Raw genomic sequence first — 57,671 nt, forward strand, 5'->3', positions numbered from 1 at the left:
TGGGGCTTCTTCCACCCCGGGCGCTTCGCCCAGCTTTACCGGGCCGCCTTCGGCTGCTCGCCCGGCGACACCCTCCGCTCCGCGGCCGAGCTCCGCCACGACTGATCCACTGATGTCCTGTTTCGTTCTGTGGACAGGAGTGAGCCGGATTCTTCGCCTGATGTGCTGACCCGCCACCGCCGAAGGCTCAAGGGTTGGAGGCGAGCACCGATCGCCGCGGCACGGAGGAGATGATCGCGATTGAGTCCCGGCCGTAGCGGCGACATGGCGCGTCCGCGGCGAGGGCGTAGCCGCAGGCCAGGCGATCGAGAGGCAGCACAGTCGGGGTGGCCGCGCCCTCCGGGCGACCGCGTCGGTCCCGTGACCGAGCCGATCCCGCCGCCGGCCTGTGATGCCTGACCTCCTTCGTCCGCCGCCACACCCGTCCCCTTCAGGCCGGACGGGCCTTCGTGCTGCCCGGCCTCCGGTGACGGCGTGACCCCTCTGAGCCTGAGCTGCCGCGACCTGCCCGGCGGCGTGCTGGTGACCGTGATCGGCGAGCTCGATGCCTCCAACTCGACGCGGCTGGAGTCCTTCACCGAGCGGCACCTGCGGCCCGGGGCGGGCATGGTGCTCGACCTGGGCGGGCTGAGCTTCATGGACAGCCGCGGCCTGCACGTGTTGTTACGCCTCAACGCCGCGGTGCTCGAACACGGGGGCGTCCTGCGCCTGGCCGGCGTGCAGGAGCTGCCCGCGCGCGTCCTCCAGGTCACCGGCGTGTGGTCCTCGCTGACCGTCCACGCCGGCGTGGGCGACGCCGTGGCCGCGATGGGCGCGCAACGCCCCGACAGCCTCCGCGAGTCGTCGTGAGCGGTCCCCGCCGCACCTCGGCGTTCGGGGCTGAAGATCATGAGTGCCGGCTCTAGAATCCGGATGACCAACAACCATGACTGTTCCGTCGACGACCTCGATCATGGCCTGCTGATCAGGGCCGTTCGCGAGGTCACCGGCAGGGCAGTCCCGACAACGTCGTAGGACACGAGGGTGACATGAGCGAAGCGATGACCGGTGGCTCCCGTTCCGCGTCCGGGGGCGCCGAGGTCGGCGAGCTTCGGCTGCGTCAGCTGCTCGGCGGGCTGACGGCGGTCCGGGACGGCGATTTCCGTACCCGGCTGCCCGAGGACGCCGACGGGCTGCTGGGTGAGATCGCCTCGGTGTTCAACGGCATGGTCGACCAGTTGTCGTTGTTCACCTCCGAGGTGACCCGGGTGGCGCGTGAGGTCGGCACGGACGGGCGGCTGGGTGGTCAGGCCGATGTGCCGGCGGTGTCGGGCACGTGGAAGGACCTGACCGAGTCGGTGAACGCGATGGCAGGCAACCTGACCGACCAGGTGCGCAGCATCGCGCAGGTGACGACGGCGGTGGCGCGGGGTGACCTGTCGCAGAAGATCACCGTGCACGCGCGCGGGGAGATCCTGGAGCTGAAGAACACCGTCAACACGATGGTCGACCAGCTCTCCTCGTTCGCCGACGAGGTCACCCGGGTGGCGCGTGAGGTGGGCACCGAGGGTCAGCTGGGCGGTCAGGCCGAGGTGGAGGGGGTCGCGGGCACCTGGCGTGACCTGACCGACTCGGTGAACTTCATGGCGGGGAACCTGACCGATCAGGTGCGGAACATCTCGCAGGTGGCCACGGCGGTGGCGCGGGGTGATCTGTCGCAGCGGATCACGGTGTCGGCTCGTGGGGAGATCCTGGAGCTGAAGAACACGCTCAACACGATGGTCGATCAGTTGTCGTCCTTCGCCGACGAGGTCACGCGGGTGGCGCGTGAGGTGGGCACGGACGGGCGGCTGGGCGGTCAGGCCGATGTGAAGGGCGTGTCGGGCACGTGGAAGGCGTTGACGGAGTCGGTCAACGTGATGGCCGACAATCTGACGGCGCAGGTGCGCAGCATCGCCGAGGTGACCACGGCGGTGGCCAAGGGTGACCTGACGCAGAAGATCCGGGTGGATGCCCGGGGGGAGATCCTGGAGCTGAAGGAGACCATCAACACGATGGTCGACCAGCTGTCGGCCTTCGCCGACGAGGTCACCCGGGTGGCGCGTGAGGTGGGCACCGAGGGCAACCTGGGCGGCCAGGCCACCGTCCGGGGCGTGTCGGGCACCTGGAAGGACCTCACCGACAACGTCAACGTCATGGCGTCGAACCTGACGAGCCAGGTGCGCAGCATCGCCCAGGTGGCCACCGCCGTCGCCCGCGGCGACCTGTCACAGAAGATCACCGTCGAGGCCAAGGGCGAGGTGGCGGCGCTCGCCCAGACGATCAACACCATGGTCGACACGCTGAGCGCGTTCGCCGACGAGGTCACCCGCGTGGCCCGCGAGGTCGGCACCGAAGGCCAGCTCGGCGGCCAGGCCCGCGTCCCGAACGTGGCCGGCACCTGGAAGGACCTCACCGACAACGTCAACTCGATGGCCGACAACCTGACCAACCAGGTGCGCAGCATCGCCCAGGTCACCACGGCGGTGGCCAAGGGCGACCTGACCAGGAAGATCGACGTCGACGCCCGCGGCGAGATCCTGGAGCTCAAGACCACCATCAACACGATGGTCGACCAGCTGTCCTCGTTCGCCGCCGAGGTCACCCGCGTGGCTCGCGAGGTCGGCAGCGAAGGACGCCTCGGCGGCCAGGCCGAGGTCGAGGGCGTCTCCGGCACCTGGAAGCGGCTGACGGAGAACGTCAACGAGCTGGCCGCCAACCTGACCCGGCAGGTGCGCGCCATCGCCGAGGTCACCAGCGCGGTCACCTCCGGCGACCTGACCCGCTCGATCACGGTCGATGCCGAGGGCGAGCTGGCCGACCTGAAGGACAACATCAACTCGATGGTCAAGTCGCTGCGCGAGACCACGACCGCCAACGAGCAGCAGGACTGGCTCAAGTCCAACCTGGCCCGCATGTCCGGTCTCATGCAGGGCCACCGCGACCTGGCGGCCGTCGCCGAGCTGGTGATGAACGAGCTGGCCCCGCTGGTCAGCGCCCAGTACGGCGCGTTCTTCCTGGCCGAGGAGAACGAGCTCCAGCTCATCAGCGCCTACGGCTACCCGGCCGACCCGGGCAGGCCGACCCGGTTCCGGCTCGGCGAGGCGCTGGTCGGCCAGGCCGCCCGCAGCCGCCGGGTCATCGCCGTCGACGACGTGCCCTCCGGCTCCGTCCGGATCTCGACCGGCCTCGGCACGATCGAGCCCGCCTCGGTGGTGGTGCTGCCGATCGTGGTCGAGGAGCAGGTGCTCGGCGTGATCGAGCTGGCCTCGGTGCAGGCGTTCACGCCGGTCCACCGGGCCTTCCTCGACCAGCTCATGGAGACGATCGGCGTCAACCTCAACACGATCGTCGCCAACGCCCGCACCGACGAGCTGCTGGCCGAGTCGCAGCGGCTCGCGGCCGAGCTGCAGGCCCGGTCGGAGGAGCTGCAGCAGCAGCAGGAGGAGCTGCAGCGCTCCAACGCCGAGCTGGAGGAGAAGGCCACGCTGCTGGCCCGCCAGAACCAGGACATCGAGACCAAGAACCTGGAGATCGAGCAGGCCAGGCAGGAGCTGGAGGACCGCGCCCACCAGCTGACGCTGGCCTCGACGTACAAGAGCGAGTTCCTGGCGAACATGAGCCACGAGCTGCGCACCCCGCTCAACTCGCTGCTCATCCTGGCCCAGCTGCTGGCCCAGAACCACACGCGCAACCTGACGCCCAAGCAGGTCGAGTACGCCGAGATCATCCACTCGGCCGGCTCCGACCTGCTCCAGCTGATCAACGACATCCTCGACCTGTCCAAGGTCGAGGCGGGCAAGATGGACATCAACCCCGAACGCGTGCCGTTGCGCCAGCTGCTGGACTACGTCGAGGCCACGTTCCGGCCGATGACGTCGCAGAAGAGCCTCGACTTCACGATCACCAACGCCCCCGGCATCCCGGTGGAGGTCGTGACCGACGACTCGCGCCTGCGCCAGGTGCTGCGCAACCTGCTGTCGAACGCGGTCAAGTTCACCGAGACCGGCAGCGTCGAGCTGCGCATCGAACCGGCCGCCCAGGACGAGCTGCCCGCCTCGGTGCGCCAGCACGGCGCGGCCGTCGCCCTGAGGGTGGTCGACACCGGCATCGGCATCGCCGCCCAGCAGCTCGAAGCCATCTTCGGCGCGTTCCAGCAGGCCGACGGCACCACCAGCCGCAAGTACGGCGGCACCGGCCTCGGCCTGTCCATCAGCCGCGAGATCGCCCACCTGCTCGGCGGCGCGATCAGCGCGCAGAGCACGCCGGGCCAGGGCAGCGTGTTCACCCTCTACCTGCCGATCGCCCGGCCGGACTTCATCGGGCTCTCCCCGAAGAAGGCCCTGGCCGACCCCTCGGTGATCGTCGAGTCCGCCCGCGTCACCACGTCCGAGCAGGAAGCGGCCGCGCCGGCCAGGTCCCACCAGCCGCAGCCGCGCCGCCTGCTGGTGATCGAGGAACGGCCGCAGGGCCTGCTCTCGCACGTGGCCGAGAGCGTGGTGACGGAGCTGGCGCTGAGCAAGGACGAGACGATCGAGATCGTCACGGCCGCCGGAGCGCAGGAGGCCGCGGCCACGCTCGCCGCCGACCCCTGCCACTGCATCGTGCTCGACCTCGACCTGCCCGACCAGAGCGCCTACCGCCTGCTGGAGGCCATGGACGGCGACCAGGCCCTGAACTCGGTGCCGGTCCTGGCCTACAACAACTGGCGGGCCAGCTCCCAGCAGGCGGTGCCGTTGCAGACGCGCGAGGGCGGCCAGCCGCTGGAGCTGCTGTCCAGCCTCGACGAGCTGCGCGAGCGCATCGCCCTGCACCTGACCGCCGACCAGCCCGGCGACGTGCTGCCGCTGATCCGGGCCGGGAACGTCAACCAGCTCGCCGGGGCCGAGATCGACACCTCGCTGACGGGCCGGACGGTGCTGATCGTCGACGACGACGCCCGCAACCTGTTCGCGCTGACCAGCATGCTGGAGGTGCACGGCATCGACGTGCTGCACGCCGAGGACGGCCGCAAGGGCATCGACACGCTCGTCGCCCACCCGCAGATCGACCTGGTGCTGATGGACGTGATGATGCCCGAGATGGACGGCTACACCGCCACCGCCCGCATCCGCGCGATGGCGCAGTACGCCGACCTGCCCATCATCGCGGTCACGGCCAAGGCGATGCCGGGCGACCAGGAGAAGGCGCTGGCAGCCGGCGCGAGCGACTACGTGACCAAGCCGGTCGAGGCCGACCATCTGGTCGAACGCATCCGTCACTGGCTCGGCGCCTGACCCGTCCCCCTCAAGGAGCAACGCTGTGCACCACCAGCACGATCCGGCGGCCGCCGTGCCGCCGGAGCGTACCGAGCCGCCCAATCTCGGCCGCCTGGCCGCGACGGTCGACCGCCTGCACAACCAGATCCTGGAGGCCCAGCGGGCCGCCGAGGGCCGCGCCCTGGTCGAGGTCGCCAAGGGCGTGCTGGTCGAGCGCCTGCAGTGCAGCCTGGCCACCGCCGCCAGGCAGCTCGCCACCCTGGCCGACCAGGCGGGGGTGACGCAGCTCGAACTGGCCGCCGACATCATCAACCAGGCCGCCCACGACCGCATCAGCGAGGCCGCCCGCGACTTCCTCAGCTCGGCCCGCGCCGAGGAGTCGGCGGAGGTGGCGGTGCGGCTGCGCACCGCCGAGAACGGGGCGCTGACCGCCACCGACGCGCAGGCCGTGGCGCAGTCGCTGCTGGAGCAGGCCCTGTCCGCGCTCGGCGCGACGACGGTGGCCATCTGGGAGGCCGGGCCCGACGCGTCCCTCACCCTGGCCGGGTACGCGGGGCTGGCCGACGAGGAGGCCAGGCGCTGGCGTTACGTGCCGCCGGGCGTGGCCACGCCGGCCCGCCGCGCGCTGCTGGAACGCGGCACGGTGTGGCTGGACGACCTGGCCGCCGTCGGGCTGCCCTCGATCGGCCAGCGCCAGACCCCCGGCGCGCGGGCGACCGCCCCGGCCGGGACGGGCGGCCGGATCCTGGGCGTGCTGGAGATCGGCTGGCCGCACGCGATGCCGCAGCCCGGCGCGCGGATCGTCAAGCAGATCGAGGTGCTGGCCGACCTGTGCGCCCACACCTTCGAGACCACCGACCAGGCCGTGCACGAGCCGCAGGTGCTGCCCGAGCTGATCGACCTGGCCGACGCGCTGCCGGACGCGGCGCTGGTGCTGCGCCCGCAGCTGGGCACCGAGGGCCGGCTGACCGACTTCCGCATCGTGCACGCCAACCCGCGCTTCCTCGACCCCGCCGGGCGGCCGCGCGGCGAGGTCGTCGGGAGCCTGTTCCTGGAGGCGTACCCGCTGGCCGCCGAGGAGGGCGCGCTGCTGGCCAGGATCGAGCACGTGCACGCCACGGGCGAGACCTTCAGGGCCGAGAAGATGACGATCACGGCCCTGGTGGACCAGATCCCGCTGCACACCGTCGCGGGCATCGCGATCATCCGGCTCGGCGACGGCGTGCTGCTCATCTGGCGGCTGCAGGACCAGGACGCCCAGCTCGCCAACCTGCTCCAGCACGCCCAGCGCCTGGGCCGCATCGGCGGCTTCGAGGAGAACCTGCTCACCGGCGAGATCGTCTGGAGCGCCCAGCTCCACGACCTGTACGGCATGTCCCTCGACGAGCCGCCCATCCCGCTGGAACGCCTGGCCACGCACGCCCACCCCGACGACGCCGTGGCCATCGGCCGGTTCGTCCGGGCCGTGCTGCACCACCGCCGTCCGGCCTCCACCGCCTACCGGCTGCAGCGGTCCGACGGCACCGTGCGGCACATCAGAGTGGTCGCCGAGCCGGTCTTCGACGACAGCGGCCTGCTGCTGTCCATCCGCGGCGCCTACCAGGACATCTCCTCCCAGCACTGGACAGAGGTGGCGCTGGCCGCCACCCGCGACCAGCTCGCCCACACCGAGCAGCAGGCCGCCGAGCGCAACCGGCTGGCCCTGCAGCTCCAGCAGGCGATCATGCCGCCGAGCCGGGAGCCGCTGGAGGCGTTCGACCTGCAGATCGCCGTGCGCTACCGGCCGGCCGAGAAGGAGCACCTGGTCGGCGGCGACTGGTACGACGCGGTCGTGCTGCCCACCAAGCAGATCCTGCTGTCGGTCGGCGACGTCGCCGGGCACGGCATCGAGGCGGCCACCGGCATGGTCGTGCTGCGCAACGCGCTGCGCGGCCTGGCCGCCACCGGCGCCGGGCCGGGCCAGCTGCTGACCTGGCTCAACCTGGTCGCCCACCACCTGACCGCGAACGTCACGGCCACCGCGATCTGCGGGCTGTTCGACCCCCGCACCCGCGTGCTGCGCTACGCCAGGGCCGGGCACCTGCCGCCCATCCTGGTCCGCGACGGCCAGGCCAGGGAGCTCGACATGACCAAGGGCCTGCTGCTCGGGGCGGTCGCCGAGGCCGAGTACGAGGAGACGCACGTCCAGCTCGCCTCCGACGACATCCTGCTCATGTACACCGACGGCCTCATCGAACGGCGGGACGTCAACCTGCACGAGTCCCAGCAGCGGCTCCTGGACATCGCCCGGCACCCCGCGGCCACCCTGGAGCAGCGCCTCGACCACCTGCTGACGCACAGCAACTCCGACACCGACGACGACACGTGCATCATCGGCGCCCGCCTCCAGTAGCCGTCCGCGCCGCGGCCGGGCGGCCCGGGAGTTTGCCGGGCTTGCGTCTGGTAAGCAACCAAAGCCGGGTCCCCCGCCACGCCACACCCAGGCAGGACTGATCAGACCATGGGCATGGAACCGGAGCTACGCTGTCCCATCAGCACCGATCTCGACGCCATCCGCCGCCTCGTACGCGACCACGCCGGCCGCGGCGGGCTGTCCGGTGAGCGCCTGGACAACTTCGTGCTGGCGGTCAACGAGGCGGTCACCAACGTCCTCGACCACGGCGGCGGCACCGGCACCCTGCTGGCCCGCACCGACTCCGGCGGCGTCACGGTGGAGATCGCGGACGAGGCCGGCCGGCTCAGCGCCGCCCACCTGGCCGCGGCCGAGCACGGCCGCGCCCACTCGGCGGGGTTCGGCTTCGGCCTGTGGCTGATCCAGCACCTGTGCGACCGCGTCGAGCTCGACCAGAGCCCGCGGGGCTCCCGGTTACGCCTGCACATGAGCGTGCGGACCGCCGCCGACCGGCCGCCCGGCACCCTCGTCCCGCAGGGCTGCGACCCGGTTGAACCCGGCCGGGCCCGGCCGGATTTCCCGGAACCCTAGGATGAGGCAGGTGAAATACATGCTGCTCATCTACAGCAACCCCGCCGCCCAGCAGGCCGTCGCCGACGGGTTCGACCAGGTCATGGCCGAGGTCGACGCGCTCATGGCCGAGCTGGAGGCCAACGGCGAGCTGGCCGGGGGCCAGGCGCTGGGCGACCCCGCCTCCTCCAAGACCGTGACGGTGCGCGACGGCGTGCCCGCCGTCACCGACGGCCCCTTCCTGGAGGCCAAGGAGTACCTGGCCGGCTATCTGATCGTCGACTGCGCGAGCGTCGAGCGGGCCACCGAGATCGCCGCGCGCTGGCCGGACGCGCGTCTGTGCGCCATGGAGGTGCGGCCCGTCATCGACGAGGTGGCGGAGTGATCGAAGGGCTGCTGCGCGAGCTGGCGCCGCAGGTGCTCGGCGTGCTCGTCCGCCGTTACGAGCAGTTCGACGCCTGCGAGGACGCCGTCCAGGAGGCCCTGCTCGACGCCGCCGTGCAGTGGCCCGACCAGGGCGTGCCGGACAACCCGCGGGCCTGGCTGATCACGGTCGCCTCCCGCCGGGTCATCGACCACTTCCGCAGCGAGAGCGCACGCCGGCGGCGGGAGGAGAGCGCGGCGGCCGCCGTCCCGGCCGACGAGTTCGTCGAACCGGCGCCGGGCGAGGAGCGCACGCCGTCCGGCGACGACACGCTGACGTTGCTGTTCCTGTGCTGCCACCCGTCGCTCTCGGAGCCCTCGCAGCTCGCGCTCACGCTGCGGGCCGTGGGCGGCCTGACCACGGCGCAGATCGCGGCGGCGTTCCTGGTGCCGGAGGCGACGATGGCCCAGCGCATCAGCCGGGCCAAGCAGCGCATCAGGTCCACGGGGGTGCCGTTCGGGCCGCCGCCGGAGCCGGAGCGGGCCGAGCGGCTGCGCGTGGTGCTGCACGTGCTCTACCTGATCTTCAACGAGGGTTACACCGCCACCTCCGGACCCGACCTGCAACGGCCCGAGCTGACCGGCGAGGCGATCCGGCTGGCCCGGCTCGTCCACCGGCTGCTGCCCGGCGACGGCGAGGTCGCCGGGCTGCTGGCGCTCATGCTGCTGACCGAGGCGCGGCGGGCGGCGCGCACCGGGCCGGGCGGCTCGCTGGTGCCGCTGACCGAGCAGGACCGCTCGTCGTGGGACCGGCGGCTGATCGAGGAGGGCGTCGAGCTGGTCAGCAAGGCGCTGGCCACCAGCGCGCTGGGCCCGTACCAGTTGCAGGCGGCGATCGCGGCCGTGCACGACGAGGCGCCCACCGCCGCCGAGACCGACTGGCCGCAGATCCTGGCGCTCTACGGCGTGCTGGCCGGGCTGGAGGACAACCCGGTGGTCCGGCTCAACCAGGCCGTGGCCGCCGCCATGGTGCACGGCCCGCGGGCCGGGCTCGACCTGCTCGACGGCCTGGCCGCCGACGACCGGCTCGCGGGCCACCACCGGCTGGCCGCGGTCCGCGCCCACCTGCTGGAGATGGAGGGCGACGCGGAGGGGGCGGCGCTGGCCTTCCGCGAGGCGGCCCGGCGGACGCTCAGTCTGCCTGAGCAGCGCTATCTGGAGGGCAAGGCCGCCCGGCTGGCTTGACAACGATTTTTTTCGGTGCGATCGTTTCAGGCATGCACGAAGTGGCAGCGATCGAAGACGCGGCGGCCGCCGAGGCGTCGCTCGACCCGATGCGGTCGAAGTTGCTGGCGGAGCTGGTCGAGCCGGGCTCTGCCACGTCCCTGGCCGCCAAGGTGGGCCTGGCCCGGCAGAAGGTCAACTACCACCTGCGCACCCTCGAACGCCACGGGCTGGTCGAGCTGGTCGAGGAGCGCAGGAAGGGCAACGTCACCGAACGCGTCATGCAGGCCACGGCCGCCTCCTTCGTGATCTCTCCCACGGCCCTGGCCGCCGTGCAGCCCGATCCCGCCCGGTCCCCCGACCGGCTGTCGGCGCGCTGGCTGCTGGCCCTGGCGGCGCAGCTCGTCCGCGACGTCGGCACGCTGATCACCGGCGCGGCCAAGGCGCAGAAGAAGGTGGCCACGTTCGCCATCGACGGCGAGGTGCGCTTCGCCTCGGCCGCCGACCGGGCCGCGTTCGCCGAGGAGCTGGCGCAGTGCGTCACCTCGCTGGTCAGCAAATATCATGACGAGTCCGCGGAGGGCGGACGGGACCATCGTCTGGTCGTCGCCGTGCACCCGTCCGTGAAGAAGGGTTCCTGAGGTGGGGCGCGAGTTCGAGATCCCCCTTGAGTCCATGGTCGAGGCGACGCCCGAGCAGGTGTGGGCGGCCATCACCACCGGGCCGGGCATCGACTCGTGGTTCATGGGCCGCAACGAGGTCGAGGGCGGCGCGATCCGCACCGCCTTCGCCGGGGCCGAGCTGCCCGAGTCCAGGGTGACCGCCGAAGACCCGCTCAAGCGTTTCGCCCACTCCGGCGTCCCGGGCCCCGACGGCCGTTTCGTGGCCTACGAGTTCCTGCTGGAGGGCCGCGGCCAGGGCAGCACCCTGCTCCGCATGGTCACCAGCGGCTTCCTGCCCGGCGACGACTGGGAGCAGGAGTACGAGGCGATGTCCACGGGCCTGGCCCTGTTCTTCGCGACGCTGACGGAGTACCTCGGCCACTTCGCCGGCCGGGCCGCGACCCCGCTCACCGAGTCCGGCCCGCCGGTGAGCGACTGGCCGCGCGCCTGGCGGGCCCTGTACGCCGCCCTCGGCGGCCGCCCCGAGCCCGGCGACACCGTCCGGCTCGCGCCGCCCGGTCTGCTCCCGGTCCAGGGCGTGGTCTACGTCCGCAACGCCCAGAGCGTCGGCGTCCGCACCCCCGACGCCCTCTACCGGTTCGTCCAGGGCATGGGCGGCAGCCTGCTCGCCATGCACCTGCTGTTCGGCGACCCCGCGGGGCAGGCTCCGGCCTGGCGGGCCTGGCTGGAGGATCTGCGGGCATGACGTCCGGATGAACGTGGTGGCGCTGTCCGACACCCACGCGCCCCGGCGGTGGCGCGCCTGCCCGCCCCGGGTGGCCGAGCACCTGCGCGGGGCCGACGTCATCCTGCACGCCGGGGACGTCTGCGTGCGCTCGGTGCTCGACGAGCTGGCCGCCTACGCCCCGGTGCACGTGGTGAAGGGCAACAACGACGGCCCCGACGTGGTGGCGCCCGAGACGCTGGAGCTGACCCTGGAGGGCCTGCGGATCGGGATGATCCACGACAGCGGGCCCGCCAAGGGCCGCCTGGCCCGGCTGCGCCGCCGCTTCCCCGAGGCCGCCCTGGTGGTCTTCGGCCACTCGCACATCCCGCTCGACGAGTCGGGCGAGGGGCTGCGCATCTTCAACCCGGGCTCCCCCACCGACCGCCGTCGCCAGCCGCACGGCACGATCGGGCTGCTGACCGTCGAGGACGGCGTCCTGACCCGCGCGGAGATCGTGCCCGTCAGCTGAGCGGCTCGACGGTGACCGGCTCGACGGTGACCGGCACGCCGTTGAGCGCCGCCGTGCCGGTGAGCTCGTCCAGGAGGCAGGGGTCGGTGAGGTCGTTGGCGCTGGCGCCCCCCAGCGTGGCCGCGACCGACAGCAGCACGCCCGGCCGGTCGTGGCCGTAGCCGTGGGGCAGGCTGACCACGCCGGGCATGACGTCCTCGCTCGCGCTGACCTCCACCGTCACCTCGCCGCTGCGGGAGCGCACCCGGACCGGCGCGCCGTCGGTGAGCCCGCGGGCGCGCAGGTCGCCGGGGTGCATGAGCAGGTGGTGCCGGGGGCGGCCCTTGGCCAGCCGGGCGGAGTTGTGCAGCCAGGAGTTGTCGTCGCGCAGGTGCCGGCGGCCGATCAGCAGCAGCCCGGCGGGGGCGGGGGCCAGCAGCTCGGCGCGGGCGCGGGCGAGCCCGTCGAGCAGGACGGGCGGCGCGGCCTGGACGCGGCGGCCCGGCGTGCGCAGCCGGCCCGGCAGGCTCGGCTTGAGCGGGCCCAGGTCCAGCCCGTGCGGGTGGCGGCGCAACCGCGCCACGCTCAGCCGGTACGGCCCCGCCCGCAGCCCGAGGTCCACGATCCGCTCCGGCGAGAGCCGCAGCATGAGCCGGTCGGACAGCGACCCGGCCCGGACCAGGCGGCGGTACCGACGGGCCAGCTCGCGCAGGATCTCCCAGTCGTGCCGGGCGCCGGGCGTCCTGGGCAGCACGGCCGGGGTGTAGCGGGCGTGGTCGCGGACCGCGACCAGGTTGAAGACGAGGTCGTAGTGGTCGCGTTCGAGCAGGTCGGTGGGCGGCAGGATGACGTCGGCGTGCCGGGTGGTCTCGTTGACGTAGAAGTCGAGGCTGACCATGAAGTCGAGCCCGGAAAGGGCCCGCGACAGCTCGTGCCCGCCGGGGGCCGAGCGCACCGGGTTGCCGGCGATGGTCGCCAGCGCCCGCACCTGCCCTGCGCCGGGCGTGCGGATCTCCTCGGCGAGCGCCGCGGCGGGCAGCTCGCCGCCGAACTCCGGCAGGCCGCGCACCCGGCTGCGCCACCTGCCCTCGTGGCCGGGGTCGATCAGGCGGTTGCGCACCGGGTCGACGGCCGGTCTGCTCATCAGCGTGCCGCCGGGCCGGTCGAGGTTGCCGGTGACCAGGTTCAACAGCTGGATCCCCCACTGGCACAGGGTGCCGAACCGCTGGGTGGACACGCCGATCCGGCCGTAGGCGGCGGCGCTGGGGGCGGCGGCGAACTCGGCCGCGACCCGGGTGATCACCTCGGCCGGCACGCCGGTGACGGCCGCGGCCCGCTCCGGCGTGAACGCCTCCAGCGCCGGGGCCAGCCGGTCGAGCCCGTCCACGTAGGGCGCGGGACGGGCGGCGCCGCCGCCGACGATCAGGCCGACCATGGCCAGGATCAGCGCGGCGTCGGTGCCGGGACGGACGAAGTGGTGCTCGTCGGCGAGGCGGGCGGTCTCCGTGCGGCGCGGGTCGAACAGGACCATCCGGCCGCCGCGGGCGCGCAGGTCGCGGATGCGCCGGACGACGCCGGGCGCGCTCATCACGCTGCCGTTGGAGACGGCCGGGTTGGCGCCGAAGGCCAGGAAGTAGGCCGTGCGGTCGATGTCGGGCACGGGGAGCAGCCACTGGCTGCCGTACAGGTGGCGGGCGACGTACTGGTGCGGGAGCTGGTCGAGGGAGGCGGCGGAGTAGCGGTTGCGGGTGCCCAGCAGGCGGGCGAACGGCGGCGCGTGCGTCAGCGCGCCCAGGCTGTGGACCACCGGGTTGCCGAGGTAGACGGCCACGGCGTCGGGGCCGTGCACGATGCGCGTCCCGGCCAGCCGGGCGGCGACCAGGTCGAACGCGTCCGCCCAGGGGACCTCGCGCCAGCCGTCCGGGGTGCGGACCACGGGACGGCGCAGCCGGTCGGGGTCCTCGCGCACGTCCTGCAGGGCCACCGCCTTGGGGCACAGGTGCCCGGCCGACAGCGGGTCGTCCTCGTCGCCGCGGATGCCGGTGATCCGGTCGCCGTCCAGGTCGACGCGCAGGCCGCACATGGCCTCGCACAGGTTGCAGGTCGCGAGCCGGGTCACCATGTGACCAGGCTATGAGCGGACGCGCCCGTCCCCGAGCCGCCACCCCGGCGACCGTCCGACCAGGTCGGCGCGGTGTGCGCGGCTCGGGGGCCGGTCAGGCGCCGCGGTCGCGGGTCAGGGCGCCGCCCGCCATCGGCGGCAGGGGCCGGTCGTGCAGCCACGCGGTCAGCAGCGCGCCGGCCGGGACGTGCCGCTCGGCGTGCGCGGCGAACTCCCGCGTGGTGACGCTGCCGTACCGGCGGCTGTCGGCCCAGGAGCGCAGGAGCGTGAAGAACGCCTGGTCGCCGGCCGCCCGGCGGAGGGCGTGCAGGGTCAGCGCGCCGCGCTTGTAGACGCGGTCGTCGAACAGCGCGGCCGGGCCGGGGTCGGCCAGCACGAAGTCCTGCGGCAGGGCGGCGAGCCTGCGGTGCCAGCGCAGCGCGTGCTCGTCCGCGGGCGGGCCGCCCGAGCGCTCCGACCACAACCACTCCGCGTACGTGGCGAACCCCTCCTGCAGCCAGATGTCGGCCCACCCCGCCACGGTGAGGCTGTTGCCGAACCACTGGTGGGCCAGCTCGTGCGCGACCAGCCGCTCGCAGCCGCGCGCGCCGTCCACATGGTTCCTGCCGAAGATCGACATGCCCTGCGCCTCGACCGGGATGTCCAGGTCGTCGTCGGCCACGACGACGGTGTAGCCGCTGAACGGGTAGGGCCCGAACAGCTCGCCGAACAGCGCCATCATCTCGCCCTGGCGGCCGAAGTCGTGCCGGGCGCGGGCGGCCAGCCGCGCGGGGTGGGCCAGGCGCGTGCCGCCCGCCTCCGAGAGCTGGTAGCGCCCGATCTGCACGCTGGCCAGGTACGTCGCCATCGGCTCGGCCTGCTCGTAGACCCACGTCGTGGTCCCGGACGCCCGCCGCCTGGCGGTGAGCACGCCGTTGGCGATCACCTGGTACGCCGGCGCCGTCGTCACCGAGATCCGGTAGGGGGCCTTGTCGTCCGGCCGGTCGTTGCACGGGAACCAGGAGGGCGCGCCGATCGGCTGACCGGCCACCAGCGCGCCGTCGGTCAGCTCCTCCCAGCCGAGGCCGCCCCACGGGCTGCGCACCGGGACGGGCGTGCCCGCGTACCGCACCTCGACGACGGCCCGCTCCCCGGCGGCCAGCGGGCCGGGCAGGGTGAGGCGCAGCTTGCCCTGGCCGTGCGTGTGGCGGACGGCCCGGCCGGCCACCGTGACGCCCTGGACGCGGAAGTGGCCGAGGTCGAGGCCGAGATCGGCGAGCGGCTCGGCGGCGCGGACCGTCAGGCGGGCGGTGCCGTCGAGCCGGTTGGCCGCGAGCCGGTAGTGCAGCGCCAGGTCGTAGTGCTCGACCGCGTACCGGTGGTCGCCGTGCCCCGGGAAGTACGCCGTCATCGCCACGCCGAGACGGGGTTGCCGAACCACCGGCTGCCGCCGGGCAGCGCCTCGCCGCGCATGACCAGGGACGCCGGCCCGACCGTCGTGCCCGCGCCCACCCGCGCGGCGGGCAGGACGACGCCGTGCGGGCCGAGCGTCGCGCCGGCCTCCAGCGTCACCGTGTCGATGCTCATGACCCGGTCGTGGAACAGGTGCGTCTGGAGCACGCATCCCCTGTTGACGCACGCGCCGTCGCCGAGCGTCACCAGATCCGCCTCCGGCAGCCAGTATGTCTCGCAGGTGACCCCACGTCCGATGCGTGCCCCGAGGGAGCGCAGCCACACGTTCAGCGGGGCGGTCCCCAGCCACGGCTGGGCGAACCAGGGCGCGGCCAGCACCTCGACGAAGTTGTCCGCCAGCTCGTTGCGCCACACGAACGAGCTCCACAGCGGCCTGTTCCCGGCCTTGATCCGGCCGACCAGCGCCCATTTGGCGGCCGTCGCGACCGCCGCGGCGAGCACCCCGGCGGCCAGCACCACCAGCCCGCCCAGCGCGGCGGCCACGGCGAAGCCGTGACCGGCGGCCAGCCACTCGAACGCGGCGACGGCCAGCACGGCCAGCGCTACCACGCCCATCGCGGGCACCACCCGGCACACCTCGACCAGCGCCCGCGCCGCCCGGTACCGCGCGGGCGGGTCGTAGGTCCTGCTGCGGTCGGCCTCCTCGGCCGTGCGGCGCAGCTCCATGGGCGGCATGCCCACGTACGAGGAGCCCGACTTGGCCTTCTTGGGCGTCGCCGACAGCACGCCGACCAGGCCGTCCTTGGGCACCTTGCGGCCGGGGGCGGTCATCCCGGAGTTGCCGAGGAAGGCGCGCTTGCCGATCCGCGCCGAGGCCAGGCGCATCCAGCCGCCGTCCAGCTCGTACGGGGCCACCATGGTGTCGTCGGCCAGGAAGGCGCCGTCGCCGACGGAGGTCATCGTGGGCAGAGCGAGCACCGTGGACAGCTCGGCGCCGCGGCCCACCTTCATGCCGAGCGCCCGCAGCCAGACGGGCGTCAGGACACTGGCGTACAGCGGGAACAGCCACACCCGGGCCGAGGCCATCAGCCGGCCGGTCACCCACGCCTGCCAGGCCGGACGGCTGTGCACCGGATGGTGACCGGGGTGCAGCCCCAGGCCGAGCAGCCGCACGCCGGCCAGCGTGACCAGCGCGAAGGCGGCCATCCCGGCGACCGTGGCCAACGGCACGGCGGGCAGGGCGGCGGCCAGCGCGCCGCCGAGCGTCGGCTCGTCCCCGGCGAAGGCGGCCAGGACGGCGAGCGCGACACCGGCCGCGGCCACCGGGAGCAGGCTGAGCACGACCGCGCTCACCCCGTACAGCGCGACCCACGGGCGGGAGCGGGCGGCGCGCTCCGCCGGCCGGGAACGGCGCGGCTTGCCCTGGCGGAAGGCCGGGACGCCGGCCCAGCGCTCGCCCGACGGGACCGTCCCGGCCACCGCGGAGCCGGGGGCGACCCGCGCGTTCTTGCCGACGCGCGCGCCGGGCAGCAGGGTCGAGCGGGAGCCGACGGTGGCGCCCGCGCCGATGCGGATCTCGCCGACGTGCAGCACGCCGCCGTCGTACCAGTGGCCGGACAGGTCGACCTCCTGCTCGACGGCGGCGCCCCGGCCCAGCTTGAGCAGGCCGGTGATCGGCGGGGGCGAGTGCAGGTCGGCGTCCGGGCCGACGGTGGCGCCGAGCAGCCGGGCGTACCAGGCCATCCACGGCGCGCCGGCCAGGTCGGGCACGCCGAGCCGTTCGGCGAACCGCTCGGCGAACCACAACCGCAGGTGCACCCCGCCGCCGCGCGGGTGGGCGCCGGGGCGCACGCCGCGCAGCAGCAGCCGGGCGACCGCCGCCGACAGGCCCATGCGTCCCATGGGGGTGACGAACGCCAGCGCGCCGAGCGTCACCCACCACCACGACAGCCGCGGCGCCCACGGCGGGGCGAGCACGTTGCCGAGCGCGGCCAGCGGCACGACCCAGCGCAGCGCGCCCACGGTGAGCAGCGGGATCATCAGCGCGGTCTGCGCCAGCGCGGCGCGTCCCGGCATGGGGGCGGCCGCGGCGTGCGCGGGGGCCTGCGTCCCGCCCCTGGCGGCCAGCAGCTCGGCCAGGCCGGCGAGGGTCGGGTGGGCGTAGACGTCGCCGACGGCCACGTCGGGGTGGGTGGCCCGGAGCACGGAGACCAGGCGGGCGGCGGCCAGGCTGGTGCCGCCGTCGGCGAAGAAGTCCGACCCGGGCCCTTCCGGGCGCACGCCGAGGATCTCGGTCCACTGCTCGGCCAGCAGCGCCTCGGCCGGGGTCAGGCCGGTGTCGGTGGCGGCCGGGCCGTCCAGCGGCCATGGGAGCGCGTCCCGGTCGATCTTGCCGGAGGTCCTGGTGGGCAGGGCGTCCACGGGGGCCAGGCGGGGCACGAGCGCGGCGGGCAGCGAGCCGGCCAGCAGCTCGCGGGCCCGTCCGGCGTCGAAGCCGGGCCCGGTGACGACGTAGCCGACGAGCACCTGGTGGCCGCCGCCCGCGGTGCGGACGGCCACGGCCGCGCCGGTGACGCCGGGCAGCGCGTTCAGCGCGGCGTCCACCTCGCCGAGCTCGATCCGGCGTCCGCCCAGTTTCACCTGGTCGTCGGCGCGGCCGGCGAAGACGAGGCCCTCGGGCTCGGCGCGGACGAGGTCGCCGCTGCGATAGGCGCGCTCCCAGCCCAGGGACGGCAGCGGCGCGTACTTCTCGGCGTCCTTGGCCGGGTCGAGGTAGCGGGCCAGGCCCACGCCGCCGATGATCAGCTCGCCGGTCTCGCCCATGGCGACCGGCTCGCCCGCGCCGTCCACGACCGCCAGGTCCCAGCCGTCCAGGGGCAGGCCGATGCGTACGGGCCCCTCCCCCGTCAGGCGGGCGGCCGAGGCCACCACGGTCGCCTCGGTGGGCCCGTAGGTGTTCCACACCTCGCGGCCGGGCACGGCCAGCCGTTCGGCGAGCTCGGGCGGGCAGGCCTCGCCGCCGAAGATGAGCAGCCGGATGCCGTCGAGGTGCGCGGCGGGCCAGAGCGCGGCCAGCGTCGGCACGGTCGAGACGGCGGTGACGCCCTGCCCGGCCAGCCAGGGGGCCAGGTCCATGCCGGTGCGCACGAGGGCTCTGGGCGCGGGCACCAGGCAGGCGCCGTGCCGCCAGGCCAGCCACATCTCCTCGCAGGAGGCGTCGAAGGCCACCGACAGCCCGGCCAGCACCCGGTCACCCGGGCCGAGCGGCCGGTCCTGCAGGAAGAGCCCGGCCTCGGCGTCGGCGAACGCGGCGGCCGAGCGGTGCGTCACCGCCACGCCCTTGGGCCTGCCGGTGGAGCCGGAGGTGAAGATGATCCAGGCGTCGTCGTCCGGGGTGGGCCGCTCGGGCGTGGCCGCCTGGCGGGCCCGCGTGACCGGGCCGCCGTCGAGCACGGCGTCCACGGCGGCCTCGGCGAAGACGAGTTCGGCGCGTTCGTCCGGGTCGTCGGCGTCCACGGGGACGTACGCGGCGCCGGCCGCGAGCACGGCGAGGATGGAGACGTACAGCTCGGCGGTGCCGGAGGCGATGCGCACACCCACCCGGGAACCGCGCCCGACGCCGGCCGCGGCCAGCTCGGCGGCGACCCGGTCGACCTCGGCGCGCAGCGACCGGTAGTCCAGGCACACGGCGCCGTCGTCCAGCGCGGGCGCGTCGGGGTGGCGGCGGGTGGTCTCGTCGAGGATGTCGATCAGCGTGCGGGGCGGCGCGGCCAGCATGCCCGCCGGGTAGACCGCCGACGCGGTCCTGAGTCGTAAGTCTGCCGAGTCGGTGCGCAAACGCTGCTCCTTCGGTCGGGCGGTCGGCCCCGGCCCGTCAAGGCCGCGGGCTGCCACTGTCGTGGCGTTCGCGCCACCTCCGTTCGCAACGGTCGCCGATTCGCCAACTATTCCATGGTGTGACGGAGATCGCCGTGCCCGGCGGGGGCCGGGCGGGTCAGCGGAGCCAGGCGTCGACGGCGGCCAGCAGGTCCGCCTTGAGGGCGTCCGGGGCGAAGGAGGCCCTGATCGAGGCGCGGGCCAGCTCGGCCAGGACGTCGTCGCCGTACCCGAAGACCTCGCGCAGCCGCAGGTACTCCTCGGCCAGCGCCGTCTCGCCGTCGGTGTTGACCGTGACCGTGAGCCCCGCCTCGCGCAGGCGCGGCAGCGGGTGCTCGGCCAGCGACGGCACCAGCCCTAGCAGGACGTTCGACGTGGGGCAGACCTCCAGCGGGACGTCGCGCTCGCGCACCTCGGCCACCAGCGCCGGGTCGTCCAGCACCCGGATGCCGTGGCCGAGCCGCTCGGTGCGGCCCAGGTCCAGCGCCTCGCGGATGCTCGCCGGCCCGGCCGCCTCGCCCGCGTGGTGCACCAGGTGCAGGCCCGCGTCCCCGGCCGCGGCGAACACCTCGGCGAAGGGGGCCAGCGGATGGGCCTCGTCGCCCGCGAGCCCGAGGCCGATCACCTCGTCGTAGCGGGTGGCCAGCTCGTACGTCCGCCACAGCCGCTCCAGGGGCCGCCGCCTGGAGTGGTCGAGCAGCACCCGGGCCTCGACGCCGTACCGCCTGCCCTCGGCCAGGCCGTCGAGCACCGCCTCCAGCGGCATCTCCGGGGCGCCCAGCCGTTCCCCGTGGGCGGCGGCGGTGAAGGTGACCTCGACGTAGCGGGTGCCCTGGGCGGCCTCGTCCTCGCAGAACTCCAGGGCGACGCGCCGGAAGTGCTCGGGGGTGCGCAGCAGGCCGCGCACCTTGGCCCGCTGGTCGGCGAACTCGCGGAAATCGGCGAACGGGCCCTCGGGCTCGGGCGGGCCGCCCAGCTCGCGCACGGTCGCGGGCCGTACGGTGCTCTCCAGGTGGACGTGCAGGTGGGCCTTGGGCAGCAGGCGGAGGTCTCTCACTCTCCGGGAGGTTATCGCCGGGTGATGCGGATTTTCGACTGTTTATGTGGGCCCTGCTCCCAGTCGTCCATGAACGTCGCTTTCAGCCCGTGCTTGCGGGCCAGTTCGACCAGCGTCTCGGTGCGGTAGTAGAAGTCCTCGCGCAGGACGTGGTGCTCCTCGCCCTCGGTCCGGTCGAAGGTGAAGTCGAACCAGCCGTCCGGCTTCATGACCCGGCCCACGTTGGCGAAGCACTCCTCGATGACCTCGATCGGCGAGTGCGAGAAGACGCTGTGGGCGTGGACGACGTCGAAGTACTCGTCCGGCAGGAACGCCAGCCGCAGGTCGCGCACCGGCGCCAGGTACGGCAGCTTGTCCTGTAGGGCGTGCTTCTCGACCGTGTCCTGGGCGGCCAGCAGGATGTCGGGCGAGATGTCGATGCCGTAGTAGTTTCCGGTGAACAGGTAGCCGATGAACAGGCGGCCGGCGCGCAGGTTCCCGCAGCCGATCTCCAGCATCCGGCAGTCGGGCTTGAGCCCGTGCTCCACCAGGTAGTCGAACTGCATGCGTCCCAGGGCGAGCCAGCGCCGGTGCCGGTGCGACCCCACGGCGCCCTCGGGGTCGCGGGCCGTGTCGGACCTCATGACGGCGCGGTAGTAGGTGACGTGGTCGTGGGTGCGGAGCCGGAACCAGGTGTCGCGGGCCAGCCGGCGCAGGTGGGGGGCGATCCTGTGGGGGTGCCGGAACGCGTAGGCGGCCTGGTGGACGAGGCTCGTACGGGAGCGTTTCACGTTGGGCAGAGTAGGTCCGGCCCACCCGGCCCGCGCCGGGCTCCACACACTCCAGAGCGCCCTTTTACCCGCCCTTTCCCACCCCTGGACCGCTCTTCCCCGTGGGTGACGGGCGCGTCGCCGTGCCTCGCGGCACGCGGGTGCTCGGGTGGCCGTCGCCGGGGTGGACGGAGGTCGTGCCTGTCGCTGGTCGCGCCGGCGTCGCGGCGGCTGGTTCGGTCGACAAGGCGGTGACGCTCCACGTCCACACGGCGAGCCCCGCTCGGCGTGTCGCGTGCTGCGTTCCCGGGCGGTCAGCTCAGGTAGTCGCGCAGCGCCATGGCCCGGGAGGGGTGACGCAGCTTGGACATGGTCTTGGCCTCGATCTGCCGGATGCGCTCACGGGTGACGCCGTAGACGCGGCCGATCTCGTCGAGGGTGCGCGGCTTGCCGTCGGCCAGACCGTAGCGCATCGTGATCACACCCGCCTCGCGCTCGGAGAGCTGGTCGAGCAGGCTGTGCAACTGCTGCTGCAGCAGCGTGAACGAGACCGCGTCGGCCGGGGAGACGGCCTCGGTGTCCTCGATCAGGTCGCCGAACTCGCTGTCGCCCTCCTCGCCGAGCGGCGTGCTCAGCGAGATCGGCTCCCGGCCGTAGCCCTGCACTTCCGACACCCGCTCGACGTCGAGATCGGTCTCGGCGGCGATCTCCTCGGGGGTGGGCTCGCGGCCCAGGTCGGACTGGAGGCGGCGCTGCACGCGGGCCACCTTGTTGATCAGCTCGACCATGTGCACGGGGATTCGGATCGTCCGGGCCTGGTCGGCCATGGCACGGGTGATGGCCTGCTTGATCCACCAGGTGGCGTAGGTGGAGAACTTGTAGCCGAGCCGGTAGTCGAACTTCTCGATCGTCCGGATCAGGCCGAGGTTGCCCTCCTGGATCAGGTCGAGGAAGAGCATGCCGCGGCCGGTGTAACGCTTGGCGATGGAGACGACGAGCCGGAGGTTGGCCTCCAGCATGCGGCGCTTGGCACGAAGGCCGTCGTCGGCGATCCACTCCAGGTCGGCACGCAGCTCGGAGGGCAGGCCGGGCTCGCTGTCGAGCCGTTCCCTGGCGAACAGGCCGGCCTCTATGCGCTTGGCCAGCTCGATCTCCTGCTCGGCGGTGAGCAGCGGGACGCGCCCGATCTCCTTCAGATAGGTCTTGACCGAGTCGGCGCCGACGGCCGTGCCACCGTCGGCGATGGTGTCGTCCAGTTCGAGAACCTCTGCTGCTTGGGACAAAATTCTCTCCTCGCTCGCGTTGGGTGGACGCTCAGTGACTGAGCCGGCCTGCGGGCAGGGCCGGCGGGAAACGTAGCGGGCCGATAGGCGTCGGAACCTTCAGGGCATGAGGGAACGGAAGAAGCGGGGCCTGGCAGGGCCGTCTCTGACCAGGCTACCCAACACTTCCTCGAACGTGGCTTCGACGAACACCCGATCATCGCTTCCCCGCCGGCGCCATCCACCCCCTGACCAGCCCCCCAACCCCGTCCCCTCGCCACCACCCCCGCCGACCGACGGCACTCCAGAAGACGCCCGCCCCCTCGTCCCTGTTTCATGGCGACGGCCCCAACAGACAACCAACCTGAACCAAACAGGCCCCTTTTAGCTTGACGGCATGCAATCGCGAAAGCGCTTGGCGGGCCGTTTCACCGCCTTGGCTTGCGCAGGCGAGACAACGAGGAGATCTCATGCTGAGAAAGTTCGTCCCGGCCGCTGTCACTGCCGTCGCTCTGGCCGGGCTGGCGCTCGCGTCACCCGCGAGCGCAGAAACCCTTTCCTCTTACAAGGCATACGGCTGCGCGTCCGGAGACTTCTGCGTGTATTCGACAGAGGTCATCTCCGAAGCGACGAAAATCAGCATCGGCCGGGGCGAGAACTGGGGGCCGGTCAGCGTGGCCAGCAGCCCCTACAAGAACGTCCGATCCTTCTTCAACAACGGCATGATCGACACCTATGACCACGTCTGGGTCTCGTACTACTACGGGGACGGCACCAAGGCGAGCAAGTGCATTCACCGCGCCGAGGACGGCGACCTCGCGGCGGGACACGAGTGGCCCGATCGCCGAACCCCCGTGACCGTCGTCCAGATCCAGTGGAAGAAGGAGAACTGCGCCGATTAGTGCGCACCGCCGATGATCCGGCGGACCGATTTCCCGGGCTGTGCGTCCGGGATCGGGTGACTCCGGCATCCACTTGGCAGCGCCGAGAACCCCCGCCCCTTGAACCTGCGATTGAGGGGCGGGGGTTCCGGGGCGGGGCATGCGCGGCGAGATGCACCATGGCCGGACGGACCGGCCGCCCGCCTTTGACCAGCCTCGTCAAGACGGTATGACTTACCGGCTCGGCAACCCCCATAATCAGCTCAGTGGAAATCGGGGTGCTCGGGGCAGTAACGGTCGACGGCGCGACAATTCCGGCAGGCAAGCAACTGACCCTCTTGGCGATGCTGGTGTGCCACGCCAACCGGCCGGTGTCGGGCGACGTCCTGGCGCAGGCGGCATGGCCGTCCGCGGCGCCTTCGCCCAGCACCTTCCGCTGGCACCTGCACCGGCTGCGCGCCACGGTCGGAGACAGGCTGGTGCGCCGCGGCGACGGCCACATGCTGCGCGTCGCCGACGATGAGCTGGACGCGCTCCGGTTCACGCGATGGGTCCAGCGCGCCGCCGCCGAGCCGGCCGAGCGCGCCTTGGCCCTCCTGGATCAGGCCCTGGCCCTGTGGCGAGGCGCGCCGTACAGCGGGCTGGACGATCTGGAGGACATCAGGGTCGAGGCCGCCGCGCTGCAGGAGACGCGGCTGGGGGCGATCGAGGCACGTGCGAAGGCTCTGATGTCGTTGGGGCGTTTCGCCGAATGCGCCAGTGACATGGCCACCGCGGTGGCCGGACAACCGCTGCGCGAATCGTTCGTGGAGCTGTGGCTGCGTGCCCTGGCCGCCGCCGGGCGTCCCGCTGAGGCGCTCCGGCTGTACGGGCGGACCCGCGCCAAGCTGGTGGACGAACTCGGCGTCGAGCCGAGTGGCCCGCTGCGTCGCCTCCACGAGGAACTGCTCCGCCACGAGCCGGCCCCCCGGCTGCTGCCCCCCGACGTGTACGCCTTCACCGGCCGTACGCAGGAGCTGGGCGTGCTGGATCGGCTCCTGCACGGCCCGGCGGACGTGGCCGTCATCAGCGGAGTGGGCGGCGTCGGCAAATCCGGGTTGGCGCTGCGCTGGGCCCATCGTTCCCGCGACCATTTCCCTGATGGGCAGCTCTATGCCGACCTCGGGCAGCACACCGCGGCCGACGTGTTGCCCCGCTTCCTGGCCGTACTCGGGGTCATCCTCGTCCCCGAGGACCACGACGCCCGCATCGCGCTGTACCGCCAGGTCCTGGCCGAGCGGCGGATGCTCATCGTCCTCGACAACGCCTCCGGGTCCGTGGACGTGGAGCCGCTGCTGCCCGGGGCGGCGGGCTGCGTGACGGTGGTCACCGGGCGTAGCAGGTTCGAGAGGCTGGTCACCGCCTGCGGGGCATCGCTGATCCAACTCGACGTGCTGCCTCCCGCCGACGCCGCGCTGCTGCTGAGCCGTATCGCCCGCATCGAGCCGGGCCACGCCGTCCCGCTGGTCGAGCTGTGCGCCAGGCTGCCGCTCGCCCTTCGCGTGGCCGGCGCCCGGCTGGTGACCCGGCCTGGCTGGACCCCGGAGACCTTGGCCGCCAGGCTCACCGAGGAGCGGCGGCTGGATGAGCTGCGTGCGGGAGAGCTGGACGTGCGCGCCAGTCTGGAGGCCGGCTATCAGGAGCTGCCCGACGCCGAGCGGGTCCTGTTCGAGCGGCTCGGTCTGCTGCCGGTGCCCACCTTCACCGCCTGGATGGCCGCCGCCCTGCTGATGGTGCCTGTCAGCACAGGCGGCGACCTGCTGGAACGGCTGGCCGAACGGCAACTGCTCCAGCCTGAGGGCTTGGACATCGCCGGCCAGGAGCGCTATCGCTTCCACGATCTGATCCGGCTGCTGGCCCGCGAGCGCGCCGGTACCGGGCCGGCGCAGGACAGTGTTCGTGACCGCTTCCTGTCATGCCTGCTGGCGCTGGTCAAGGACGCCTGTGAGGGTGAATACGCGGGCGGGTTCCGGCTGCTGGACAGCGGCGCCCCGCATTGGCGGCCGCGGGGTCGGGTGCTGCCCGACGAGCCGATGAGGTGGATGGCGGCCGAGCTTGAGACCCTGCTCGCCGGCATCCATCACGCCGCCGAACTCGGACACGCCGCCATGTGCTGGGACCTGGCGCTGGCCGGCGTTCGCCTGTTCGAGATCCACGGCCAGTTCGTGGACTGGGAGCAGACCTCCCGGCTGGCCTTACGGGTCTGCCGCGACCATGACGAATCGCGGGGCGCGGGGGCGATGCTCGCCTCGCTGTCCGCGGTCGAGGGGTTCCAGTACCGGCGCGAGAAGTCTCTCGCCCTGGCCGAGGAGGCGCTGCCGTTGCTGGACGAGAGCTCCGTCAAGGCGCTGACACTGGCCAACCTCAGCGCCGCCGAGCTGAGGCTGGGGGACGCGGAGTCCGCTCTGGCGCACCTCACCCAAGCCGTGTCCATCGCCGCCAGGCTGGGTGACACCCTCAGCGAGGCCATTCTGCTCGCGCGCCTGGCCCTCCTCCAAGGGGGCGACCCACGCCCGATGCTGGACAAGGCCATGAAGCTCGCGGCGGGCAACACGCGCGTCTCCTCGCTGATCGCGATGTCCGACCTGCTCGCTTCGGTGAGAGCCGGTCGCCACGCCTATGCGGAGACGCTGTCGATCAGGATCCTCGATGACGTCCGCCGCTATGGCGATCGGGTGATGGAACGCGAGGCACTGTGCCTGCGCGCCGACAGCCTCATCGCTCTGGAGCGCCCGGCCGAAGCGGCCGCCTGCCTGCGTCGCGCCCACGAGTTGGCCGTGATCCAGAACGTGCCGCTGGAGGTCCGGCGGATCACGGCCGTCCTCGAGACCCGGTGCCTGCCCACGGCCGAGAGCCCGGCCAGGCACGCACCCCGGATGTGACGGCCGGGGCCGCACCCCCGGTTGCGTCGTCCGACGCGGCCTGTCCGGCTCGGTCACGCGCTTCGCCGCCTGATGGCGGGTGCACCGGCACCGGTCCGCCGGTTGTCCCGGTGCACCAGGGGCATTGGATCATGCCGCCGCCGTCTCCTTCGCTGGAGACCTGGCTGAAGTGGATGTAGCGGTCCGGCTGGCCCTGGCCGCCACGCCAGGTGTACCAGCGGTTGTCCCCGCCGCTGTAGTCTCCACGAACCCAGCAGCGCGGGTAGATCTGCGTCCCCACATAGCAGGTGAAGAGGAAGTTGGGCTGTCCGAGCCGGGGAGAGCTGCGGACGTTGCCGTCGTAGGATTGCCTCTCGCGGCTCGATGAGGAGGCACGCCCCGGTAGGCGTGTCAGGGCTCAGTCTTGGTGGCGGGTGGATTGTCTGGAACCCGGTTTCACCGGCCCGGACAAACGTCGTCCGCGGAGTGGTCGCAGCAGTTCATGACGCCGGGCTCAGCAGCCAGGATGCCGGCCGGGTCCGGGGACCCCACGGTCACGGTTCAGCTTGACAGTTGATCTCGTAGGCACAAGATTGTTGCGCCCTCCCACCATCTCCAGAGGAATGTGATGAAGCGGACCGTCATGGGTGTCATCCTGATCGCGGGCCTGGTACAGCTCGTCGCCGTCCCCGCCCAGGCGGTGTCCGGGAACGACCCGGTAGAAGCGCTCCGAGCCACATTGACCCGCGGTAAGAGCGTGAACATCGTGTCCACCGCGAAGGTGGACCACGGTCGCGGCGGGTCCTACACCCTGGCCCTGGACGGCACGGTCGGGTTCGGGCCCCAAGGTGAGATCGCCTCTGACACGTCCCAGCGCGTGCGGTACAGCAAGACGGTGATGAGCGGTCTGAAGAAACTCGGCATGGCCGAGGACGCCGCCGCTGAAGAACTGCCCCTGAGGGTGATCTCGTCAGGCCACGACGACTACGTCTCCGGCCCCCGATTCGCCGACGTACTGCCGCAGGGCACGAGCTGGGTGCGCTATCCGTACACCGATCTGCCGGCCAGCAACCCGCTGCTGGAGGTTCTGGAACCCGCCACGCTCAAGACGCTGCTGGCCCACCGCACGTCGTGGCGCGGCGGAGTGGTGAAGGGCATGATCAAGGCCGACAAGCTGGTCAAGGTGTCGCGTTCTTTCGCCTCGCGCTTTCGCGGCTACTCCTGGAGCGAGCCCGTCAGCACCATCTCCTACACCATCCGCCTGAGCACGGCTGGACTGGTGGAGCGAGTCACGGCCAAGGGGGTCATGCACCACTGGAGGGGGTCCGTGTTCCGGCTCACGGCGGACACCCGCTACTCCACCTGGGGACGGCAGGTCACCGTTGCGCTGCCTCTGGAGAGCGAGGTGCTCGATCAGGAGCAACTTGAGGGCAAGGTGCCCTACGGGGTGCCTGGTGCCTGGAACTAGCTGCTCGGCGCTGTTGCGACACCGTGATCACGTGCGGTATTGATCACGGATGTCCTTGATACGGGTGATCACGGCCGCGGCCGAGCTGCTCGACAAGACCTCGCGCATGCGTCCGGGCCGGTCGTGGGACGATCCCGCGCTGGAGCAGGCGCTGCGCCAGGTGCGGGCCGGACGGCTGGAGCCGGGCCTGGAGCTGGTCCGCCAGGCGCGCGACGACCACGAGGTGCGTGCGCTGCGCGTCGAGCAACTGGGGATCGCCGCCCGTGCGCACACCGAGGCGCTGCTCCGGCTGGCCGGTGACGACCCCGACGCGTTGCTCTGGCTCGGCGCCGCCCGGATCCAGCAGGCATGGGCGATCCGCGGCGGCTCCTACGCCGCGTACGTGGGCGACCAGCGTTTCGCCCGCTTCCACGAGGTGCTTGCGGACGCCGCCGTCCCGCTGCGGCAGGCCGCCGAGGCCCGTCCGGACGATCCCGTTCCATGGGAGCGGCTGCAGTGGCACGCGCTCGGCGCGCAGGCCGGCCGGCAGGAGCTCGACCGCCTCTGGGCTGAGCTGACCGCCCGCGCTCCGCACCTGTATCTGGGCCACTACACCCGCGTCCAGGTGCTGTGCGGCAAGTGGTACGGCTCCGACGACGAGGTGCTGGCCTTCGCCCGCCGCGCGGCGGACGCGGCGCCGCCGGGCGACCCGGTGACGGCAACGCTGGCGCTGGCCCACTTCGAAGTCGCGTGGGGCCGGATCGGCGAGTCGGAGCGTACGGCGCGGGAGATCCTCGAAGGCTACTTCGGCGACCCTGAGGTGGCCCGTCCGCTGGTGGCGGCGTCCGACAAGTGGCGCGAGGGCGCCCGGCCGCATCCGCGGGCGCTGGACGCCGCGCACCTGTTCGGCGCGGCGCTCTACCACGGCGGCCACCTCACCGGCGCGCAGCGCCTGCTGGAGGACCTGGGCAGGCGCATGCCGGAGAACCAGCCGTGGGCGGTCGGCAGCCTCCTGCCGGGCCGCCACTACGCCCGCGTGCGCCGGGACCTCGGCCTCGCCTAGCCCGGCCCTGCGCGCCGGACCTCGTCCGCACGCCGGACGTCGGCAGGACGAGCGTGGGTGCGCCATCGGGGGTCGGCTCGCGGCCGATGCGCCGGTTCACGCGCAACCGCCTCGCGTAGTCGTCCAGCATGGACCGCGACCGCGATCACACGTTCTGCGGCAGGTTGCCGAGGACGTCGTCCATCAGGTCGCCCGGCGTCTCGTGCACCGGTTCCGGGTCGGCGCCTGTGGCATCCCATGCGCTCTTGGCACGGTTCGTCCATCCCTCTTGCCGGTAGGCCGTCATCTGCCCGGAGAGAGGAGGCGTTCCAGCGTTCGAGGCAGGGGATACACCCGCTCGGCGGGGAACAGCCGTCGGGCCTTGGCGGCGTGCCCGGTTTGTGTCAGAACCGTGGCCTTGCGGACCTGCGGGGTGAGGTCGGTGAGGCTGACGATCCAGTCGTCGGTAAAGGCGCGGATCAGGTCGCGGCCGATGCCGACCTGGATGCTGTAGTGGTTCAGCGCCGCTCCGCGCAACGAACGTTCCGGGTCCCACTGGACATGGACGACTGCCCGGGCCACGGCCGCCGGATCCGCTGTCGTGAGCACGGCCTGGGACAGAGCCTCCTCCCAGCCCCGCCGGGTCATCCGCACTGCGAGAACACGCTCCTGACCGGCTTTGCGTGCCCAGTTGCTGCGATGCATGAGCCACAGGAACGAGGGCTTGATCCAGGTCATCCTCTGGAACGAGAACGGCGCGACGAAACGGCCCGCGCGCAGCGCCGCGTCGGCTATGGCAGGCGCATATGCCTGGTAGACCACGATCGTGTCAGCGTCGTAGTCTGCGCGAATCTCGTACTGGGGTGCCATGCGCTGCACCCTGCCATCCGGTGCACTCACATCGCGAAGCCTTTTCGCCTCCGGTCGAAGCGACTCGCCGGCCGCTGTCAGCAGGAGGGGCCAGGACCAAGCGATTCGATCCAGGACGGGAAGTCCGCCGCCACGACGTCGAAGCCCGCAGGCTCCAGGTCACCCAGACCGGAGGAGAACACGGCGGAGTCCGGGTCATCGGCGCGCAGGAGGAATCCGCGGCCACCGCTGTCATCGCCGACGAGAAGGAACCCTGGTGCATACCGCGCGACCTCGTAAGTGGCGTTGCGTTCACCGATGTCCCCCGCCGAGTACACCGCGACACCGCACTCCGTGTGCAGGCCGTTCCGAACGCTCCACAATGCCACCAGCGGAGCCGGCAGGCTCGTCGCCGTCTCGGCCCGCGCCCGCAGGACGTCGTCCGGCGTCGCCGCCACCGGCCTCGGTACCGCCTCCGCCACCGCGCATCCCTCCCGACAGACTCCAGCCCCGACAGGATCACCGACGCGCCTGCCCGCAGACCCTACTGATCGGCTGATCGTGGCGAACCGAAGTCGGCGTCCAATCTCGCCTTCCAGCGCTTCTGTTCTTCGAGCCAGTGCACGTAGCGCGGCGAGGCGTTACGCAGGTCGATGCTGAGGGGGTAGGGGTCGTGCTCGTCCAGGAGCAGCATGCGGAGGAATTCGACCATGCCACAGGGGAAGAGGGTGAAGCCCTCGCGGGTATGGCGGCCGCAGACCAGGACGGGCCACCGGTCGGGGTCGGGATCGGTGGTCAGCCAGCACAGGATGTCGGGGCCCGAGGTGATGCCCCAGGCGAGGATGTGGTTCGGGTCGATGTCGAGCCCTTCCTGGCCGCCCAGCATCTCCCAGGTGTCACGGGCGTTCTCCGTCTCCTCCTCGAAGGTCCCGGGATCCCACTGGATGTACTCCTTGGGCAACGGCATGAGGATGCCGACCTCGGCGAACGAGCCGCCGCCGTAGACGGACATGAAGGCCATGTAGTCACGCGGGAACCGCGTGCCCCACCGCGCCTCTGCCGCCGACCAGTCGATCTCCTCGTCCGCGCCGAGATCTGCGGGCAGGATCTCGGTCAGCGCTGCGATCCCTGTCGGGTCTTCCACGGCAATCCCTTCGACGACGTGGCAGGGGAGTCTACGAGGCCACACCGACACAACCGGATCAGTCGCACCAGGAGCTAGCGGCCCGGCCATGCCCCGCGGTCCAACAGGTCGAGGACGAGTGCCGCGATGTTCCAGGCGTCGTCCTCGCCGCGGTGATGGCGTCCCTCCAGCGGCAGTCCGGCGATCTGCAGAGCGTGATCCATGCCGGGTTTCTTGCGCAGTCCGTACGCCGCCGCGAACACGGCCTTGGCGTTGGTGTGGGTGCGTTCCGTCGGGTGGCCGAACGGGTAGGCCACTCCGTCGGCCTGACTCTGTCGAGCGAACTGCCGGCGGTCGTACTCGCCCCAGCTCGCCCAGGGACGCTCCCCCGCGTCGTACTCCTCGGCGAGGATCCGGCATGCCTCGGCGAAGGTGACACCCCGCTCCACCTCGGCCTGCGTCAGGCCGGTCAGTTCCGTGCAGAAGTCACTCACCGCCGATCGGACAGGGCGGACCAGGACGCGGTGCCGGGACACCCGGCGCCGCGCCGACACGTCCACGACGGTGAGGCCGATCTCGATGATCTCGTTGACGGAGCCGGGCGGCGGCTGCCCGTCCCAGCAGGTGGCTTCCACGTCGATGACGTTCAACAGGGCGGATTCGTGACGCATGGGCCGAGGGTAGGGATGCGCCCCCGGCTCCGGCATCTCAATTTCGCACGTTCGTTCTTCGGGCGGGGTGGTCAGTCGGGTGGGGTGTGTTCGAGGGTGTGGGTGGTCGCGTCCGGTTCGGCGAAGGCGAGGAGCGCGAGCCCTTCCTCCTCCAGGACGTCCAGAGGCGTCGGCGCGGCGAAGGGGCTGATGAGGAGCTTGGCCTTCTTGCCGGACCGCTTGATCTGCCAGGTCCCCGCCGCGAACCCGTCCACCAGGTACGTGGCCTTGATCCGCAGGTTCTTGGTCGCGACCAGCGGCCTGAACTCGTCCGCCAGCACCCGCGTACGGTCGGCGTGCCCCAGGACGAGGTTGTCGAAGTCGGGCAGGAAGCGCACCGGCGCTGGCACGTCGCCGCCCGGCCGCGGCGCGCCGGGCAGGTCGAACAGTTCGCGTCCCGTCTCGTCGACGAGCCTGTCCAGCTCCATCCCCTTCATGACGGCCCGCATCCCGCCCAGTCCCGACCAGGTCTGGACGTCGGCGGGGGTGGCCGGGCCGAACGCGGCGAGGTACCGCTCGACCAGGCGTTCCACGCTGGGCGCCGGGTCCAGTTCGACGCCGGGCAGCCCGAAGGCGGACTCGCGCGGGAAGCTCCACCGGTCCTGCGTCGGCACCATGACCAGCGGCGTCATCATGCGCACGGCGTAGCCGAGCACCCGTTCGTCGGCGCCGGGGAACTCCTTCAGCAGCAGGGGCCGCAGCTCGTTGAAGGTGAGCGGCCCGTCGGCGAGCAGCCGGTCGGCGACCGCGGCGACGGCCTCGAAGTCGACGCCCTCGAACCGGCGCGCCGCGGCGGCCAGCATGGGACGCAGCAGCGGGCGGAAGGACGCGTAGTCCTCCGCCGTCACCAGGTGCAGCGTGGCCCGCATCATCGTCGCCCGCACCAGGCCGCCCGCGTGCAGCGAGTCGTGCAGGTCCTCGCGCCGGAAGCCGGCCAGCCGCGTCCACACCCCCAGGTAGGGCGGCCGCGGCTCCTGCGCCTGCAGCCCGGCCAGCCGGTGCACGACGTCGGCCGGGCGGCCCTCGTGCCGGGCGAGAAGGTGCTGCCGGGCCAAGGTGGCGCGGTTGAGGTCTCTGAGGGTGAGCATCTACTTATCATGCCTTTCCCCCTGGAGTTCGTACGTTCCTCCTATCCTGCGCTTTCCGATGGTTTCGCCTACCTTGACGGCGCGGCCGGCACCCAGACGCCGCAGCCGGTGATCGACGCCATCTCCGCCGCCTACCGGGCCGGGCTCGGCAACGTGGGCGGGGCCTTCCCCGCCAGCCGCCGGGCGGACGAGATCGTCGCCGCCTGCCGGGCCGCCGTCGCGGACCTGGTCGGGGGCCGTCCCGACGGCGTGATCCTCGGCCCGAACATGACGACGCTGACGTACCGGCTGGCCAGGGCGCTGACCGGGCCCGGCGACGAGGTGGTGGTCTCCCGGCTGGACCACGACGCGAACGTGCGTCCGTGGACCCAGACGGGCGCCGCCGTCCGCTGGGCCGAGGTGGACGCGGTGACCGGCGAGCTCCCGGTCGACCAGTACGCCGACCTGATCGGGGAGCGGACCAAGGTCGTCGCGGTGACGGCGGCGAGCAACATCCTCGGCACCCGTCCCGACGTGGCCGCCATCGCCGAGCTGGCCCACCGCGCGGGCGCCCTGCTGTACGTGGACGGCGTGCACGCCACCCCGCACGGCCCGGTGGACATGCGGGCGCTGGGCGCCGACTTCTACGCCACCAGCGCCTACAAGTGGTCGGGGCCGCACGTGGGGGCCGTCGTCGCCGACCCGGCGCTGCTGGAGACGGTCCGCCCGGCCAAGTTGCGGCCCTCCCCCGACACCGTGCCGGAGAGGTTCGAGACCGGCACGTCCGCGTTCGCCGACCTGGCCGGGGTCACCGCGGCCGTCGACCACCTGGCCGCCATGGTCCCCGGCACCGGCACCCGCCGCGAGCGCCTGCTCGCCTCGATGGCCGCCGCCGAGGAGCACGAGCTGGAGCTGTTCGCCGCCCTGATCTCCGGCCTGGAGACGATGCCGCACGTCACCCTGCTCGGCAAGCCCGCCAGGCGCACCGCGACCGCCTACTTCACCGTCGCCGGGCACACCCCGCGCCAGGTCGCCGAGCATCTGGCCGGGCTGGGGGTGAACGTCTGGAACGGCCACAACTACGCCTGGGAGCTGACCGGCGCCCTCGGCGTGCGCGACTCGGGCGGCGCCGTCCGCGCGGGCCTGGTCCACTACAACGACCGCTCGGACGTCGACCGCCTCCTGGAGGGAGTGGCCGCCCTCTCCTGACGGGTTCTCGGCCCGTACGGGCAGGGCGTGGGATCCTGAGGGGATGCTGCCCCCGATCGACGTGCTGCGCGAGCAGGTCACCGCGCATCTCGCCGCCTTCGACCGCCGGGAGGTGCCGCCCGTCCCAGGGGTGCGCCGGGCGGCCGTGACGGTGTGCGTGCTGGAGGACGCCGAGCGCGTCCCGTACACGGTGCTGATCCGCAGGGCGGCGCGGGGGCGCAACGCGGGGCAGTGGGCGCTGCCGGGCGGGCGGCTCGACGACGGCGAGCTGCCGGTGGAGGCGGCGCTGCGCGAGCTGGCCGAGGAGGTAGGGGTGACCGGCGTGGCGGTGGCCGGGCTGCTCGACGACTTCGTCGCCGACTCCGGGTTCGTGATCACTCCGGTGGTGGCGTTCGGGGGCCGTCAGGAGCCGGTGGGCGACGCCCATGAGGTGGCCTCGGTGCACGCGGTGCCGCTGGAGCGCTTCCTCGCGCCCGGCGTGCCGCGCTGGCAGGGCGAGCTGCTGCAGATGCCGCTCGGGCCGGACATCGTGATCCACGCGCCGACCGGGGCGATCCTGTGGCAGTTCGCCGAGGTGGCGCTGCGCGGGCGCGAACAGCGGGTGTTCGACGTCGCGCAGCCCCACTGGACGAGAACCTGACCCAGATGCCCCTGGGAACGGCCGGTCAGAAGGGGCCGGTGAGTTCGCCGAGCTTGCCGGTCAGCTCCAGGTTGGCCGCGTAGTCGACGGGCACCGCGATCACCGACACCGTCTCGTCGGCCAGCGCCTTGCGCAGCGTGGGCAGCAGCTCCCCGGCGCTGGTGATCCGGTAGCCGCGGGCGCCGAAGCTCTCGGCGTAGGCGACGAAGTCGGGGTTGCCGAAGCGGATGCCCGAGTGACGGCCGAGCTCCAGGTCCATCTTCCACTCGATCAGCCCGTACGCGTCGTCGACCCACACCAGGACCGTGATCGGGATGCGCTCGCGGACGGCCGTCTCCAGCTCCTGGGAGTTCATCAGGAACGCCCCGTCGCCGGTGGCGGCCAGCACCTTGCGCTCGGGGAAGGCCAGCTTGGCGGCCAGCGCCCCGGGCACCGCGAACCCCATCGAGGACAGCCCGTTGGAGACCAGCATCGTGTTGGGCTCGTACGTCGGGTACATGCGGGCCATCCACATCTTCACCGCGCCGGTGTCGGCCAGCACGATGTCCTCGCGGCCCATGGCCTCCCGGATGTCGGCGACGACGCGCCGCGGCGACAGCGGGAAGCCGTCCTCCGAGCGCCCCTGCTCCAGCTCCTCGCGCATCAGACGGCGGATCTTCTCGCCGGTGCCGTTGAGCTCGAAGCGGCGCGGGACGGCGTCGGCGAGCGCGTCCAGCGACCGGGAGATGTCGCCGTGCACCCCGACGGCCACCGGGTAGTGGTCGTCGACCTCGGCGGCGAACCGGTGGAGGTGGATGATCTCCTTGTCGCGGTTCGGGTTGATCTTGACGGGGTCGAACTCCTGCAGCTCGTAGCCGACGCTGATCAGCACGTCCGCCTCGTCGAAGCCGAAGTTGACGTAGTCGTGCCGCATGAAGCCGACCGCGCCCAGCGCGTGGGGGTGGTCGTCGGGGAAGACGCCCTTGCCGTTGAACGTGGTGGCCACCGGCAGCCCGAGCCGTTCGGAGAAGCGCACCAGCGCGGCGGCCGCCCCGGCCCGCCCGGCGCCGTGCCCGGCCAGCACGATCGGCCGGCGCGCGCGGGCCAGCACGTCGGCCGCGCGGGCGATCTGCGCGGCGGAGGGGTCTTGGGGGCGTACGACGTTGACCGGCAGCGGCCCGAGGTCGGCCGGCACGGGGGCCGACTCGACGTCTTCGGGGATGGCCAGGTAGACGGCGCCGGGCCGCTCGGTCTGGGCGGTCTTGAACGCCTTGCGGATCATCTCGGGCAGGGCCAGGGCCGTGGGGGCGAGGTCGGCCCACTTGGTGATCGGCCGGAACAGCGACACCAGGTCGACCACCTGGTGCGACTCCTTGTAGATGCGGTCGAGGCCGACCTGGGCGGTGATCGCCACGACGGGGGTGCTGTTGGTGGTGGCGTCGGCCACGCCGAGCTGCAGGTTGATCGCGCCGGGGCCGAGCGTGGCCGAGGCCACCCCCGCCTTGCCGGTGAGCCTGCCGTAGATCTCGGCCATGAACGCCGCGCCCTGCTCGTGCCGGACGAGGATGTAACGGATGGAGGAGTCGTTGAGCGCGTCGACGAAGTGGATGTTCTCCTCGCCGGGGATGCCGAAGACGTACTCGACGCCTTCCGCCTCCAGGGCTCGCACGATCAGATGGGCCGCGTCCGCCTGCGGGGACACCTGCGGGGACACCTGCGGGGACATGGTCAACGCCTTCTTCCATGAGCGACTGCGTCCCTGACAGCACCCGGGAGGCGCGCTTCATTCCGGGACGCGTCCCTGTGCCCGCGCGACGGCGGATCTCACGCGGGCACAGCGGGTCAGGAGCCCAGCGCGCGCGTGGCCAGCGCGCCGAGGACCATGCCGACGACCATGCAGGCCGCGGCGGCGATGGCGGCCCACTTGCCCAGGGACTCGCCGCGGGTGTGGCCGACGATGCCCAGCACGATGCCGGCCAGGCCGAACAGGATCGGTATGAACAGGATGGCCACCGCGGCGCTGACGAACCCGATGATCGACAGGACCTGGGCGCCCTGCCGCTGCGGCGGCCGGGCGTAGGGCGGCGGCTGCGGCCGGCGCCCTTCACGCGTGTGCTCGTCGTCGCCCGGGGGCGGGTCTTGCGAAGCGGTCATTCTCCGGCTCCCTCGTGAAGTGAATCACATCACACACCAGAGCCGGAGGCCTGTCGAGCCGCCGAGTCCCGACATCTGCCCATTTCAGAAGGGTTATGACGGGCGGGAAAACTGAGGGGGAAGGGGTTCGGCGTGGACGACGTCGAGCCGGGAGACCGCGCGGGTGAGGGCGACGTACAGACGGTTGAGCCCGCGCGGCTCGGCCGCGACGACGGCGGCCGGCTCGGCGAGCACCACGTGGTCGTACTCCAGGCCCTTGCACATCGAGGCGGGCACGACGCTCAGCCGCTCGCCGAGGTCCACCCCCTCGTTCCAGAGCGCACAGGTGATCGCCTCGACGTGGGCGTCGGCCGCGATCACCCCGATCGACCCCTCGAACCCGCCCGCCTCCCGTACGGCCGCCACGACCCCCTTCTCCAGCTCGGCCGTCGCGATGACGCGCAGCCTGCCGTCGGAGCGGTGGGAGCGGGTGGGGGGCACGTCGGCGTCGAGCGCGGCCAGCAGCGTGTTGGCCAGCTCCACGACCGCGCCGGGCACGCGGAAGCCGGTGGTCAGCTCCACGATCCGGCCGCCGGGGCTGCCGAGCAGCTCCAGGTGCTCCGGCCACGACCTGGCCGCCCACGGCGTGGTGCCCTGGGCCAGGTCGCCGAGCACGGTCAGCGAGCCGTGCTCGCTGCGCCTGGCCACGGCGCGGCACTGCATGGGCGACAGGTCCTGGGCCTCGTCCACGATGACGTGGCCGTAGCCGCGGGGACGTTCGAGCAGGCAGGCCAGCTCGTCCAGCAGCACCAGGTCGGCCTCGGTCCACTTGGCGCTCTTGGCGCTCTTGGCGCCGTGCGGCGGGCCGGGCCAGGCGAGCGCGGCGCGTTCGGCGTCCGTCAGCAGGCCCTCGGGCGGGGCGCTGAGGACCTCGTGCAGCACGTCCTCGGGGCGGACGGCGGGCCAGGTCGCGTCGAGCGCCGGGGTGAGCGCCCGGCCGATCCGGCGTTCCCAGGCGGCGTCGCAGGTCTGGCCGCGGGCCTCGGCCTGCCGCCGCATCGCCGCCACCATTCTGGCCCTGACGCGTTCGCGCCCGACCCCGTACGGGAGCGCGGCCCGCCTGGTGTCCTCCACGATGCGGCGCAGCTCGTCCTCGCCGACGCGCCAGCGGTAGGAGCCGTCGGCCACCACGGCGGGCTCGGCGGGCCTGCGGATGCGGCCGTACAGCGCGCGGCGCAGCACATCGGCCATCCGGACGTCGTGCTTGACCGCCGCGGCCGCCGCGGAGTCGACGGCCCGTACCGGGTAGGCGCCGAGCAGCCCTTCCAGGGTGGTCTGCTCGACGTCCACCTCGCCGAGCGCGGGCAGCACGGCCGCGATGTAGCCGAGGAAGGTCCGGTTCGGGCCGAGCACCAGGACGCCGGAGCGTTCGAGGCGCCGGCGGTGGGCGTACAGCAGGTAGGCGGCCCGGTGCAGGCCGACGGCGGTCTTGCCGGTGCCGGGGGCGCCCTGGACGCAGATGGTGGTGTCGAGGTCGGCGCGGACGAGGTCGTCCTGCTCGGGCTGGATGGTGGCGACGATGTCGCGCATCGGTCCGACGCGGGGGCGTTCGATCTCGGCGGCCAGGAGCGCGCCGCCGCCCTCCTCCCCCGCGCCGAGACGCTCGTCCTCGTAGCCGGTCAGCGTGCTGCCCGACCAGCCGAAACGGCGGCGCACCTCGACGCCCTGGGGGTCGCGGGCGCCGGCCCGGTAGAAGGCGCGCGCCACGGGCGCGCGCCAGTCGATCACCACCGGCGGCTCGCCGTGCTCGCCGGCGATGTGCCGCCGGCCGATGTGGTACGCCCGCCCGCGGTGCTCGGCCGAGTCCTGCCCGAAGTCGAGCCGGCCGAAGAACGGCGGCCCGTCGGGCTCCTCGCTCAGCTCCTTGGCCAGGCTCTTGAGATGGCGGCCGAGCCGCTCCGCGCTGTAGCGGTCGCCGGCGACGGTCTCGCCGACGATCACGTTCTCCCGCGCGCCCTCCAGCATCCTGCGCAGCCCCGCCCTGCACCGTTCGACGTGACGCCGTTCGTCGTCGAGCGTTCCCATGCCCACCCCCAAAGCGTTAACTCGGTTAAGACATTGACCAGGTTAACACTTTGATAGAGTGCGGTCATGACGGGACTGCGGGAGCTGCAGCGGCAGCGGGTGCACGAGGCCATCTCGACGGCGGCGATCGCGCTCTTCCTGGAACGCGGCTTCGACGAGGTGCCGGTGACCGAGATCGCGGCGGCGGCCGGGGTGTCCAAGCCGACACTGTTCAAGTACTTCCCGACCAAGGAGGACCTCGTCCTGCACCGGTTCGCCGACCACAAGGGCGAGGCGGCCCGCGTGGTGCGCGGCCGGGCGCCCGGCGAGCACCCGGTCGCGGCGCTGCGCCGCCACCACCTCGACGGCCTGGCCGCCCACGACCCGGTCACCGGGCTCAACGACCACCCCGAGGTGCTGGCCTTCCACCGCATGGTGTTCGACACGCCCAGCCTGGCCGTCCGCCTGTTCCACCACATGACCCAGGACGAGGCCGAGCTGGCCGAGGCCCTGGCCGAGAGCGTGGACGAGCTGACCGCCGCGCTGCTGGCGGCCCAGGCGCTGGCCGTGCAGCGGGTGCTGGCCCGCCGCACCTGGGCGCAGCTCGCCGGGGGCCGGCCCCTGGCCGAGACGGAGGCCGACGCGGTGCGCGCCGCCGAACACGCCTACGCCCTGCTCATGGACGGCCCCGTCGGCCCGTGAGCTCCGGCGCGCAGGTCACGCGCGCCCCATCCGGCGGGCACGATTACCTCCAACGCCAGAGGCTGTGCTTAACTCGGAAATGCCGATGTGGCTGTGTCCCCCGGGCCGCAAATTACCGCCTTCACGGAATACCGTTCGGCTGGAACCGTGTTGTGCACCTCGCCGAGGAGGCGACCACCACATCGGCCTTAAAGCTTTCCGGGCGTCCCGCTGCCTTAGGGTGGCAAGGTTGACTGCCCATGATCCAGGAGAGCCCGTTGCTGTACGAAGTGGTCAAGTTCGCCGCCGCGCCGCTCGCCCACGCGATGTGCCGGCCGCACATCACCGGCGCCGCGAACGTCCCGAGGGTCGGCCCGGCCATCCTGGCGGCCAACCACCTCTCCGTGCTCGACTCCTTCCTGCTGCCCGCGCTGCTCCCCCGGCGCGTCACGTTCACCGCCAAGAACGAGTACTTCGACGGCAACCCCGTCTCCGGCTTCTTCATGCGCCTGGGCGGCAGCCTGCCGATCGACCGCGAGAGCGCCCACGCCGCCCAGGCCATGCTCGATGCCGCCGCCGAGCTGCTGGAGCGCGGCGAGCTGTTCGGCATCCACCCCGAGGGCACCCGCTCCCCCGACGGCCGCCTCTACCGCGGCAAGGTCGGCGTGGCCTGGCTGGCGCTCAAGACGGGCGCGCCCGTGCTGCCGGTGGCGCTCAAGGGCACCGAGAAGGTGCTGCCGGTCGGGGCCAAGGTGCCCAGGCCCGCCAAGATCGGCATCTCCATCGGCCGGCCCATGCGCTTCGAGGGCGACCACACCAAGGCGCGCGACCGGCGCCGGGTCACCGACGAGGTCATGGAGTCCGTCCAGAAGCTGTCCGGGCAGGAGTACGTGCCCGCGTACGCCTCCAGCTTCAAGACCGCCAATGGAACGACGTGACCGGTCACCGCTAGGCTCTGACACCTGACGTCGAGGACCAGGGGGCTGACCAGTGGCGCGGGGCCGTACCATCGCGATCGTGTCGGTGTCCGCCGTGCTCGTGGCGGGGGCCGCGGGCGGGGGCGCCTACTACCTGCTGCGCACCAAGGGCACACCGGGCGAGACGGCGCAGCGCTTCGCCGCCGCCTGGCAGGCCGGCGACAAGGCCGCCATGACCGCCGAGCTGGCCACCCAGCAGCAGCTCACCGCTTACGACCAGCAGCGCGCCGCGCTCGGCGTCGAGTCGGCCACGGTCAAGCTGGGGCGGGTGGTCGAGGGCGACGGCCGGGCCAAGGTCCCCTACACCGCGACCCTGGCGCTGAAGAACATCGGCTCCTGGTCCTACGACGGGCAGCTCGACCTCGTGGTGGCCGACCGCATGTGGAAGGTCGACTGGCGGCCGTCCACGCTGCACCCGCAGCTGACCCCGGGGGCGGCGTTCGCCGTCAAGACGAGCTGGCCGCAGCGCGCCGAGATCACCGACGCCGACGGCGGCCGCATCGACACCGGCACGTCCGGCGGCTCGGTGCAGCAGCTCGTCGGCTACCTCGACAAGGCCACCAAGAAGGACGTCGCCAAGCTCGGCGCCTCCTACAAGCCCGGACAGGCGATCGGGCGCGGCGGCCTGCAGGAGACCTTCCAGAAGCGGCTGGCCGGCACCCCCACCACCCAGATCCAGCTCGGCGGCAAGACCCTCGGCACCATCGAGGGCACCGACGGCAAGCCCGTGGAGACCTCGCTCGACCCGCGGGCGCAGGCGGCGGCCGTCACCGCGGTCAAGGACGTCCCCAAGCCCACCTCCATGGTCGCCATCCGGCCCTCCACGGGCGAGATCCTGGCCGTGGTCAACAACCAGGGCGGCTTCAACCGGGCCCTCGACGGCCGCTACCCGCCCGGCTCCACGTTCAAGGCGGTCACCGCGATCGGCCTGCTGGCGGCCGGCCTGTCGCCCAGCGACAAGGTCACCTGCCCGATGTACGCCACCGTCGGCGGGCTGAAGATCCGCAACTCGGAGAAGGAGGAGTTCGGCTCGCTGTCGTTCCTCGACTCCTTCGCCCACTCGTGCAACACCACCTTCGCGCCGCTGGCCGAACAGCGGCTCGGCGCCGACAAGCTGCTCAAGACGGCGGAAGGCGTCGGCTTCAACCAGCCGCTCAACATCGGCGTGCCGGCCACGAAGGCCAGCTTCCCGCGGGCCCAGTCCGACGCCGAGCTGGCCGCCGAGTCCTTCGGCCAGGCCAGGATCACCGCGAGCCCGCTGTCGATGGCCTCGGTCGCCGCCGCCATCGCCGACGGCACGTGGCGGCCGCCCACGCTGGTGCCCTCGCTCAAGCAGAAGGCCGGCGAGCAGGCGCTGCCCAAGGGGGTCAAGGAGCAGCTGCACAGCATGATGGCGGCCGTGGTCTCCAAGGGCACCGCCAGGGGCAGCGGCCTGCCCGCCGGCACCCACGGCAAGACCGGCACGGCCGAGTTCGGCACCGGCGACAAGCTCGACACCCACGCCTGGTTCATGGGGTTCAAGGGCGACGTGGCCTTCGCGGTGGTCGTGGAGGGGGGCGGCACGGGCGGCAAGGTCGCGGCCCCGGTGGCGGCGACCTTCCTCAAGGGCCTCTGACCTCTCCTCAGGGATAGCTCGAAGCTTCTCTCACAGGAGTCGCATGCATTGCATGCAATGTATGCAAAGCGTTAGAGTCGGGTCCGTGCAGAGCGATGTGGCGTGGAGCCGGTTGCGGGAGCTGATCCTCGACGGGACCTACCCGCCGGGGGCGCGGCTGACCGAGACAGAGGTCGCGGCGAGTCTGGAGATGAGCCGCACCCCCGTGCGCGAGGCGCTGCGGGCGCTGACCGCCGACGGCCTGGTGCGCCCGGCCGGGCGCGGGGTGGTCGTCGTGGCCCTGGAGCCGTCCGCACTGGAGGACGCCTACCAGGTGCGGGCGGCGCTGGAGGCGCTCACGGCCGAGCTGGCGGCCACCCGCCAGGGCGAGGGCCGCATCGCCCCCGCCGACCTGGCCTCGCTGCGGCAGGTCGCCGACGCCACGGCGGCCGCCACCGCGCAGGGCCGGCTCGGCGAGGCCGTCGGGCTCAACCGCCGCTTCCACCGGCGGATCGCCGAGCTGGCGGCCAACGCCATCGCGCTGCACACCCTGGAGCGCGTGTGGGACCAGATCCAGGTGTCCACGTTGCGCTCGCTGGCGCCGCCGTCCCGTCCGGCGCACGTCTCCGGCCAGCACGAACAGCTTCTCGCCGCGATCACCGAGGCCCGGCCGCAGGACGCCGCGGCCATCGCCCGCGCGCACGTCCTCGACACCCGCGCCGTCACTCACAGCAAGGACGAACCCGCATGACCCGCCACCACACGTACACCACCACCGTGACCTGGACCGGCAACCGGGGCACCGGCACCAGCGGATACCGCGACTACGACCGCGACCACGACCTGTCCGCCGAGGGCCGGCAGGTCATCGCGGGCAGCTCCGACCCCGCCTTCCGCGGCGACCCCGCCCGGTGGAACCCCGAGCAGTTGCTGGTCGGCTCGCTCTCCCAGTGCCACATGTTGTGGTATCTGCACCTGTGCGCCGAGGCGGGCGTCGTGGTCACGGCGTACGCCGACCACGCGGCGGGCACCATGGCCGAGAGCGGCGCCGGCGGCCACTTCACCGAGGTCGTGCTCCGCCCCGAGGTGACCGTGGCCGCGCCGGAGATGGCCGAGACCGCCGCCCGCCTGCACGAGGACGCCCACAAGGCGTGCTTCATCGCCGCCTCGGTCAACTTCCCGGTACACCACGAGCCGACCGTTCGCACGGCCTGAGGCAGGCCGACGGTTCGGGGGAGGTCAGCGCGAGGCGGCCAGGGCCACGGCGGTGGCGGCCTCGTGCTGGAGCACCATGATCAGCAGGGTGGCCACCAGCGTCGCGATGAGCACCCAGCTGATCACGATGATGACCGTCGACCGGCGTGGCCGCCTGTGGCCCGGCTGCCCCTTCGCCCGCGCCTCGCTGCGACGAGCCCGCTCGTTGAACGACTCGAGCCGGGCCACGAGCCGCGGATCGTCGTCGACGAGGTGCTGCTCGATCTGGGCCAGCATTCGCTCCTCGTCCTGCGACCAGGCCATAGACGTACCTCCGGAACGCAAGCACTGTGGCGTGTTCCTCCCCAACCATGAAGATCATTAGCCTTGACGTGACCCCCTAATTACCGCCTCTTTTCGTTTGCGATCACGCTCGAACTTTTGTTCTAATCATGGGATGCGCTGGGACAACCTGCGCCTGGCCGGGCCCGGTCAGGCCGATCCAGCCGTGCCGTTGTTCGCCCGCGGCGCGGTCACCCGTACGTTCGACACGCCCGAGTTCAGGGGGATGACCTTCTACGAGGTCCAGGCCCGGTCCATCATCAACCGGGTGCCGGGGGCCAGCCGGGTGCCGTTCGAGTACACGATCAACCCCTACCGCGGGTGCGGGCATCGCTGCGTCTACTGCTTCGCCCGCAAGACGCACGAATACCTCGACCTCGACGCCGGGGCCGACTTCGACTCGAAGATCGTCGTCAAGGTCAACGCGGCCGAGCTGGCCCGCAAGGAGCTGGCCGCGGCCCGCTGGGGCGGCCACCACGTGGCCATGGGCACCAACGTCGACTGCTACCAGCGCGCCGAGGGCCGCTACCGGCTCATGCGGGGCGTCCTGGCCGCGCTGCGCGACGCCGCGAACCCGTTCTCGGTGCTCACCAAGGGCACGCTGATCCTGCGCGACCTCGATCTGCTCACCGAGGCGGCCGAGGTCACCGACGTCAGCACGAGCATGTCGGTCGGCTTCGTGGACGAGGCGGTGTGGCGCGAGGTCGAGCCCGGCACGCCCAACCCGCGCCGGCGGCTGGAGGCGTGCGCCACGCTCAACGACAACGGCGTGGCGTGCGGGGTGCTGATGGCGCCGATCCTGCCGTACCTGACCGACTCCCCCGCCCAGCTCGAACGCACGGTCAAGGAGATCGCCGAGGCCGGCGCCACCCACCTCGCCCCGATCGTCCTGCACCTGCGGCCGGGGGCGCGTGAGTGGTGGCTGAGCTGGCTCGGGCGCGAGCACCCGCGCCTGGTGCCGCGCTATCTGGAGCTGTACGGCCGCGGCGCCTACGCCCCCGCCTCCTACCAGGACCGCGTCGTCGCCCAGGTCAAGGAGCTGGCCCGGCGCCACGGGGTCGGCAGAGCCACGCCCGCCATGGCCCGCCGCGTTCCGCCCCGCCGAACGTCCGGCCCCGTCGCCGCCGTCGCAGAGCCGGAGCAGCTTCGCCTGTTGTGACCCGGTTTAAATCGGTGGTCCGCCGGCCCGCCCCGGTGACAGGATGACCGGGCACCCAGCCGGACGACGTTCAGGAGCATGAGATGCGGCGCCGCCCAGAGATCTTCCAGCGCCCCATTGGCACGAGAGTTCTCGAGGGCTCCACCACTCATGCACATCCTGAACATCGGCATCCTCGCGCACGTAGACGCGGGCAAGACCAGCCTCACTGAGCGGCTGCTGTTCGAGACCGGGGTCATCGCGCGCCTCGGCAGCGTCGACGACGGCAGCACGCAGACCGACAGCGGCGAGATCGAACGCCGCCGCGGCATCACCATCCGCTCGGCGGTGGCCTCGTTCACCATGGGCGACCTGCGGGTCAACCTGGTGGACACGCCGGGCCACGCCGACTTCGTGGCCGAGGTCGAACGCGCGCTCGGCGTGCTCGACGGCGCCGTCCTGGTGGTGTCGGCCGTGGAGGGCGTGCAGCCGCACACGCGGGTCCTGATGAAGACGCTGCGGCGGTTGCGGCTGCCCACGCTGATCTTCGTGAACAAGATCGACCGGATGGGGGCCCGGGAGGCGGGGGTGCTCGCCGAGATCCGGCGGTGGTTGTCGCCGCGGGTGGTCCCGCTCAACACGGTGAACGGCATCGGCGGCCCGTCCGCCACCACCCACCCCTTCACCTTCGCCCCGCCTCCCTTCGGCACCGCCCCGAGCGCCCCGCCCCCTCACCCCCTTACCTCCAGTCCCGTCACCTCGGGGGGCGCTTCCCGTCCAGGGGTGGCGGGCGGCGGCTCGGAGGAGGTGGTGCGGGCCGCTGGGCCCGTCGAGGTCGAGCCCGCCAGGACGGAGGCCGACCTAGCGGCCGACGCCGGGCCCGGCATAGAGGGCCGCACAGAGGGCGGCACAGAGGGCGGCACAGAGGGCGGCGCAGAGGGCGGCGTGGAGGCTGCGGGGACGGTGGCGGCTGAGGTGTTGGCTGAGGGGGATGACGGGCTGTTGGAGTTGCTCGTCGATGACGTGGTTCCGGGGGTGGGGCGGGTGCGGGAGGCGCTTGCGGCGCAGTGCGCGGCGGGTGACGCGCATCCGGTGTTGTTCGGGTCGGCGGTCACCGGCCAGGGGGTGGCCGAGCTGCTCGGGGCGGTCCGGCTGCTGCCCGCGGTTCCCCAGCCGCCGCTCGGCGCGGATGGAAGCGCCGACCGCACGGCGGCGACGGCGACGGCGGCTGCGGCTGCGGCTGCGGCTGCGGCTGCGGCTGTGGTGTTTGCGGTGGGGCGGGGGCGGGGTGGGGAGAAGGTCGCGTATCTGCGGATGTGGAGCGGGGAGCTGCGGGCGCGGGAGCGGGTGACGTTTCTGCGGCGGGAGCCGGGCGGGGGCGTCCATGCGTACGAGGGGCGGCCGAGCGGGGTGGCCGTCGTCGGGTCCGGGGCGCGGGTGGCGGTGGCGGGCGACATCGCCACGGTCCGGGGCGTGCCCGAGATCCGGGTCGGCGACCGGCTGGGCGAGCCCGGCCCGGCGGGGCAGGCCCACTTCACGCCGCCCAGCCTGGAGACCGTCGTACGCCCCCGGATCCCCGGCCAGGAGCCGCGCCTGCACGCCGCGCTGGTCGCGCTGGCCGAGCAGGACCCCCTGATCGGCACCCGTACGCTGCCCGGCGGCCGGACGTCGGTCCTGCTGTACGGCGAGGTCCAGAAGGAGGTCATCGGCGAGACCCTGGCCAGGGACTTCGGCGTGGACGCGGAGTTCGAGCCGAGCCGTCCGGTGCACTTCGAGCGTCCGGCGGGCACCGGCGCGGCCAGCAAGGAGATGCGCCAGGCCGGGGACGCGTTCATGGCGACCGTGGGCCTGCGGGTCGAGCCGGCCGCGCCGGGCTCGGGCGTGCTCTACCGGCTGGAGGTCGATCTGGGCTCGCTGCCCCTGGCCTTCCACCGGGCGATCGAGGAGAGCGTGCGGCACGGCCTCGGGGCGGGCCCGCGCGGGTGGCCGGTCACCGACGTGCTGGTCACGCTGACGGCGACGGGTTACGCCTCCCCGGTCACGACCGCCGGCGACTTCCGCGGGCAGGCGCGGGTCGTGCTGGCCGAGGCGCTGCGCAGGGCCGGGACCAGGGTGTACGAGCCGTGTCACCGTTTCGAGGCGGAGGTGCCCGCCGACGCCTTCGCCGCCGTGTCGTCCCGCCTGGCCGGGCTGGGCGCGGTCCTCGACGGCACGAGCAGGCGGGACGGGACGTGGGTGCTCGAAGGGGAGATCCCGGCGGCGGCCGTGCACGAGGCCGAGCGGCGGCTGCCGGGCCTGTCGCGCGGCGAAGGGGTTTGGTGGTCGCGCCCGTCCGGAGATCGCCTGATTCGTACGTGATAGGCGGTATGTCGGATATCAGGGATAGATGGGTATTAATCCGCCATAGTGTGCCAATCGGGCGCAACCATTACAGGGGGAAAACGATGGCTGACACGAAGAAGAAACCGGCCACCAAGTCGGGCAAGGCCAAGAAGCAGGCGATCAAGACGAGCCGGCAGGCCAAGGAGACCAAGAAGGAAACCCGAAGGACCGACGAGGGATGACCCCGTGAGGTGAATCGCGCAGCCGGGGGCCGGCGGCCCTCGGCTGTCCGGTGGAAGAGGAGCTGCGCACATGTCGGCCTATCTCCGCTTTCCCACTGTCTTTCAGGACGTGGTGGTCTTCGCCGCCGAGGACGACCTGTGGATGGTCTCGGCCCAGGGCGGCCGCGCGTTCCGCCTGACCGCCGGCGCGGCCGAGGCCGGCTACCCGCGCATCTCCCCGCGCGGCGACCAGATCGCGTTCGTCGGCCGGGAGGAGGGCCCGGAGGAGGTCTACGTGATGCCGGCCGTCGGCGGCGCCGCGCGCCGGGTCACCTTCCACGGCGCCCGCTGCACGGTCACCGGCTGGGACCACGAGGGCCGCATCCTGTACGCCAGCGACCAGTCCCAGCCGTTCGCCGGGCGCAAATGGCTGCACCGCGTGGCGCCGGGCGGGGTGCCGCAGCGGCTGCCGTACGGACCGGCGAACTCGATCGCCCACGGCCCCGACGGGATGATCGTGCTCGGCCGCAACACCGCCGACCCCGCGCGCTGGAAGCGCTACCGCGGCGGCACGGTCGGCGACCTGTGGATCGACACCGACGGCGACGGCGAGTTCAGGCGGCTGATCCGGCTGCCGGGGAACCTGGCCTCGCCGTGCTGGAGCGGCCGTCGGGTGTGCTTCCTGTCCGACCACGAGGGGGTCGGGAACGTCTACTCCTGCCTTCCGGACGGCGGCGACCTGCGCAAGCACACCCACCACGAGGACTACTACGCGCGCAACCTGTCCGGCGACGGCCACCGGCTGGTCTACCACGCCGGCGCCGACCTGTACCTGCTGGAGCCGGGCGACGGGCCGGGCGACGGGCCGGGCGACGGGCCGGGCGACGGGCCGGAGGACGGGCCCAGGCGCCTGGACGTGCGGCTGGCCAGCTCCAGGACGCAGCGCAACCGCCGGTTCGTCGACGCCGAGGACTTCCTCGACAGCGCGACCCTCAGCCCGGACGGCAGCGCGCTGGCGATCACCTCGCGCGGCAAGGCGTACGCGATGGCCGACTGGGAGGGCCCGGTGAGCCAGCACGGCGAGCCGGACGGCGTCCGCTACCGCTTCCTGACCTGGCTGAACGACGGCGTGCGGCTGATCGCCGCGGCCAGCGGCGAGTCCGACGAGGAGACGCTGGTCATCCTGGAGGGCCACGAGGGCGGCTGCGGCGTCGAGGTGGCCCGGCTGGGCCGGATCAACGAGCTGGTCCCCGACCCCGCGCACGACCGCGTGGCCGTGGTCAACCACCGCCACGAGCTGTACCTGCTGGACCTGGCCACCGGCGCGGCCACGCTGGTGGAACGCAACCCGCACGGGCCCCCCGAGGACCCGGCCTGGTCGCACGACGGCCAGTGGCTGGCCTACGCCGGGCCGCTCAACGCCCAGACGACCGCGATCAAGCTCCACCACCCGGAGACCGGCCGGACGGTGGCCGCCTCCGAGCCGGTGCTCAAGGACTCGATGCCGGCCTTCGACCCCCAGGGCCGCTACCTGTACTTCATCGGCCAGCGGGTCTTCTCGCCCGTTTACGACCAGTTGCAGTTCGACCTGGGGTTCCCGCTGGGCACCCGGCCGTACGCGATCGCGCTGCGGGCCGACGCGCCCGACCCGTTCGTGCCCGGACGTCGTCCGCTCAACGGCAAGGACGAGGAGGAGGACGAGCCGGTGGAGGCCGTCCGGGTGGACCTGGACGGGCTGGTCGCCCGCGTCACCGCCTTCCCGCTGCCGGAGGGCCGCTACGAGGGGGTGGCCGGGCTCAAGGGCAAGGCGCTGCTGCTGACCAGCCCGCTGGAGGGCGAGAACACCCTGCACCTGTACGACTTCGCCAAGGGCAGGAACGAGACGTTCGCCGACGGCGTCACCGCGTTCGAGCTGGGCCGCGACCACAAGACGCTGCTGTACCGGGCCGGCAGCCGGCTGCGCGTGGTCAGGGCCGGCGAGGTGCCCGAGCACGACGACGACCCGCCGGGACGCGAGAGCGGCTGGATCGACCTGTCGCGCATCAAGGTGTCGGTGGCGCCGGAGTCGGAGTGGCCGCAGATGTTCCGCGAGGCGTGGCGGCTGCAGCGGGAGAACTTCTGGACCGAGGACATGGCCGGCGTCGACTGGCCGGGCGTGTACCGGCGCTACGAGCCGCTGGTGGACCGGGTCACCACCCGAGGTGAGTTCTCCGACCTGCTGTGGGAGCTGCACGGCGAGCTGGGCACCAGCCACGCCTACGAGAGCGGCGGGGAGTACCGTCCCGGGCCGGACTACAGCCAGGGCAAGCTGGGCGTCGACTGGGACTACCGCGACGGCGTCTACCGCGTGCGCGCGATCGTCACCGGCGACCCGTGGGACCCCGAGGCCACCTCGCCGCTGAACCGGCTGGGGCTCGACGTGCGGCCGGGGGACGCGGTGCTGGCCATCAACGGCGCGCCCATCGGCCGCGCGGCCACCCCGAACGAGCGGCTGGTCAACCAGGCGGGCGAGGAGGTGGAGCTGACCCTGCGGCGCGAGGAGCGGGTGTTCACGGTGACCGTGCGCGCGCTGGCCGACGAGCAGCCGGCCCGTTACCGCGACTGGGTGAACCTCAACCGCGCCGAGTGCCACGAGCGTTCCGGCGGGCGCATCGGCTACCTGCACGTCCCCGACATGGGCACCGAGGGGTTCGGCGAGTTCCACCGGGGCTTCCTGGCCGAGTACGACCGGCACGCCCTCATCGTGGACGTGCGCTTCAACGGCGGCGGGCACGTCTCGGCGCTGCTGTTGGAGAAGCTGGCCAGGCGGCGGCTCGGCTACGACTACCCGCGGTGGGGGGACCCGGAGCCGTACCCGCCGGAGTCGCCGCGCGGGCCGCTGGTGGCCATCACCAACGAGTGGGCGGGCTCGGACGGCGACATCTTCAGCCACACCTTCAAGCTGCTCAAGCTGGGCCCGCTGGTCGGCAAGCGCACCTGGGGCGGGGTGATCGGCATCTGGCCGCGCCACCGGCTCGCCGACGGGACCGTGACCACGCAGCCGGAGTTCTCCTTCGCCTTCGACGACGTCGGCTGGCAGGTGGAGAACTACGGCACGGATCCCGACATCGAGGTGGACATCACCCCGCAGGACTACGCCAAAGGCGTGGACACGCAGCTGGAGCGGGCCATCGACGTCGCCCTTGGCCTGCTTGCCGAGCATTCGCCGCATACGCCGGATCCGTCGCATCGGCCAGGTATGCAACCTTAGGAACCTCTTGGGCGTCTAAAGATCATAGGCGGGGAAAGCGCACAGGGGATGACATGTGCACTCCGCTCGCGCGCGGCCTGACGACCGGCTCCGCGCGCATGCGAATGCAACCGAGCACAAGGGGGATCGTCCAGGTGCGCGCACTGGCACGCAGGGGGAAGTCGGCGATGGTCCGGTTGTACCGGGGGTACAACCGGCGCAAGGCACGTAACGCGCCGCCGCCGTCGACCGACCGCATCAGGATCCTGCTCCTGCACGCCAACGGCATGGGCGGCACGATCAGGACGGTGTTCAACCTGGCCGGCTACCTGGCCGAGAAGCACGACGTCGAGATCGTCAGCATCCTGAAGGAGGCCGAGGAGCCGTTCTTCCCGATCGACCCGCGGGTGCGCTTCCGTTTCCTCGACGACCGGCTCAAGCCCAGCCCCGATCCGCTGCGGGCGATGTTGTCGAAGTTCCCCAGCAAGCTGATCCCGCCGGAGGAGACGGCCTACCACCGCTTCAACCTGTGGACCGACTACAAGCTGGCCCGCTACATCCGCTCGCTCGACAGCGGCGTGCTGATGGCCACCCGTCCCGGGCTCAACCTGGCCATGGCGCAATTGGCGCAGCCGGGCGTGATCACCATCGGGCAGGAGCACGTGGCCCTGCGCACCCAGGCCGAGCCGATGCAGAAGCTGATCAAGTGGCGGTACCGGCGGATGGACGCCCTGGTCACCCTCACCAAGGCCGACCTGCGCGACTACCGCAGCACGCTGCCGAAGAAGCCGAAGAAGCTGGCGCGCATCCCCAACGCCGTCCCGCCGATGAGCGGCGAGGTGTCCAGGCTGGACGCCAAGGTCGTCGTCGCCGTGGGCCGGATGACCCGGCTCAAGGGCTTCCACCGGCTGATCACCGCGTGGGAGACCGTCGCCGCCGCGCACCCCGACTGGAAGCTGCGCATCTTCGGCGCCGGGCCGCAGGAGGACAACCTGGCCGCGCAGATCGTCGAGGCCGGGCTTGAGGGCAAGGTGGAGCTGCCGGGGCCGACCAGCGACGTGGGGGCCGAGCTGGAGAAGGCGTCGATCTTCGTGCTCAGCTCGCGGCACGAGGGCTTCCCGATGACGATCCTGGAGGCCATGGCCAAGGGGCTGGCCATCGTCAGCTTCAACAGCCCGCACGGGCCCAAGGAGATGATCACCGACGAGGTGGACGGGCTGCTGGTCAAGCCGCGTACCAACGCCAACCTGGCGGCCTCCATCATGCGCGTCATCGAGGACGAGCCGCTGCGCCGGTCGCTGGCGGCGGCGGCGCTGGAGACGGCGCGCACGTACGACGTGCACGCGGTGGGCCAGAAGTGGGACGATCTGCTGGACGAACTGGTGGCCCGCCGCAACGGCACGTACGTCCGCCCGCCGCGCCCCGCCCCCGAAGCCGCCCCCGAAGCCGCCTCCGAAGCCGCCTCCGAACCCGACGAGGCCGCCGCGCCCGCCGAGGCCACCGGGCCGGCCGGGCCCCGGGCCTAGCGGGACCCGGCCGCCACACCGCCGGGCCGGGTGTCCACCGGCTCGGCGAAGGGCGGCGTCGAGGGATCTGGCGGCCCGCGACACCCCTAGGTAGAGTTAGATCATGGGTAGCCTCCCCCGCATGACCATGCCGACCGTGCTCGTGCTCCGCGCCCTGCTCGAAGACCCCACCCGCGCCATGTACGGCCTGGAGATCTGCGCGGCGGCCGGGCTTCCCAGCGGCACCATCCATCCGATCCTGGCCCGGCTGGAGGGCTTCGGCTGGCTGGAGTCGAGCTGGGAGGAACTGGATCCGCGCGAGGAGGGCCGTCCGCGCCGCCGCTACTACCGCTTCACCCCCGACGGCGCCCAGCCGGCCAGGCAGGCGCTCGACCGCTCCGCCGCCAAGCGCGCCGCCCTGCGGCTGCGGCCCTCCGGCGGTGTGGCGTGAACACCTTGGCGCCGGCCAGGCCCGCGGAACACCGCGACCGGCGTCGCCGCGGCGCGGGCGGTCACCGCCGCACGCCCGGCGGAGAAGCTCGTCGACGTCGAACTCCGGTTGCCGCCCATGGGGGATCGGCGGTCTTCACGATCCCGGGCGTCGTCGTGCACTGGGCGGGCGTGGAGTAGCTGCGCGAGCGGTGGGGAGTGCGGGTGAGGCGGCGCGGGGCCGATCAGTGACGGAAGCCTTCCTGTGTCAAATCCGGCGATGGCGGGAATTCTCTAGACAACTTCGCCCGCGGGAGCCACGGAGGGCTGCTTGAGCACGAAGGACGCCATCGCGATCCTCGCCGGAGCCGTCATCGTCGCTTCCTTCATCGGCAGCGCCAAGAGCCCCGCCGCCACCGCCGCCAGCCCCCTCAGCAACGCCAGCGGGACGCTGCCCGGCCTCGCCCCCGTCCTGTCCGACGGCGACAAGGCCAGGGCGCGCGCCCTCATCGGCCGCTTACGCGTCAAGGGCCGCGGCCCCAACACCGGCTACGCCCGCAGCCGGTACGGCGAGAACTGGGCCGACACCGCCACCGGCGTCCCCTACGCCCGCAACGGCTGCCGCACCCGCGACGACCTGCTCGCCCGCGACGGCACCGGCGTCGAGTACCGGCCCGGGTCGAGCTGCGAGGTCGTCGCCATGGAGCTGACCGACCCCTACACCGGCCGGCTCATCTCCTGGCACAAGGCCCAGGCCGACGAGGTGCAGGTGGACCACGTCGTGCCGCTCAACTACGGCTGGCGCATGGGCGCGCCGCGCTGGCCGATGTCGAAACGCCTCGACTTCGCCAACGACCCGCTCAACCTGTTACCCGTCGACGGCCGCGCCAACGAGGAGAAGGACGCCTCCGGCCCGGCCGGGTGGCTGCCTCCCCAGCGCCGCGTCCGCTGCGCGTACGTCACCCGTTTCGCCCAGGTCGCGCTCAAGTACGACCTGCCCGTGACCAGGGCCGACAAGAACGCCATGCTCGCGCAGTGCCGCTAGCTCGTCCCCCGCCTCAGGGGCCCGGGGAAGAAGAATCCGCCTCACGCGGAAGAGGAGAGGAAAGCGATCGTTTTCTCTTCTTGCGAGGATCAATGACGTTAGGCAAGGGACTGCTGGCAGCGGTCCTGGCAGGCACGCTGAGTGTGGGCGCGACGACGGGAACCGGCACGGCCGACGCGGACCAGGCACGTCCCGGACAGCCGCGCTCCGGCCCGGCGGGCAGCGTGACGCTGCTGACCGGCGACCGGGTCGTGGTCACGGGCAGGAGCTTCCGGGTGGAGCCGGGCACGGCCCGGGAGGTGCACTTCTCCTCCGGCTACCGCGACGGGCACCTGTACGTCGTCCCGTCCGACGCCGCGCCCCTGGTCGCCCAGGGGGTGCTGGACGAGCGGCTGTTCGATGTCACCCAGTTGCTCGCCTGGCGCTACGGCGACGCGGACACGCCCGACATCCCGCTGATCACCCAGTCGCCGCGGGAAAGCGCCCCCGCGCTGCGCGGCGCGGCCACCACCCGGCGGCTGGCCGCCCTCGACATGACGGCCCAGCGGGTGGCCAAGAAGGGCGCGGGCGAGGCGTGGCGGAGCCTGCTCGGCGGGGCGTCCGCGCTGGCCGCGGGCAAGGGCAGGATCTGGCTCGACGGCCGGCGTACGTACACCCTGGACCGCAGCACCCGGCAGATCGGCGCGACCGAGGCGTGGCAGCGTGGTTTCACCGGACAGGGCGTCACGGTCGCCGTGCTCGACAGCGGGTACGACCCCACGCATCCCGACCTGAAGGACGTGGTCACCCAATCGCGGAACTTCTCCGACGAGCCTGACATGACTGATCGACTCGGGCACGGCACGCACGTCACCTCGATCATCGCCGGCGCCGGCGAGAAGTACCGCGGCGTGGCGCCGGGAGCCCGCATCGCCTTCGGCAAGCTGGGCACGCAGATCAGCGACTCCGCGATCCTGGCCGGGATGGAGTGGGCCGCCACGGAGGTCAAGGCCAAGATCGTCAACATGAGCTTCGGCGGCCCCGACGAAGCCGGCCTCGACCCGATCGAGCAGGCGGTGAACACCCTCTCGCAGGCCACGGGCACCCTGTTCGTGGCGGCCGCGGGCAACGAGGGCGAGCAGAGCGTGGGCAGCGTGAGCAGCCCCGGCAGCGCGGACGCCGCGCTGACCGTCGGCGCGGTGGACCGCTCCGACCAGGTGGCCGACTTCTCCAGCACGGGCCCGCGGATCGGCGACCACGCCGTCAAGCCGGACGTCACCGCCCCCGGCGTGGACATCATGGCCGCCGCCGCGGCGGGCACCGCCGACGGAACCCACGTGGCGATGAGCGGCACGTCGATGGCCAGTCCGCACGTGGCGGGAGCGGCGGCCATCCTCGCCCAGCGCCATCCCGACTGGAGCGGGCAGCAGCTCAAGGCGGCGCTCGTCGGCAGTGCCCGGCCGACCGACGGCGCCACGCCGTACCAGCAGGGCACCGGGCGGGTGGACGTGCTCCGCTCGCTGGCCCAGGAGGTGATCGCCACTCCCACCGGCGTGTGGGCCGCCTTCCCCTGGGACCGGCCGGGCGAGCGGCGGGCCACCGGGAAGATCACCTACAGCAACACCGGGGCCACGCCCGTCACCCTGGACCTCGCGGCCGGCTCCGACGTGCTCACGCTGTCGCCGCGACGACTGGAGGTGCCCGCGGGCGGGCAGGCGTCGGTCGCGGTGACCATCGACGCCGAGGGCAAGGGCCCCGGCGACCATCCGGGCATCGTCACCGCCACGGCCGGTGACACGGTGGTCCGCACCCCGGCCGGCGCCTATGTGGAGCCGGAGTCCCATGACGTCACGGTGACCGTCCAGGACAGGGACGGGGCCGCCACCGAGTATGTGCAGGGCGTCGTCTACGACCAGGCGACCGGCGCGCCGCGCAACCTCGTCTTCCACGGCGGCACGGCCAGGATCAGGCTGCCGAAGGGACGCTGGAACCTCTACACCGAGATCCTCGGGAGGGCGGAGCACAGCTTGACGCTCGCGCACCGGCCGTTCGAGGTCGGCGACGCCGACGTGTCGCTGACTGTCGACGGCCGCCAGGCGAAGCGGATCACGTTCACGGTGGACGAGCCCACCGCCGTCCCCGATCCCGGATTCGCCCTCTCCGTGGCCAACGGGCCCTGGAGGACCGCGATGACCGCGTTCGGCTACTCCGGCGGCTTCTACGTCGTCCCGGTGCGGCAGCCGGGGCTCACCTACCTGGCCCAGACCACGTGGACCAAGAAGGACACGACGCCCAGCCCGTACCGCTACGACCTCGTCGACCACAGGACGGACGGCTTCCCCGACACCCCCGGGTACGCCGCGCGGACCCGGGACCTGGTCAAGGCGACCGAGACCTACCGCTCGACCGTCCCGGGCGCCACCGGCACGCTGATGACGGGACCGGTGCTGCCCGGCGACGCCCTCTCGCCGGGAATGGGCGTGTGGGACGGCATCGCGCTGCCCGGCAGCCTGACGCGGTACCTCACCCCGGGATTCGCCTGGAACGACGAGTTCATCACGGGCGGCCTGACCGAGCTCGGCACCGGCCCGGTGCGCGACAGGAACTTCACCCAGGTCTGGAACGCCGCGGTGACCGGCCCCTCGTTCGCCGCCTCCGGCGGCAGCCGGGCCGGCGACACCCTGGCCTTCCCCGCCCACGGGCTGTACAGCAGCGGCGTCGCCGGACGCACCGGCATGGACGCGACCGCGACCGGCACCCTCACCCTGACCGGGAACGGCAAGCAGATCGCCACGACCGGCATCACCGGCTGCCTGCCCTACCCCGGCGCGGAGTGCACCCTCACCGCCACGTTGCCGCAGGCCGACACCGCCTACACCCTGACCGCCTCCACCCGGCGATCGCAGGCCGAGCTGTCCACGGGCGTCGAGGCCGTCTGGACCTTCCGCTCCGCCCGTACGGCCAAGCCCGAGCCGCTGCCGCTGATGGCCGTGCGCTACGCGCCCCAGGGCCTCGGTGACGCCAACCGCGCCAGGCCGGGATCACGGACCACCGTCCCGATCCAGGTCGAGCGCGCTCCCGGCGCCGCCAGGGCGGCGGTCTCCTCGATCAAGCTGGAGGCGTCCGCCGACGACGGCAGGACGTGGCGGCCGGTGCACGTCCGGGCGAGCCGATCGGGCTGGACGGCGCGCCTGGACAACCCCGCCACCGCGGGGTACGTCTCGCTGCGCGCGACCGTCACCGACAAGGCGGGCAACGGCGTCACCCAGACGGTGACCCGCGCCTACGCCGTGGGCTGACCCGTACGGCCGGCAAGCTGAATCACGACGCGTCCGCCCCCGGGCCTTCCCGGCCCGGGGGCGGACGGCTTCAGCTCTTCACCGCGGGAAGCTGGTCCGTCCACTCGGTGGTCACGGAGATGAAGTCGGCGCTGAACGCCACGTCGCCGTCGTCGACGAGGATGAGGTTGGCGCGGACCACCCGGGCCCTGTCGGGATCGACGACCAGCTCGATGTCGCTACCGCCGTCGGGGTGGGGAAAGCGCAGACGCTGGCCGCCTTCGACCGCGCCCGCGTTCTCCACCCCCGGTGTCGCGGCGAGCGCGCGGAACGCCGCCGAACGGACCTCCGCAGGCGTCGGCAGGTCCGTGATCAGCGCGAGCAGGGTGAGGGTGGGATCATCGCGCAGCTCGGACGCGGACATGCCCTTCTCCTCGCCCTTGCGCGCGACGATCCACGCCTTCAGCGCCTCCGGCTCCGTCGGCAGTCCTTCGAGCTCCTCGAAGCTCACCTTGGCGTCCTTGAGCCTGAGCGTCTTCCAGTCCGGCGCCTGGATGACGGCGTCGGCGGGATCCCCCGGCACGGCCCTGGTCCAGCGCTTGCCGTCGCGCCGGGTCCAGCTCTCTATCGGCGGGGCGTCCGACGCCAGCCACCGGCGCGTGACGTGCCAGTACGTCCCCGAGCCCTGAGGGGTGCGTTCCGCGCGGACGGCGGCCATGAGCAGGACCTCCTTGCCCGTGACCGGTGCGCCGTCGTTCGTGGGCGCCCCCGTGGCGAACACGACCGCCGCGACGGCACCGGCGGCGGCCAGGGCCACCCCCGGGACGAACCAGCCGGCACGCCGGCGCGCCCGGCCCGCCGGCACCCTGCGCTCCAGCCGCTCCCTGCCGCGCGCGACCGCCCCGGCGGACGGCTCCGGCTCGTCCAGCAGAGCGGCGATCTCTTCCAGGTCACGCATGAGGGGTCTCCTTGTCGGTGAGGGCGTGGATCTTGGCGCGGGCCCGGCTGAGCCGTGAGCCCACCGTGCCGAGGGAAATGCCGAGCGCCTGGGCGATCTCGAGGTAGCTGAGCTGGCCCAGCGCCAGGAGCAGCAGCACGTCACGCTCGCCGCCGTTCAGCGAGGCGAGCGCCATCGCCAGGTACGGCTGCGCGGTCGCGGCGGTGACGACCCGGTTCTCGTGCCCTTCCACGACCGGCACGGGGTCCAGCCGGGCCAGCGCCTTGTACCGGCGGGCCTCCTTGTGCCGATGCCGGGCCACCAGGTTCGTGGCGATGCCGAGCAGCCAGGGCCGCAGAGCACCTTTTTCCAGCGCGAAACGGTCACGCCGGTCGAACGCCAGCAGAAACGTCTCGGCCGCGATGTCCTCGGCCACTTGGGCGCCCAGGCGTCCAGCCACGTACCGGTAGACGTCACGGAAATACCGGTCATACACGGCGGTGAACAGCTCAGGGTTCCGCCGGTAGCCGGCGACCAGGTCGGCGTCGGTCACCTGCTCGCCCACGTCGGCGGTCATGTGCCCGTCTCCGTCATGAGTGTGCCTTCCGGTGGGTGATCATTGCTTTCACCCATCCT

General features: G+C 72.6%; 45 protein-coding genes and 1 pseudogene (1 of these 46 running past the window's edge). 28 read left to right on the plus strand and 18 right to left on the minus strand.

Going from position 1 to position 57,671, the window contains the following annotated elements:
- From ACFYUV_RS30910 to ACFYUV_RS30955, 10 genes are all read left to right on the plus strand, one after another.
- On the plus strand, positions 1-105 hold the end of the coding sequence (locus ACFYUV_RS30910; RefSeq protein ID WP_387674233.1) for a helix-turn-helix transcriptional regulator. Its footprint begins 852 nt before the window's first position; only the last 105 of its 957 coding nucleotides appear in the window; its start codon lies off the left edge, out of view; the stop codon is at positions 103-105.
- Between the two features lie 369 nt (positions 106-474).
- Positions 475-849 (plus strand): STAS domain-containing protein, encoded by a 375-nt coding sequence (locus tag ACFYUV_RS30915; RefSeq protein ID WP_387674236.1) that lies wholly within the window; start codon positions 475-477, stop codon positions 847-849.
- Positions 850-1,040: 191 nt separating this feature from the next.
- Entirely contained in the window at positions 1,041-5,294 is a 4,254-nt protein-coding gene (locus tag ACFYUV_RS30920) for a HAMP domain-containing protein (protein ID WP_387674361.1), read from the plus strand.
- Between the two features lie 25 nt (positions 5,295-5,319).
- Positions 5,320-7,668: a SpoIIE family protein phosphatase gene (locus ACFYUV_RS30925; RefSeq protein WP_387674238.1), complete on the plus strand. Its 2,349-nt coding sequence runs from the start codon at positions 5,320-5,322 to the stop codon at positions 7,666-7,668.
- Positions 7,669-7,782: 114 nt separating this feature from the next.
- Positions 7,783-8,259, plus strand: coding sequence for an ATP-binding protein (locus tag ACFYUV_RS30930; protein ID WP_387674241.1), 477 nt, complete (start codon positions 7,783-7,785; stop codon positions 8,257-8,259).
- A 19-nt stretch (positions 8,260-8,278) separates the two neighbouring features.
- On the plus strand, positions 8,279-8,623 hold the full coding sequence (locus ACFYUV_RS30935) for a YciI family protein (protein WP_387674364.1): 345 nt from the start codon (positions 8,279-8,281) through the stop codon (positions 8,621-8,623).
- Entirely contained in the window at positions 8,620-9,846 is a 1,227-nt protein-coding gene (locus tag ACFYUV_RS30940) for an RNA polymerase sigma factor (RefSeq protein WP_387674243.1), read from the plus strand. The genes ACFYUV_RS30935 and ACFYUV_RS30940 overlap by 4 nt, the downstream gene beginning before the upstream one ends.
- 32 nt (positions 9,847-9,878) lie before the next feature.
- Entirely contained in the window at positions 9,879-10,466 is a 588-nt protein-coding gene (locus tag ACFYUV_RS30945; RefSeq protein WP_387674246.1) for an ArsR/SmtB family transcription factor, read from the plus strand.
- A 1-nt stretch (position 10,467) separates the two neighbouring features.
- Complete coding sequence (locus tag ACFYUV_RS30950) at positions 10,468-11,193, plus strand: SRPBCC domain-containing protein (protein WP_387674249.1); 726 nt, start codon at positions 10,468-10,470, stop codon at positions 11,191-11,193.
- A gap of 7 nt (positions 11,194-11,200) precedes the next feature.
- Positions 11,201-11,683 (plus strand): metallophosphoesterase family protein, encoded by a 483-nt coding sequence (locus tag ACFYUV_RS30955; protein WP_352329954.1) that lies wholly within the window; start codon positions 11,201-11,203, stop codon positions 11,681-11,683.
- Here the strand turns inward: ACFYUV_RS30955 and ACFYUV_RS30960 are convergent.
- The 6 genes and pseudogenes from ACFYUV_RS30960 to ACFYUV_RS30985 all read right to left on the minus strand — a co-directional run.
- Positions 11,676-13,784 (minus strand): molybdopterin-dependent oxidoreductase, encoded by a 2,109-nt coding sequence (locus ACFYUV_RS30960; protein WP_387674253.1) that lies wholly within the window; start codon positions 13,782-13,784, stop codon positions 11,676-11,678. The two genes, ACFYUV_RS30955 and ACFYUV_RS30960, sit on opposite strands and share 8 nt — an antisense overlap.
- A gap of 94 nt (positions 13,785-13,878) precedes the next feature.
- The gene (locus ACFYUV_RS30965) at positions 13,879-15,174 is read right to left on the minus strand and encodes a M1 family metallopeptidase (RefSeq protein ID WP_387674367.1); all 1,296 of its coding nucleotides are present in this window, start codon (positions 15,172-15,174) and stop codon (positions 13,879-13,881) included.
- The gene (locus ACFYUV_RS30970) at positions 15,171-19,013 is read right to left on the minus strand and encodes a Pls/PosA family non-ribosomal peptide synthetase (RefSeq protein ID WP_387674256.1); all 3,843 of its coding nucleotides are present in this window, start codon (positions 19,011-19,013) and stop codon (positions 15,171-15,173) included. Before ACFYUV_RS30970 ends, ACFYUV_RS30965 begins: the two co-directional genes overlap by 4 nt.
- A gap of 157 nt (positions 19,014-19,170) precedes the next feature.
- Entirely contained in the window at positions 19,171-20,109 is a 939-nt protein-coding gene (add, locus tag ACFYUV_RS30975) for an adenosine deaminase (protein WP_387674259.1), read from the minus strand.
- Between the two features lie 11 nt (positions 20,110-20,120).
- Complete coding sequence (locus ACFYUV_RS30980; protein ID WP_358299223.1) at positions 20,121-20,879, minus strand: class I SAM-dependent methyltransferase; 759 nt, start codon at positions 20,877-20,879, stop codon at positions 20,121-20,123.
- A 293-nt stretch (positions 20,880-21,172) separates the two neighbouring features.
- Positions 21,173-22,075 (minus strand): annotated as a pseudogene (locus tag ACFYUV_RS30985) (RNA polymerase sigma factor); the annotation flags it as partial.
- 515 nt (positions 22,076-22,590) lie between these two features.
- Between ACFYUV_RS30985 and ACFYUV_RS30990 the strand changes: the two are divergent.
- The 4 genes from ACFYUV_RS30990 to ACFYUV_RS31005 all read left to right on the plus strand — a co-directional run bounded on the left by ACFYUV_RS30990 (position 22,591) and on the right by ACFYUV_RS31005 (position 28,411).
- Positions 22,591-23,022: a hypothetical protein gene (locus ACFYUV_RS30990; RefSeq protein WP_387674262.1), complete on the plus strand. Its 432-nt coding sequence runs from the start codon at positions 22,591-22,593 to the stop codon at positions 23,020-23,022.
- A 323-nt stretch (positions 23,023-23,345) separates the two neighbouring features.
- Positions 23,346-25,922 (plus strand): BTAD domain-containing putative transcriptional regulator, encoded by a 2,577-nt coding sequence (locus tag ACFYUV_RS30995; RefSeq protein WP_387674265.1) that lies wholly within the window; start codon positions 23,346-23,348, stop codon positions 25,920-25,922.
- 622 nt (positions 25,923-26,544) lie between these two features.
- Positions 26,545-27,369 carry a hypothetical protein gene (locus ACFYUV_RS31000; RefSeq protein WP_387674268.1) on the plus strand — a complete coding sequence of 275 codons (825 nt, stop codon included), beginning with the start codon at positions 26,545-26,547 and terminating at the stop codon, positions 27,367-27,369.
- A gap of 49 nt (positions 27,370-27,418) precedes the next feature.
- Complete coding sequence (locus ACFYUV_RS31005) at positions 27,419-28,411, plus strand: hypothetical protein (protein WP_387674271.1); 993 nt, start codon at positions 27,419-27,421, stop codon at positions 28,409-28,411.
- Positions 28,412-28,556: 145 nt separating this feature from the next.
- Here ACFYUV_RS31005 and ACFYUV_RS31010 read toward each other — a convergent pair whose 3' ends face one another.
- From ACFYUV_RS31010 to ACFYUV_RS31035, 6 genes are all read right to left on the minus strand, one after another.
- Entirely contained in the window at positions 28,557-28,697 is a 141-nt protein-coding gene (locus ACFYUV_RS31010) for a hypothetical protein (protein WP_387674274.1), read from the minus strand.
- Positions 28,694-29,260 (minus strand): DUF4291 domain-containing protein, encoded by a 567-nt coding sequence (locus ACFYUV_RS31015; protein ID WP_387674277.1) that lies wholly within the window; start codon positions 29,258-29,260, stop codon positions 28,694-28,696. The genes ACFYUV_RS31010 and ACFYUV_RS31015 overlap by 4 nt, the downstream gene beginning before the upstream one ends.
- A gap of 77 nt (positions 29,261-29,337) precedes the next feature.
- Positions 29,338-29,721, minus strand: a complete 384-nt coding sequence (locus tag ACFYUV_RS31020) for a hypothetical protein (RefSeq protein WP_387674280.1) — start codon at positions 29,719-29,721, stop codon at positions 29,338-29,340.
- 62 nt (positions 29,722-29,783) lie between these two features.
- The gene (locus ACFYUV_RS31025; RefSeq protein WP_387674282.1) at positions 29,784-30,383 is read right to left on the minus strand and encodes an SMI1/KNR4 family protein; all 600 of its coding nucleotides are present in this window, start codon (positions 30,381-30,383) and stop codon (positions 29,784-29,786) included.
- 74 nt (positions 30,384-30,457) lie between these two features.
- The gene (locus ACFYUV_RS31030; protein WP_387674285.1) at positions 30,458-31,033 is read right to left on the minus strand and encodes an exonuclease domain-containing protein; all 576 of its coding nucleotides are present in this window, start codon (positions 31,031-31,033) and stop codon (positions 30,458-30,460) included.
- 71 nt (positions 31,034-31,104) lie between these two features.
- Complete coding sequence (locus ACFYUV_RS31035; protein WP_387674288.1) at positions 31,105-32,160, minus strand: winged helix DNA-binding domain-containing protein; 1,056 nt, start codon at positions 32,158-32,160, stop codon at positions 31,105-31,107.
- A 9-nt stretch (positions 32,161-32,169) separates the two neighbouring features.
- On the opposite strand from ACFYUV_RS31035, the gene ACFYUV_RS31040 reads away from it, so the two are divergent.
- Positions 32,170-33,348 (plus strand): cysteine desulfurase-like protein, encoded by a 1,179-nt coding sequence (locus ACFYUV_RS31040; RefSeq protein ID WP_387674291.1) that lies wholly within the window; start codon positions 32,170-32,172, stop codon positions 33,346-33,348.
- A 43-nt stretch (positions 33,349-33,391) separates the two neighbouring features.
- Positions 33,392-33,988, plus strand: coding sequence for an NUDIX hydrolase (locus tag ACFYUV_RS31045; RefSeq protein WP_387674294.1), 597 nt, complete (start codon positions 33,392-33,394; stop codon positions 33,986-33,988).
- 25 nt (positions 33,989-34,013) lie between these two features.
- Here ACFYUV_RS31045 and ACFYUV_RS31050 read toward each other — a convergent pair whose 3' ends face one another.
- From ACFYUV_RS31050 to ACFYUV_RS31060, 3 genes are all read right to left on the minus strand, one after another.
- Complete coding sequence (locus tag ACFYUV_RS31050; protein WP_387674297.1) at positions 34,014-35,693, minus strand: acetolactate synthase large subunit; 1,680 nt, start codon at positions 35,691-35,693, stop codon at positions 34,014-34,016.
- A 116-nt stretch (positions 35,694-35,809) separates the two neighbouring features.
- Positions 35,810-36,121: a hypothetical protein gene (locus ACFYUV_RS31055; protein WP_387674300.1), complete on the minus strand. Its 312-nt coding sequence runs from the start codon at positions 36,119-36,121 to the stop codon at positions 35,810-35,812.
- Positions 36,122-36,214: 93 nt separating this feature from the next.
- On the minus strand, positions 36,215-38,185 hold the full coding sequence (locus tag ACFYUV_RS31060) for a HelD family protein (protein WP_387674302.1): 1,971 nt from the start codon (positions 38,183-38,185) through the stop codon (positions 36,215-36,217).
- A 66-nt stretch (positions 38,186-38,251) separates the two neighbouring features.
- On the opposite strand from ACFYUV_RS31060, the gene ACFYUV_RS31065 reads away from it, so the two are divergent.
- The 5 genes from ACFYUV_RS31065 to ACFYUV_RS31085 all read left to right on the plus strand — a co-directional run bounded on the left by ACFYUV_RS31065 (position 38,252) and on the right by ACFYUV_RS31085 (position 42,631).
- On the plus strand, positions 38,252-38,866 hold the full coding sequence (locus ACFYUV_RS31065) for a TetR family transcriptional regulator (RefSeq protein WP_387674305.1): 615 nt from the start codon (positions 38,252-38,254) through the stop codon (positions 38,864-38,866).
- A 239-nt stretch (positions 38,867-39,105) separates the two neighbouring features.
- A complete protein-coding gene (locus ACFYUV_RS31070) occupies positions 39,106-39,783 on the plus strand; it encodes a lysophospholipid acyltransferase family protein (RefSeq protein WP_387674308.1) in 678 nt (225 codons plus the stop codon).
- 79 nt (positions 39,784-39,862) lie between these two features.
- Positions 39,863-41,437, plus strand: a complete 1,575-nt coding sequence (locus tag ACFYUV_RS31075; RefSeq protein WP_387674311.1) for a penicillin-binding transpeptidase domain-containing protein — start codon at positions 39,863-39,865, stop codon at positions 41,435-41,437.
- 85 nt (positions 41,438-41,522) lie between these two features.
- Entirely contained in the window at positions 41,523-42,167 is a 645-nt protein-coding gene (locus ACFYUV_RS31080; protein WP_358299147.1) for a GntR family transcriptional regulator, read from the plus strand.
- Complete coding sequence (locus tag ACFYUV_RS31085; RefSeq protein ID WP_387674315.1) at positions 42,164-42,631, plus strand: OsmC family protein; 468 nt, start codon at positions 42,164-42,166, stop codon at positions 42,629-42,631. The genes ACFYUV_RS31080 and ACFYUV_RS31085 overlap by 4 nt, the downstream gene beginning before the upstream one ends.
- Positions 42,632-42,655: 24 nt before the next feature.
- Here the strand turns inward: ACFYUV_RS31085 and ACFYUV_RS31090 are convergent, their stop codons facing one another.
- Positions 42,656-42,934: a DUF3040 domain-containing protein gene (locus ACFYUV_RS31090; RefSeq protein WP_352328164.1), complete on the minus strand. Its 279-nt coding sequence runs from the start codon at positions 42,932-42,934 to the stop codon at positions 42,656-42,658.
- Positions 42,935-43,067: 133 nt separating this feature from the next.
- On the opposite strand from ACFYUV_RS31090, the gene ACFYUV_RS31095 reads away from it, so the two are divergent.
- The 7 genes from ACFYUV_RS31095 to ACFYUV_RS31125 all read left to right on the plus strand — a co-directional run bounded on the left by ACFYUV_RS31095 (position 43,068) and on the right by ACFYUV_RS31125 (position 56,119).
- The gene (locus ACFYUV_RS31095; RefSeq protein WP_387674317.1) at positions 43,068-44,111 is read left to right on the plus strand and encodes an Rv2578c family radical SAM protein; all 1,044 of its coding nucleotides are present in this window, start codon (positions 43,068-43,070) and stop codon (positions 44,109-44,111) included.
- 150 nt (positions 44,112-44,261) lie between these two features.
- Positions 44,262-46,448 (plus strand): GTP-binding protein, encoded by a 2,187-nt coding sequence (locus ACFYUV_RS31100; RefSeq protein ID WP_387674320.1) that lies wholly within the window; start codon positions 44,262-44,264, stop codon positions 46,446-46,448.
- 276 nt (positions 46,449-46,724) lie between these two features.
- Positions 46,725-49,883, plus strand: coding sequence for a PDZ domain-containing protein (locus ACFYUV_RS31105; RefSeq protein WP_387674323.1), 3,159 nt, complete (start codon positions 46,725-46,727; stop codon positions 49,881-49,883).
- 134 nt (positions 49,884-50,017) lie between these two features.
- Entirely contained in the window at positions 50,018-51,388 is a 1,371-nt protein-coding gene (locus ACFYUV_RS31110) for a glycosyltransferase family 4 protein (protein ID WP_387674326.1), read from the plus strand.
- A gap of 121 nt (positions 51,389-51,509) precedes the next feature.
- Positions 51,510-51,818, plus strand: a complete 309-nt coding sequence (locus tag ACFYUV_RS31115) for a PadR family transcriptional regulator (RefSeq protein ID WP_387674329.1) — start codon at positions 51,510-51,512, stop codon at positions 51,816-51,818.
- A gap of 309 nt (positions 51,819-52,127) precedes the next feature.
- Positions 52,128-52,841, plus strand: coding sequence for an HNH endonuclease family protein (locus ACFYUV_RS31120; protein WP_387674332.1), 714 nt, complete (start codon positions 52,128-52,130; stop codon positions 52,839-52,841).
- Positions 52,842-52,933: 92 nt separating this feature from the next.
- Positions 52,934-56,119 carry a S8 family serine peptidase gene (locus ACFYUV_RS31125; protein WP_387674335.1) on the plus strand — a complete coding sequence of 1,062 codons (3,186 nt, stop codon included), beginning with the start codon at positions 52,934-52,936 and terminating at the stop codon, positions 56,117-56,119.
- A gap of 70 nt (positions 56,120-56,189) precedes the next feature.
- On the opposite strand, the gene ACFYUV_RS31130 is transcribed toward ACFYUV_RS31125, so the two are convergent.
- Both ACFYUV_RS31130 and ACFYUV_RS31135 read right to left on the minus strand, forming a co-directional pair.
- Positions 56,190-57,056, minus strand: coding sequence for a CU044_5270 family protein (locus ACFYUV_RS31130; RefSeq protein ID WP_387674338.1), 867 nt, complete (start codon positions 57,054-57,056; stop codon positions 56,190-56,192).
- Positions 57,049-57,612 (minus strand): RNA polymerase sigma factor, encoded by a 564-nt coding sequence (locus ACFYUV_RS31135; RefSeq protein ID WP_387674341.1) that lies wholly within the window; start codon positions 57,610-57,612, stop codon positions 57,049-57,051. Before ACFYUV_RS31135 ends, ACFYUV_RS31130 begins: the two co-directional genes overlap by 8 nt.
- Positions 57,613-57,671: the final 59 nt, after the last annotated feature.

The organism is Nonomuraea sp. NPDC003560 (genome assembly GCF_042878785.1).
Lineage (GTDB): Bacteria > Actinomycetota > Actinomycetes > Streptosporangiales > Streptosporangiaceae > Nonomuraea.

Coding starts and splice junctions, on each gene's coding strand:
- ACFYUV_RS30935 (WP_387674364.1), top strand. CDS start 8,279: ATGCTGCTCATCTACAGCAACCCCGCCGCCCAGCAGGCCGTCGCCGAC.
- ACFYUV_RS31105 (WP_387674323.1), top strand. CDS start 46,725: ATGTCGGCCTATCTCCGCTTTCCCACTGTCTTTCAGGACGTGGTGGTC.
- ACFYUV_RS31090 (WP_352328164.1), bottom strand. CDS start 42,934: ATGGCCTGGTCGCAGGACGAGGAGCGAATGCTGGCCCAGATCGAGCAG.
- ACFYUV_RS31125 (WP_387674335.1), top strand. CDS start 52,934: ATGACGTTAGGCAAGGGACTGCTGGCAGCGGTCCTGGCAGGCACGCTG.
- ACFYUV_RS31050 (WP_387674297.1), bottom strand. CDS start 35,693: ATGTCCCCGCAGGTGTCCCCGCAGGTGTCCCCGCAGGCGGACGCGGCC.
- ACFYUV_RS30995 (WP_387674265.1), top strand. CDS start 23,346: ATGCTGGTGTGCCACGCCAACCGGCCGGTGTCGGGCGACGTCCTGGCG.
- ACFYUV_RS31135 (WP_387674341.1), bottom strand. CDS start 57,612: ATGACCGCCGACGTGGGCGAGCAGGTGACCGACGCCGACCTGGTCGCC.
- ACFYUV_RS31035 (WP_387674288.1), bottom strand. CDS start 32,160: ATGCTCACCCTCAGAGACCTCAACCGCGCCACCTTGGCCCGGCAGCAC.
- ACFYUV_RS31115 (WP_387674329.1), top strand. CDS start 51,510: ATGACCATGCCGACCGTGCTCGTGCTCCGCGCCCTGCTCGAAGACCCC.
- ACFYUV_RS31065 (WP_387674305.1), top strand. CDS start 38,252: ATGACGGGACTGCGGGAGCTGCAGCGGCAGCGGGTGCACGAGGCCATC.
- ACFYUV_RS31005 (WP_387674271.1), top strand. CDS start 27,419: ATGTCCTTGATACGGGTGATCACGGCCGCGGCCGAGCTGCTCGACAAG.
- ACFYUV_RS30955 (WP_352329954.1), top strand. CDS start 11,201: ATGAACGTGGTGGCGCTGTCCGACACCCACGCGCCCCGGCGGTGGCGC.
- ACFYUV_RS31000 (WP_387674268.1), top strand. CDS start 26,545: ATGGGTGTCATCCTGATCGCGGGCCTGGTACAGCTCGTCGCCGTCCCC.
- ACFYUV_RS30945 (WP_387674246.1), top strand. CDS start 9,879: ATGCACGAAGTGGCAGCGATCGAAGACGCGGCGGCCGCCGAGGCGTCG.
- ACFYUV_RS31100 (WP_387674320.1), top strand. CDS start 44,262: ATGCACATCCTGAACATCGGCATCCTCGCGCACGTAGACGCGGGCAAG.
- ACFYUV_RS30990 (WP_387674262.1), top strand. CDS start 22,591: ATGCTGAGAAAGTTCGTCCCGGCCGCTGTCACTGCCGTCGCTCTGGCC.
- ACFYUV_RS31030 (WP_387674285.1), bottom strand. CDS start 31,033: ATGCGTCACGAATCCGCCCTGTTGAACGTCATCGACGTGGAAGCCACC.
- ACFYUV_RS31015 (WP_387674277.1), bottom strand. CDS start 29,260: ATGGCACCCCAGTACGAGATTCGCGCAGACTACGACGCTGACACGATC.
- ACFYUV_RS31010 (WP_387674274.1), bottom strand. CDS start 28,697: ATGACGGCCTACCGGCAAGAGGGATGGACGAACCGTGCCAAGAGCGCA.
- ACFYUV_RS31085 (WP_387674315.1), top strand. CDS start 42,164: ATGACCCGCCACCACACGTACACCACCACCGTGACCTGGACCGGCAAC.
- ACFYUV_RS31060 (WP_387674302.1), bottom strand. CDS start 38,185: ATGGGAACGCTCGACGACGAACGGCGTCACGTCGAACGGTGCAGGGCG.
- ACFYUV_RS30930 (WP_387674241.1), top strand. CDS start 7,783: ATGGAACCGGAGCTACGCTGTCCCATCAGCACCGATCTCGACGCCATC.
- ACFYUV_RS31130 (WP_387674338.1), bottom strand. CDS start 57,056: ATGCGTGACCTGGAAGAGATCGCCGCTCTGCTGGACGAGCCGGAGCCG.
- ACFYUV_RS31045 (WP_387674294.1), top strand. CDS start 33,392: ATGCTGCCCCCGATCGACGTGCTGCGCGAGCAGGTCACCGCGCATCTC.
- ACFYUV_RS30920 (WP_387674361.1), top strand. CDS start 1,041: ATGACCGGTGGCTCCCGTTCCGCGTCCGGGGGCGCCGAGGTCGGCGAG.
- ACFYUV_RS30960 (WP_387674253.1), bottom strand. CDS start 13,784: ATGGTGACCCGGCTCGCGACCTGCAACCTGTGCGAGGCCATGTGCGGC.
- ACFYUV_RS31095 (WP_387674317.1), top strand. CDS start 43,068: ATGCGCTGGGACAACCTGCGCCTGGCCGGGCCCGGTCAGGCCGATCCA.
- ACFYUV_RS31055 (WP_387674300.1), bottom strand. CDS start 36,121: ATGACCGCTTCGCAAGACCCGCCCCCGGGCGACGACGAGCACACGCGT.
- ACFYUV_RS30965 (WP_387674367.1), bottom strand. CDS start 15,174: ATGACGGCGTACTTCCCGGGGCACGGCGACCACCGGTACGCGGTCGAG.
- ACFYUV_RS31040 (WP_387674291.1), top strand. CDS start 32,170: ATGCCTTTCCCCCTGGAGTTCGTACGTTCCTCCTATCCTGCGCTTTCC.
- ACFYUV_RS31070 (WP_387674308.1), top strand. CDS start 39,106: ATGATCCAGGAGAGCCCGTTGCTGTACGAAGTGGTCAAGTTCGCCGCC.